The 56961-nt window shown below is 66.8% G+C and carries 55 protein-coding genes and 1 pseudogene; 30 read left to right on the top strand and 26 right to left on the bottom strand.

Going from position 1 to position 56961, the window contains the following annotated elements:
- A partial coding sequence (locus tag HB724_RS12385; RefSeq protein ID WP_218625173.1) for a GcrA family cell cycle regulator occupies positions 1-362 on the bottom strand: 362 nt, incomplete at its 3' end.
- A 51-nt stretch (positions 363-413) separates the two neighbouring features.
- Here HB724_RS12385 and HB724_RS12380 point away from each other — a divergent pair.
- The 8 genes from HB724_RS12380 to queE all read left to right on the top strand — a co-directional run bounded on the left by HB724_RS12380 (position 414) and on the right by queE (position 7507).
- Complete coding sequence (locus HB724_RS12380; protein ID WP_213981249.1) at positions 414-1256, top strand: ABC transporter permease; 843 nt, start codon at positions 414-416, stop codon at positions 1254-1256.
- A gap of 50 nt (positions 1257-1306) precedes the next feature.
- Positions 1307-2077 carry an IclR family transcriptional regulator gene (locus tag HB724_RS12375; RefSeq protein WP_256731484.1) on the top strand — a complete coding sequence of 257 codons (771 nt, stop codon included), beginning with the start codon at positions 1307-1309 and terminating at the stop codon, positions 2075-2077.
- Positions 2078-2195: 118 nt separating this feature from the next.
- A complete protein-coding gene (locus tag HB724_RS12370) occupies positions 2196-3392 on the top strand; it encodes an acetylornithine transaminase (RefSeq protein WP_213981248.1) in 1197 nt (398 codons plus the stop codon).
- Between the two features lie 181 nt (positions 3393-3573).
- On the top strand, positions 3574-4494 hold the full coding sequence (argF, locus tag HB724_RS12365; protein ID WP_213981247.1) for an ornithine carbamoyltransferase: 921 nt from the start codon (positions 3574-3576) through the stop codon (positions 4492-4494).
- A gap of 112 nt (positions 4495-4606) precedes the next feature.
- A complete protein-coding gene (locus HB724_RS12360; RefSeq protein WP_213981246.1) occupies positions 4607-5530 on the top strand; it encodes an Hsp33 family molecular chaperone HslO in 924 nt (307 codons plus the stop codon).
- Positions 5531-5615: 85 nt separating this feature from the next.
- Positions 5616-6014 carry a DUF3617 family protein gene (locus HB724_RS12355; protein WP_213981245.1) on the top strand — a complete coding sequence of 133 codons (399 nt, stop codon included), beginning with the start codon at positions 5616-5618 and terminating at the stop codon, positions 6012-6014.
- 166 nt (positions 6015-6180) lie between these two features.
- The gene (gene queC, locus HB724_RS12350; protein WP_213981244.1) at positions 6181-6864 is read left to right on the top strand and encodes a 7-cyano-7-deazaguanine synthase QueC; all 684 of its coding nucleotides are present in this window, start codon (positions 6181-6183) and stop codon (positions 6862-6864) included.
- Positions 6865-6874: 10 nt separating this feature from the next.
- The gene (queE, locus tag HB724_RS12345; RefSeq protein ID WP_213981243.1) at positions 6875-7507 is read left to right on the top strand and encodes a 7-carboxy-7-deazaguanine synthase; all 633 of its coding nucleotides are present in this window, start codon (positions 6875-6877) and stop codon (positions 7505-7507) included.
- Between the two features lie 21 nt (positions 7508-7528).
- On the opposite strand, the gene HB724_RS12340 is transcribed toward queE, so the two are convergent.
- From HB724_RS12340 to lipB, 3 genes are all read right to left on the bottom strand, one after another.
- Positions 7529-8209, bottom strand: coding sequence for a hypothetical protein (locus HB724_RS12340; RefSeq protein WP_213981242.1), 681 nt, complete (start codon positions 8207-8209; stop codon positions 7529-7531).
- Positions 8210-8379: 170 nt separating this feature from the next.
- A complete protein-coding gene (locus HB724_RS12335) occupies positions 8380-8607 on the bottom strand; it encodes a hypothetical protein (protein ID WP_213981241.1) in 228 nt (75 codons plus the stop codon).
- A 91-nt stretch (positions 8608-8698) separates the two neighbouring features.
- Complete coding sequence (gene lipB / locus HB724_RS12330; RefSeq protein ID WP_213981240.1) at positions 8699-9355, bottom strand: lipoyl(octanoyl) transferase LipB; 657 nt, start codon at positions 9353-9355, stop codon at positions 8699-8701.
- Positions 9356-9462: 107 nt separating this feature from the next.
- Here lipB and HB724_RS12325 point away from each other — a divergent pair, with 107 nt between their 5' ends.
- Both HB724_RS12325 and HB724_RS12320 read left to right on the top strand, forming a co-directional pair.
- Positions 9463-10287, top strand: a complete 825-nt coding sequence (locus HB724_RS12325) for a glycerophosphoryl diester phosphodiesterase membrane domain-containing protein (RefSeq protein ID WP_213981239.1) — start codon at positions 9463-9465, stop codon at positions 10285-10287.
- On the top strand, positions 10284-11021 hold the full coding sequence (locus HB724_RS12320) for a hypothetical protein (RefSeq protein WP_213981238.1): 738 nt from the start codon (positions 10284-10286) through the stop codon (positions 11019-11021). Before HB724_RS12325 ends, HB724_RS12320 begins: the two co-directional genes overlap by 4 nt.
- Here the strand turns inward: HB724_RS12320 and HB724_RS12315 are convergent.
- From HB724_RS12315 to HB724_RS12305, 3 genes are read right to left on the bottom strand one after another with little or no spacing between them, the layout of a single operon-like run.
- Positions 10988-11584 carry a GNAT family N-acetyltransferase gene (locus HB724_RS12315; protein ID WP_213981237.1) on the bottom strand — a complete coding sequence of 199 codons (597 nt, stop codon included), beginning with the start codon at positions 11582-11584 and terminating at the stop codon, positions 10988-10990. The two genes, HB724_RS12320 and HB724_RS12315, sit on opposite strands and share 34 nt — an antisense overlap.
- Positions 11575-12417 carry an oxygen-dependent coproporphyrinogen oxidase gene (gene hemF / locus HB724_RS12310; protein WP_213981236.1) on the bottom strand — a complete coding sequence of 281 codons (843 nt, stop codon included), beginning with the start codon at positions 12415-12417 and terminating at the stop codon, positions 11575-11577. The genes HB724_RS12315 and hemF overlap by 10 nt, the downstream gene beginning before the upstream one ends.
- A complete protein-coding gene (locus tag HB724_RS12305) occupies positions 12414-12863 on the bottom strand; it encodes a tRNA (cytidine(34)-2'-O)-methyltransferase (RefSeq protein WP_213981235.1) in 450 nt (149 codons plus the stop codon). Before HB724_RS12305 ends, hemF begins: the two co-directional genes overlap by 4 nt.
- Before the next feature lie 226 nt (positions 12864-13089).
- On the opposite strand from HB724_RS12305, the gene petA reads away from it, so the two are divergent.
- From petA to HB724_RS12280, 5 genes are all read left to right on the top strand, one after another.
- Entirely contained in the window at positions 13090-13674 is a 585-nt protein-coding gene (gene petA / locus HB724_RS12300; protein ID WP_256731483.1) for a ubiquinol-cytochrome c reductase iron-sulfur subunit, read from the top strand.
- Positions 13675-13686: 12 nt separating this feature from the next.
- The gene (locus tag HB724_RS12295; RefSeq protein ID WP_213981234.1) at positions 13687-14976 is read left to right on the top strand and encodes a cytochrome b N-terminal domain-containing protein; all 1290 of its coding nucleotides are present in this window, start codon (positions 13687-13689) and stop codon (positions 14974-14976) included.
- Between the two features lie 15 nt (positions 14977-14991).
- On the top strand, positions 14992-15825 hold the full coding sequence (locus tag HB724_RS12290) for a cytochrome c1 (RefSeq protein WP_213981233.1): 834 nt from the start codon (positions 14992-14994) through the stop codon (positions 15823-15825).
- A gap of 85 nt (positions 15826-15910) precedes the next feature.
- Positions 15911-16450: an adenine phosphoribosyltransferase gene (locus HB724_RS12285; protein ID WP_213981232.1), complete on the top strand. Its 540-nt coding sequence runs from the start codon at positions 15911-15913 to the stop codon at positions 16448-16450.
- Between the two features lie 174 nt (positions 16451-16624).
- On the top strand, positions 16625-16969 hold the full coding sequence (locus HB724_RS12280; RefSeq protein WP_213981231.1) for a hypothetical protein: 345 nt from the start codon (positions 16625-16627) through the stop codon (positions 16967-16969).
- Positions 16970-16998: 29 nt separating this feature from the next.
- On the opposite strand, the gene HB724_RS12275 is transcribed toward HB724_RS12280, so the two are convergent.
- From HB724_RS12275 to HB724_RS12265, 3 genes are all read right to left on the bottom strand, one after another.
- The gene (locus tag HB724_RS12275; protein ID WP_213981230.1) at positions 16999-17445 is read right to left on the bottom strand and encodes a MaoC family dehydratase; all 447 of its coding nucleotides are present in this window, start codon (positions 17443-17445) and stop codon (positions 16999-17001) included.
- A gap of 237 nt (positions 17446-17682) precedes the next feature.
- The gene (locus HB724_RS12270; protein WP_213981229.1) at positions 17683-18948 is read right to left on the bottom strand and encodes an ectonucleotide pyrophosphatase/phosphodiesterase; all 1266 of its coding nucleotides are present in this window, start codon (positions 18946-18948) and stop codon (positions 17683-17685) included.
- 40 nt (positions 18949-18988) lie between these two features.
- Positions 18989-19741: a MauE/DoxX family redox-associated membrane protein gene (locus HB724_RS12265; RefSeq protein WP_213981228.1), complete on the bottom strand. Its 753-nt coding sequence runs from the start codon at positions 19739-19741 to the stop codon at positions 18989-18991.
- 59 nt (positions 19742-19800) lie between these two features.
- Between HB724_RS12265 and HB724_RS12260 the strand changes: the two genes are divergently transcribed.
- Positions 19801-20196: a MerR family DNA-binding protein gene (locus HB724_RS12260; RefSeq protein WP_213981227.1), complete on the top strand. Its 396-nt coding sequence runs from the start codon at positions 19801-19803 to the stop codon at positions 20194-20196.
- 98 nt (positions 20197-20294) lie between these two features.
- Here the strand turns inward: HB724_RS12260 and ychF are convergent, their stop codons facing one another.
- Complete coding sequence (ychF, locus tag HB724_RS12255; RefSeq protein WP_213981226.1) at positions 20295-21392, bottom strand: redox-regulated ATPase YchF; 1098 nt, start codon at positions 21390-21392, stop codon at positions 20295-20297.
- A 283-nt stretch (positions 21393-21675) separates the two neighbouring features.
- Between ychF and HB724_RS12250 the strand changes: the two genes are divergently transcribed.
- Positions 21676-22671, top strand: a complete 996-nt coding sequence (locus tag HB724_RS12250; protein ID WP_213981225.1) for a transferrin-binding protein-like solute binding protein — start codon at positions 21676-21678, stop codon at positions 22669-22671.
- Positions 22672-22728: 57 nt separating this feature from the next.
- Here the strand turns inward: HB724_RS12250 and pth are convergent, their stop codons facing one another.
- The 3 genes from pth to HB724_RS12235 all read right to left on the bottom strand — a co-directional run bounded on the left by pth (position 22729) and on the right by HB724_RS12235 (position 24985).
- Positions 22729-23298 carry an aminoacyl-tRNA hydrolase gene (gene pth / locus HB724_RS12245; RefSeq protein ID WP_213981224.1) on the bottom strand — a complete coding sequence of 190 codons (570 nt, stop codon included), beginning with the start codon at positions 23296-23298 and terminating at the stop codon, positions 22729-22731.
- Between the two features lie 80 nt (positions 23299-23378).
- Positions 23379-23990 carry a 50S ribosomal protein L25/general stress protein Ctc gene (locus HB724_RS12240; protein WP_213981223.1) on the bottom strand — a complete coding sequence of 204 codons (612 nt, stop codon included), beginning with the start codon at positions 23988-23990 and terminating at the stop codon, positions 23379-23381.
- Positions 23991-24103: 113 nt separating this feature from the next.
- A complete protein-coding gene (locus tag HB724_RS12235) occupies positions 24104-24985 on the bottom strand; it encodes a TraB/GumN family protein (RefSeq protein WP_213981222.1) in 882 nt (293 codons plus the stop codon).
- Positions 24986-25121: 136 nt separating this feature from the next.
- Between HB724_RS12235 and HB724_RS12230 the strand changes: the two genes are divergently transcribed.
- The 4 genes from HB724_RS12230 to HB724_RS12215 all read left to right on the top strand — a co-directional run bounded on the left by HB724_RS12230 (position 25122) and on the right by HB724_RS12215 (position 32638).
- Positions 25122-25961, top strand: a complete 840-nt coding sequence (locus tag HB724_RS12230) for a glycine--tRNA ligase subunit alpha (protein ID WP_213981253.1) — start codon at positions 25122-25124, stop codon at positions 25959-25961.
- Positions 25958-28282 (top strand): glycine--tRNA ligase subunit beta, encoded by a 2325-nt coding sequence (gene glyS, locus HB724_RS12225; protein WP_213981221.1) that lies wholly within the window; start codon positions 25958-25960, stop codon positions 28280-28282. The genes HB724_RS12230 and glyS overlap by 4 nt, the downstream gene beginning before the upstream one ends.
- A gap of 167 nt (positions 28283-28449) precedes the next feature.
- A complete protein-coding gene (gene ppdK, locus HB724_RS12220; protein ID WP_213981220.1) occupies positions 28450-31113 on the top strand; it encodes a pyruvate, phosphate dikinase in 2664 nt (887 codons plus the stop codon).
- A gap of 109 nt (positions 31114-31222) precedes the next feature.
- Positions 31223-32638 (top strand): protoglobin domain-containing protein, encoded by a 1416-nt coding sequence (locus HB724_RS12215; protein ID WP_346344725.1) that lies wholly within the window; start codon positions 31223-31225, stop codon positions 32636-32638.
- 24 nt (positions 32639-32662) lie between these two features.
- Here the strand turns inward: HB724_RS12215 and HB724_RS12210 are convergent, their stop codons facing one another.
- The 8 genes and pseudogenes from HB724_RS12210 to HB724_RS20495 form a co-directional block, all read right to left on the bottom strand.
- Entirely contained in the window at positions 32663-33178 is a 516-nt protein-coding gene (locus tag HB724_RS12210) for a hypothetical protein (protein WP_213981218.1), read from the bottom strand.
- A gap of 113 nt (positions 33179-33291) precedes the next feature.
- On the bottom strand, positions 33292-34287 hold the full coding sequence (locus HB724_RS12205) for a type II secretion system F family protein (RefSeq protein ID WP_213981252.1): 996 nt from the start codon (positions 34285-34287) through the stop codon (positions 33292-33294).
- A gap of 7 nt (positions 34288-34294) precedes the next feature.
- Entirely contained in the window at positions 34295-35275 is a 981-nt protein-coding gene (locus HB724_RS12200; RefSeq protein WP_213981217.1) for a type II secretion system F family protein, read from the bottom strand.
- A 51-nt stretch (positions 35276-35326) separates the two neighbouring features.
- Positions 35327-36616 carry a pilus assembly protein CpaE gene (locus HB724_RS12195; RefSeq protein ID WP_213981216.1) on the bottom strand — a complete coding sequence of 430 codons (1290 nt, stop codon included), beginning with the start codon at positions 36614-36616 and terminating at the stop codon, positions 35327-35329.
- Positions 36613-37248, bottom strand: coding sequence for a CpaD family pilus assembly lipoprotein (locus HB724_RS12190; protein WP_346344724.1), 636 nt, complete (start codon positions 37246-37248; stop codon positions 36613-36615). Before HB724_RS12190 ends, HB724_RS12195 begins: the two co-directional genes overlap by 4 nt.
- A gap of 27 nt (positions 37249-37275) precedes the next feature.
- Positions 37276-38991, bottom strand: a complete 1716-nt coding sequence (locus tag HB724_RS12185; protein ID WP_213981214.1) for a type II and III secretion system protein family protein — start codon at positions 38989-38991, stop codon at positions 37276-37278.
- A gap of 1 nt (position 38992) precedes the next feature.
- Positions 38993-40024 (bottom strand): Flp pilus assembly protein CpaB, encoded by a 1032-nt coding sequence (gene cpaB / locus HB724_RS12180; protein WP_213981213.1) that lies wholly within the window; start codon positions 40022-40024, stop codon positions 38993-38995.
- Between the two features lie 347 nt (positions 40025-40371).
- Positions 40372-40749: pseudogene (locus HB724_RS20495) on the bottom strand (prepilin peptidase); the annotation flags it as partial.
- A 50-nt stretch (positions 40750-40799) separates the two neighbouring features.
- On the opposite strand from HB724_RS20495, the gene HB724_RS12170 reads away from it, so the two are divergent.
- From HB724_RS12170 to HB724_RS12160, 3 genes are read left to right on the top strand one after another with little or no spacing between them, the layout of a single operon-like run.
- Positions 40800-41744, top strand: coding sequence for an alpha/beta hydrolase (locus HB724_RS12170; protein ID WP_213981211.1), 945 nt, complete (start codon positions 40800-40802; stop codon positions 41742-41744).
- Positions 41741-42820, top strand: a complete 1080-nt coding sequence (locus HB724_RS12165) for an FAD-binding oxidoreductase (RefSeq protein WP_213981210.1) — start codon at positions 41741-41743, stop codon at positions 42818-42820. Before HB724_RS12170 ends, HB724_RS12165 begins: the two co-directional genes overlap by 4 nt.
- Positions 42821-42854: 34 nt before the next feature.
- Entirely contained in the window at positions 42855-43028 is a 174-nt protein-coding gene (locus tag HB724_RS12160; RefSeq protein ID WP_213981209.1) for a DUF1508 domain-containing protein, read from the top strand.
- Positions 43029-43073: 45 nt separating this feature from the next.
- Here the strand turns inward: HB724_RS12160 and manD are convergent, their stop codons facing one another.
- Complete coding sequence (manD, locus tag HB724_RS12155; RefSeq protein ID WP_256731482.1) at positions 43074-44285, bottom strand: D-mannonate dehydratase ManD; 1212 nt, start codon at positions 44283-44285, stop codon at positions 43074-43076.
- 85 nt (positions 44286-44370) lie between these two features.
- On the opposite strand from manD, the gene HB724_RS12150 reads away from it, so the two are divergent.
- From HB724_RS12150 to HB724_RS12135, 4 genes are all read left to right on the top strand, one after another.
- Complete coding sequence (locus HB724_RS12150; protein ID WP_213981208.1) at positions 44371-45141, top strand: FadR/GntR family transcriptional regulator; 771 nt, start codon at positions 44371-44373, stop codon at positions 45139-45141.
- A 49-nt stretch (positions 45142-45190) separates the two neighbouring features.
- Complete coding sequence (locus HB724_RS12145) at positions 45191-47065, top strand: hypothetical protein (protein WP_213981207.1); 1875 nt, start codon at positions 45191-45193, stop codon at positions 47063-47065.
- Positions 47066-47184: 119 nt separating this feature from the next.
- Positions 47185-50082: a TonB-dependent receptor gene (locus tag HB724_RS12140; RefSeq protein ID WP_213981206.1), complete on the top strand. Its 2898-nt coding sequence runs from the start codon at positions 47185-47187 to the stop codon at positions 50080-50082.
- Positions 50083-50255: 173 nt separating this feature from the next.
- The gene (locus tag HB724_RS12135) at positions 50256-51374 is read left to right on the top strand and encodes an alginate lyase family protein (protein WP_213981205.1); all 1119 of its coding nucleotides are present in this window, start codon (positions 50256-50258) and stop codon (positions 51372-51374) included.
- Between the two features lie 278 nt (positions 51375-51652).
- Here HB724_RS12135 and HB724_RS12130 read toward each other — a convergent pair whose 3' ends face one another.
- Both HB724_RS12130 and HB724_RS12125 read right to left on the bottom strand, forming a co-directional pair.
- Positions 51653-52615: a DUF4861 family protein gene (locus tag HB724_RS12130; protein WP_213981204.1), complete on the bottom strand. Its 963-nt coding sequence runs from the start codon at positions 52613-52615 to the stop codon at positions 51653-51655.
- Between the two features lie 2 nt (positions 52616-52617).
- Positions 52618-53787 (bottom strand): glycoside hydrolase family 88 protein, encoded by a 1170-nt coding sequence (locus HB724_RS12125; RefSeq protein ID WP_346344723.1) that lies wholly within the window; start codon positions 53785-53787, stop codon positions 52618-52620.
- Between the two features lie 190 nt (positions 53788-53977).
- Here HB724_RS12125 and HB724_RS12120 point away from each other — a divergent pair, with 190 nt between their 5' ends.
- The gene (locus tag HB724_RS12120) at positions 53978-54397 is read left to right on the top strand and encodes a thioesterase family protein (protein WP_213981202.1); all 420 of its coding nucleotides are present in this window, start codon (positions 53978-53980) and stop codon (positions 54395-54397) included.
- A 182-nt stretch (positions 54398-54579) separates the two neighbouring features.
- Here HB724_RS12120 and HB724_RS12115 read toward each other — a convergent pair whose 3' ends face one another.
- Positions 54580-55047 (bottom strand): Lrp/AsnC family transcriptional regulator, encoded by a 468-nt coding sequence (locus tag HB724_RS12115; protein WP_213981201.1) that lies wholly within the window; start codon positions 55045-55047, stop codon positions 54580-54582.
- A gap of 128 nt (positions 55048-55175) precedes the next feature.
- Here HB724_RS12115 and HB724_RS12110 point away from each other — a divergent pair.
- On the top strand, positions 55176-56961 hold a 1786-nt coding region (locus HB724_RS12110; RefSeq protein ID WP_213981250.1), incomplete at its 3' end, for a proline dehydrogenase family protein.

The raw sequence follows: 56961 nt of genomic DNA, 5'->3' as shown, positions 1-56961 counted from the left end.
GGGGGGCCCGGTGGGGTGGGGTTTGGGGCGCGGAGGGGGGGGGTGTTCGGGGGGGTGGGGGGGCCTAAAGCGGGCGTGGTCTGCTGCTCGGCGGGGGCGCCGGGCGACCGGAAGCCGCTGAAGGGGGGGGCAGCGGCGGCCGGAGCCGCGGCGGCGGGCGTCGGGGCCGGCTTGGGCGCCGACTCAGCCTTGGCTTCGTTGGGCTTCACCGGCGACGGGCGCGAGGGCAGGCCCAGGCGATGCGCCTTACCGATCACGGCGTTCCGGCTCACGCCGCCCAGTTCCTCGGCGATCTGGGTGGCGGTCAGGCCGCTATCCCACATCTTCTTCAGCGTATCGATACGCTCGTCGGTCCAGCTCATGGTCTTCCTTCAACTTGCGGGCGGCGCGTGCAGCGGTTACGCGAACGCGCGATGAGCAGCCACCCTGAAATCGGTCCGAACCTCCCCGAACCCGGCGTTCCGGTGATTCGCAACGTGAATTGGGGAGGATTGCGTACCCTCTATATCAAGGAGGTGCGCCGTTTCTTCAAGGTCCAGCTCCAGACGGTGTGGGCGCCGGCGGTCACGACCCTGCTGTTCCTCGTCATTTTCACTGTCGCATTGGGTGGTGGCGGGCGGATGGTGACGCTCCAGGGCCAGGAAATCCACTTCGCCGATTTCATCGCGCCGGGCCTGATCGTGATGGGCATGCTCCAGAACGCGTTCGCCAATGCCAGCTTCTCGCTGCTGGTCGGCAAGATCCAGGGCACGATCGTCGATTATCTGATGCCGCCGCTCTCCACCGCCGAGCTGCTGGCGGCGCTCACCGCCGGATCGGTGACGCGGGCCTTCTGCGTCGGCGGCGCGGTGTGGCTGGCGATGCAGTTCTGGCCGGGCGTCCATGCCTGGCCGCATCATCTATGGGCGGTGCTGTGGTTCGGGCTGCTCGGCTCGCTGTTCCTGGCGCTGCTCGGCGTGCTGACCTCGATCTGGGCGGAGAAGTTCGATCATGCCGCCGCGGTCACCAATTTCGTGGTGGCGCCGCTCTCGCTGCTTTCGGGCACCTTCTATTCGGTCGAGCGCCTCTCGCCTCTGTTCCGAGCGATCAGCCATGCGAATCCGTTCTTCTACATCATCTCGGGCTTCCGATACGGCTTCCTGGGCGTCGCCGATTCGCCGATCCTGCTGGGTACGATCGTGATCCTGGGGATCGACGTGGCGCTGGGGCTGCTTTGCTACACGCTGCTGCGCACCGGCTGGAAGCTGAAGAACTGAGCCACGTCCAGACCGCTTGCATTGCGGTCCCGAGTGGATGAGGACAGGGAATGGCAAGCGAAGACGATAGTCCCAAGGGCGCGCAGACCTTGATGCGCGGGCTCGACATATTGGACGAGACGCTCCTTGGCCCCACCAAGATGTCCGTGGTCGCCAGCAAGCTGGGCCTCAGCAAGACGACCGCGCACCGGCTCGCGCATGCGCTGCGGTCGCGTGGCTATCTGTCGATCACGGCAGAGGGGATCGCGCTCGGCCCGAAGCTGCTCCAGCTCGGCGCCGTCGCGAACCAGCAGGTCGATTATGTCCGGGTCGCGCGCCCCTATCTGGAGCTTCTCTCGGAGACCACCGGCTTCTGCGCGTTCGTGGGCAAGCGCGAGGGCGACTGGTCGCGGCACCTGGATCGGGCGACGGGGCGCCAGAAACTGCGCGTCGCCACGGCACCGGGCGATCAGCGGCCGATCGCGGAGACCGGCCTGGGCAAGGCGCTGCTGTTCGACGATGGCGAGGAAAGCCTCAGGAAGCTCTATCGCATGTCCGCGGCGGCGAGCTCCGATCCCGTGGACGAGGACGCCTGGCTCGCCGGGATGCGCACGCATGTCGCGCGGGGGATCGTCCTGCACGACAGTCCGATCGGGGATGGCGTACGGTCGATCGCGGCGCCGGTTCGCGACGCGAACGGCAATATCTGCGTCGCGATCAGCATCGCCAGCGCCGCGCATTATCTGAACGAGGCAGTCGTGGCCGAAGTCGCCGGCCATGTCGCCGACATCGCCGACAGGGTCAGCAAGGCGCTCGGATACAGCCCCGCGCCGAAGCCGTGATGCTCGGCCGGGGCGATCCCCGGCGTGCGGTGTTGACGCATCCCTGCACCGAACCGTAAAAGCGCGCTCCGGCGGCCCCGGATGGGGCCGCCTTTTGCTTTTTGAAGGAGAATGACCCGTGGCCATCACCCCGCTCATGCCCGTTTATCCGCGGTGTGACGTGCGGCCGGTGCGAGGCGAGGGCGTCTATCTCTATGGCGAGCGCGGCGAGAAATATCTCGATTTCGCCGCCGGCATCGCGGTCAATGCTCTAGGCCACGGCCATCCGCACCTGACCAGGGCGATCCAGGACCAGGCCGCGACGCTGATGCATGTGTCGAACCTGTACGGCTCGCCGCAGGGCGAGGCGCTGGCGCAGCGGATCGTCGACAACAGCTTCGCCGATACGGTGTTCTTCACCAATTCGGGCGTCGAGGCGATCGAGTGCGCGATCAAGACCGCGCGCCGCTATCATTACGTCAACGGCAACCCCGAGCGGCACAAGCTCATCACCTTCAAGAACGCCTTTCACGGCCGCTCGATCGGGGCGATCTCGGCGACCGACCAGCCCAAGATGCGTGACGGTTTCGAGCCGCTGCTGCCGGGCTTCGATTATGTGGCGTTCAACGATCTGGAGGGTGCGCTCGCCAAGATCGACGGCGAGACCGCCGGCTTCCTGGTCGAGACGGTGCAGGGCGAGGGCGGCATGACCGCCGGCACGCCGGAATTCATCCAGGGCCTGCGCAAGGCGTGCGACGAGCACGGCCTGCTGCTGATCCTGGACGAGATCCAGTGCGGCTATGGCCGCACCGGCAAGATGTGGGCCTATGAGCATTACGGCATCGAGCCCGACATCCTGACGGCGGCCAAGGGCATCGGCGGCGGCTTCCCGCTCGGCGCGTGCCTGGCGACCGAGGAAGCGGCCAAGGGCATGGTGATCGGCACGCACGGCTCCACCTATGGCGGCAATCCGCTCGGCATGGCGGCGGGCCAGGCGATCCTCGACGTGATGCTGGAGCCGGGCTTCTTCGAGCATGTCGCCAAGATGGGCGATCGGCTGCGCCAGGCGCTGGAGCAGATGATCCCGAACCACGATCACCTGTTCGAGGAGATCCGCGGCAAGGGGCTGATGCTCGGCGTCAAGATGAAGGAGCCGGCGGTCAGCCGCGATTTCGTGGCGCACCTGCGCGACAATCACGGGCTGCTGACGGTCGCGGCGGGCGAGAATGTCCTGCGCGTGCTGCCGCCGCTGATTATCGACGAGCAGCATATCTCCGAGTGCATCGAGCGCCTGAGCGAAGGCGCCCGGACCTTCGGGATCCCGAGCGATGACTGAACTGTCTCAGATCCTCCCCGAGCTTTGCTCGGGGAGGGGGACCGCGCCCGCAGGGCGGGGTGGAGGGGTGCCGTCGCAGACGGCGTATTTGCGGAGCGGTATCCGGCGACTTCGTCGCCGCCCCTCCACCATGCTGCGCATGGTCCCCCTCCCCGAGCCGAGTTCGGGGTGGAGCTAAGACATGACCCGCCATTTCCTCGACCTGTCCGATGCCGGCGCTGATGGCGTTGCCGCGATGCTGGCTGATGCGCTGCAGCACAAGGCGGCACGCGCCGGCTGGCCCAAGGGCAGGGTGGACGCCGATGCCCCGCTCGCCGGCCATACGCTGGCGATGATCTTCGAGAAGAACTCGACGCGCACCCGCGTCTCGTTCGACATGGCGATCCGGCAATTGGGCGGCATGAGCATCGTGATGGATGCCGGCTCGATGCAGCTCGGCCGCGGCGAGAGCATCGCCGATACCGCGCGCGTGCTCAGCGGCTATTGCGATGCGATCATGATCCGCACCGACGATCATCAGAAGGTGGTCGACATGGCGCGATATGCCAGCGTGCCGGTCATCAACGGCCTCACCGACGCCTCGCACCCTTGCCAGGTCATGGCGGACCTGCTGACCATCCTCGAGACCGGCAAGGCGCTGCCCGGCCTCAAGGTCGCGTGGCTGGGCGACGGCAACAACGTGCTCGCCTCGATCATGGAAGCCGGCGGGCTGATGCATTTCGACGTGGTCGCGGCCTGCCCCCAGGGCTTCCAGCCGAGCGAGGCGGATATCGCGCGGGGCAGGGGCCGTGCCCGGGTTGTTGGCAGCGCGAAGGAAGCGGTGGAGGGTGCGGACATCGTCGTCACCGATACCTGGATCTCGATGGGCCAGGCGCATGCCGAGACCAAGCTGAAGGCGATGATGCCCTATCAGGTCACCGAGGCGCTGATGGCGGAGGCCAAGCCCGACGCGAAGTTCCTCCACTGCCTGCCCGCGCATCGCGGCGAGGAAGTGACGGACGCCGTGATCGACGGGCCACAGTCGCTGATCTGGCCCGAGGCGGAGAACCGCCTCCATGCGCAGAAGTCCGTCCTGCGCTGGTGCTTCGGCCAGATCGGCTGAGTTGTCCCGGGATCGCGGCGTCCCCATATCGCGCCCGAACCCATAGAATCCGTTCGCCAGCCCCGCGTGGTCCATCGACTGCGCGGGGCATGCGAATGACGGAGATATTCGCGTGACTGACACCCGCCTTCCCACCGATCTCGATCGCGTGATCGGCTTCACCATTCCGGGGCGCCACGCCCGCGGCCGCGTCGTGCGGCTGGGGCCGGTGCTCGACGAGATCCTGTCGGCCCATGCCTATCCGCCGGTGATCGAGCGGCTGCTGGCCGAGGCGCTGACGCTCACCGCGCTGCTCGGCGCCACGCTGAAGGATGCCGAGGGGCAGATGACGCTCCAGGCGCAGGCCCAGGGCGGCATCATCAGCCTGCTGGTGTGCGACTATAGGGGTGGCGAGCTGCGCGGCTATGTCCAGTTCGACGCGGATCGGCTGGCGATGCTCGGCAAGAATCCGTCGCTCTACGCCTTGTTCAACAAGGGTTATCTGGCGGTCACCTTCGATCAGACGCTGACCAGGGAGCGCTACCAGGGCATCGTACCCCTCGACGGCGCCTCGCTGGCGGCGGCGGCGGAGAGCTATTTCCTCCAGTCCGAGCAGATCCCGAGCCTGGTGCGCCTCGGCCTGCACCGTGACGCGGCGGGCAAGCTGATCGCCGGCGGCATCTTCCTCCAGCATCTGCCCGAGGGCGAGGAAGGCCGCGAGCGGCTGCACGCCAAGCTCGACCATCCCGAATGGCATCATGTCGAGACGCTGGCCGCGACGATGGGTGCGGACGAACTCGCCGACGCCGCGCTTCCGCTGGAGAATCTGGTCTGGCGGCTGTTCAACGAGGAGCCCGAGGTGCGGCTGCTCGCCGGCACCGATCTGGCGCGCGGATGCCGCTGCGATGCCGCCTATATCCTGCAGGTTCTGGGCAAATTCCCGGCGGAGGAGCGGGCGGCGATGGCCGATGAGAACGGCATCATCAGCGTCGATTGCGCCTTCTGCTCGAGCAAATTCCCGGTGCCGCTTGCGGATTTTGTTCCACCCCCGTTGTAAAACCCTCGCGGAGCGCGATATTCTACGGCGACTTGCAGGCGATCCGGCTGGGGAGCGGTGCCTGTACCCCGGACGGGAGTTGGGAATGGAGTCTCGGCGTATCGCGCGCCCGGTGATGGCCGGTGCGTTGCTCCTCATGGGCGCGGCCGGCGCCTACGCGCAACGCGAACCGGCCACGCCGCTCAGCGGCCTGGAGCGCGGCCAATGGCAGCTCAAGAGCGAGGATGGCGAGCGCAAGCTCTGCCTCACCAACCCCGCGATGCTGCTGCAGGTGGTGCACGGCGCGGCCCAGTGCGAGCATTTCGTGGTGGAGCAGACCCAGCGCTCGATCACGATCCGCTACACCTGCCCGGGGCACGGCCATGGCCGGACCACCGTGGGGGTCGAGACCGCCAGGCTGGTCCATGTCGATACCCAGGGCGTGCTCGATGGCGCGCCCTTCTCCGAGGATTATGAGGGGCGCCGCATCGGCACCTGCGGATGATGGCGCGCTTACCGGTTCTTAACCCTCCTTGCGCTATGGAAGGATCGCTCCTTCGTGGAGCGGATTCCTCTCTGGCATTGGTTTTCCCGAACACCTGGGCCGCTCCCGAGGCGGCCCATTTTGATTTGGGCTGCACGCGCCTGCAAAAAGCGCTAGCCGTGGCCGCATGACTCAAAGCATTGCGATTGCCCTGCTTTCCGGCGGGCTCGATTCCATGGTCGCCGCCGCGCGCGCCCGCGAGGACGGGCACCGGCTGCTGGCGCTCTCGATCGACTATAACCAGCGCCACCAGGTCGAGCTGGCCGCCGCGCGGCGCATCGCCGCGATGCTGGGGGCCGAGCGCCATGTCGTGCTTCCGCTCGACCTGCGCGCGTTCGGCGGGTCGGCGCTGACCGCCGAGATCGACGTGCCCAAGACGGGCGTGGGCGACGACATCCCGGTTACCTATGTGCCTGCGCGCAACACGATCTTCCTCAGCCTGGCGCTCGGCTGGGCCGAGGCGGCGGGCGCGCGCGACATCTATATCGGCGTCAACGCGCTCGATTATTCGGGCTATCCCGATTGCCGCCCCGAATTCATCGCCGAGTTCGAGAAGCTGGCCGAGATCGCGACCAAGGCCGGCGTCGAGGGCGAGCCTTTCCATATCCGTGCGCCGCTCCAGCACATGACCAAGGCCGATATTGTCCGCGAGGCCGATCGGCTGGGGCTCGACGCGGGGCTGAGCTGGTCGTGCTATGATCCCGCGCCGGGCGGCGTGCATTGCGGGCTGTGCGACAGTTGCCGGCTGCGCGCCAAAGGCTTCGCGGAAGCGGGCCTGCCCGATCCCACGCGCTACGCGGTTCCGGCCTGACGCGCCGGTCATGAGCTATGCGGTCAAGGAGATGTTCCTCACGCTCCAGGGCGAGGGGGTGAATGCCGGTGCGCGGGCGGTGTTCGTGCGCTTTGCCGGGTGCAACCTGTGGTCGGGCCGCGAGGCCGATCGGGCGAGCGCGGTCTGCCGCTTCTGCGATACCGATTTCGTCGGCGTGGACGGGGCGGGCGGGGGCCGCTTCGCCGATGCCGAGGCGCTGGTGGATGCGGCCGAGATGCATTGGGGCGAGGGGACGGAAGCCCGCTTCGTCGTGCTCACCGGCGGCGAGCCGATGCTCCAGATCGACGACGCGCTGGTCGATGCGCTGCATGCCCGCGGCTTCCGTATTGCGATCGAGAGCAACGGTACCCTGGCGGCGCATCCGGGGATCGACTGGGTGTGCATCAGTCCCAAGGCGGGTAGCGAAGTCGTCCAGCGATCGGGCGACGAGCTCAAGCTGGTCTGGCCGCAGCCGGGCATCGATCTAGACGCGCTGGAGGCGTGGGACTTCGCCCATTTCCTGGTCCAGCCCATGGACAGCGCCGAAGCCGAGGCCAATACGCGCGCGGCCGTGGCATTGGCGCTGGAGCGCCCCAAATGGCGGCTGACGTTGCAGACGCACAAGCTGCTGGGGCTGCGCTAGGACGCGCCCCAGCGACCCATCCTAGCTTCGCAGCGTCCCGCACTTCTTCTGGTTGTAGAGACCCTTTCTCCAGCATTTGTCGTTGCTGAAAGGCGGCAGAGGCCGGGCCGGGGGCAGCAGGAGGCTGACATTGCGCGCGCGGAACTGCTGCTCGCCCCATGCCGCCAAGCTGGCGCGAAGCTCGCGCATGCGGGTATGGGCGAGTTCGTAGATCTGGCCGCGGCGTGCGAATACCGCATCGTGACCGATTACGGCAGCAGTTTGGCAGAAAGACCGCTGACCGCCGACGGTCGAGAAGCCCGAATATACGCGTGTAAGAAATTTATCGAGTTCGGTCTGACCGGCCTTCTTGTTCTTGGTCATCCGGAAGAAGTATTTGTCCAGAACTGCCATGGCCTGGTCCAGTTCGCCGTCATGGTCCTTCAGGAACGCATTATAGTTCGCGAGCGTCATCAGCGTCGGCTCGAACCCGCACTGGAGCGCCGCGACGTTGAGCGCCGCGCGCAGGTTCCACACCAGCGCGGCGCTCAGCTCCGGAGCGGTTGCGCCGGGCAAGGCCGGCCCCGTCATGCCCGGCTCCTCGCCGGTGACACGCTCGCCCGCCAGATTGGCCGGCTTGAAAAAGAATTGCGCCGAGGCGGGGGCCGCGGCGAACAAGCCGACCACACCGGCTACGATGATACCAATACGCGGAACCAGCATCCTGCCCTCTTATGCTTTACGTCCGGTTGTTGGTTACGGCTTTTCGATTCCGCACCCAACCCTTTTTTTGGAATCAGGGCGCGAAGAGATAGCATTTTGGCGCGATTCCAAAGGAAAAGGGCCGCCCGGTCGCCCGGACGGCCCTTTCGAAACACGCTTGCGCGCGATGATTACATCGCGTTCGTGGTGTTCACTTCGGTCGTGTTCTCGACGACCGTGCCGTTGTCGGCGGTGTCGATGTTGGTGACCATCGTGTCGGTGGTCGTCACGTTCTCGGTCGGGACTTCGACGGTGTTCGTGACGTTGGTCGTGCTGTCGTTGCTGGTGCACGCCGAGGCCAGGAGGGCCGCGCCGGCGATCATCGAACCTGCAACGATCTTCGAAATGACTGCACGCATTTAAATTGCTCCCTAGATAGTGGATTTGGAATGACGGTTACGCCGTTAATACCCAAACCGTGATGGACATTAGACGGTTCAGGGCACGGCCTCAAGACTCGTTTTGCCCGGCGGCAGCCAGACCCGCCAAAAATGGCATAAATGTGGCCGAAAGCGCAGCATCAAAACGGTCCGGCGCAATATCGAGCCCCAGCGCCGTGGCGCTGGTGACCGGGAATTCGGCGATGCCGCACGGCACGATTCCGGCGAAGTGATTGAGATCGGGGTTCAAGTTCACCGCGAAGCCGTGCAGCGTGACCCATTGGCGGATGCGCACGCCGATCGCACCGATCTTAGCCTCGCGGCCATGGTCGAGCGTCCAGATGCCGATCCGGCCGGGCGCGCGGAACGCCTCGATCCCCAATTCGTCCAGCGCGGCGATCACCCAGCCTTCGAGCGCATGGACATAGCCGCGCACATCCTTGCGCCGCTCGCGCAGGTCGAGCACGACATAGCCGATCCGCTGGCCGGGGCCGTGATAGGTATAGCGTCCGCCACGTCCGGTGCGATGCACGGGGAAGCGTGGATCGAGCAGCTCGGCGGCATCGGCGCTGGTGCCGGCGGTATAGACCGGCGGATGTTCGAGCAGCCAGACGAGTTCCTGCGCCTCGCGCCTGGTCACCGCCGCCGCGCGGGCCTCCATGGTTTCCAGCGCTGCGGCATAGTCGATCGGTTCTGGCTCGACGCGCCATTCGATAGATTCGGCCATGCCGCCGCGATTGCGCGCCTTCGCGGGGATACGCAAGCATTGGCAATACATTGTGCGCCCGCTAACACGGCCTATGCGACGGAGGGGATCACGACGCGATGGTAAAGATGAGTAACGTTTGGGACCGGGCGGCCGAGTTCCTGAGCGACAATATCGGGACGGTCGTTCCGATAGCGCTTCTCGCCTTTTTCGTGCCCGCATCGATCAGCGGCAATTTCCAGGCGGTCCTTCTCACCGCGACGCCCGGCGTCGCGGTGACGCTGCGGCTGGTCCAGCTCGCCTTCGCGGTGCTGTCGGTCTGGGGGTCGCTGGTGATTACGGCGATGGCGCTCGACGGCGTGACCAGCCGGACGGCGGGCACGATCGCGCGGCGGCGCTTGTTGCCGGCGCTCATCGTTTCGGTGGTGCTGGGCCTCGCGATGGTCGCACTCACCCTGCCGGTGCCCGTCTTCCTTGCCGCGAGCGGTTACGATCTCATGGCGGTCGCCCGGGGCGAGGCGGTCGAGATGAGCCCGGGCGCGGCCGGCACCATCTCGATCTACATCCTCGTCCTCGCCATCCTGTTCATAGGGATCAGCGCGCGGCTGATCCTGACCACGCCGATCGTCGTGCGCGAGCAGCGCATGCTGGGCGCGATCCCCCGGTCCTGGCGACTGACGCGGGGCAGCACCTGGCGCATCATCGGCGTGCTGATCCTGTTCGTCGTGGTCGCCACCGTATCCGGCCTGGCGGCCAACACCGTGTTCGGCACCATCTTCACGCTGGTCGCGGGCGGCGGGGAGGGCGGCATCTCGATCGCCGGCGTGCTCACTTCGATCATGACCGCCGCGGTGCAGACCGCGTTCATGGTCGTCTTCCCGGCATTCATCGCCAAGCTCTACCTCGCGCTTTCCGCCCAGGAAGCCCTTGGCAACCATATGCAGGCCCCATGAAATTGAGCTTTGCCGGCGTATTTGCCGACGCCGGTGCCCTGTGGCGGAGCGAGCGCATGCTGCTGCTGCGCATCGCCGGCGTATTCTATGTCCTGCCGGTCCTTGGGATCGTGCTGCTGCTCGTGGGCAGCGGCTTCCCGCCGGACGTGCCGCCGGAGCAGGTGCGCGACGCGATCGGGCGCTTCTACAGCGACAATCTGCTGCCGATCCTCTTCGCGAATCTCGCGAGCGACTTCGGGACGTTCGCGGTGCTGAACCTGTTCCTCCAGGGAGGCGGCCGCACGCTGGGCGAGGTGCTGATGCTCACGCTGCGCCGCTTCCTGCCGTTTCTGGTGCTGGACCTGCTAGCCGGCTTCGTGTTCGGGCTCGGCATGTCGCTGTTCGTGCTGCCCGGCCTGTTCGCGTTCGCCCGGACATGGCTCGCCGCGCCCGCATTTGCGGCCAGTCCGGAGGCGGGATTGATCGAGGCGTTCCGCCAGGGATGGCGGCGCAGCGGCGGCGTGGCGTGGCTGGTCCTGCTCGGCGTCGTCGCGGTGACGATGCTGGGCACGCTCGGGGCCGTCGTCGCGGCGAGCGCGGTGACGGGGACGCTCGCGGCGATAGCGGGCGGCAACCAGATCGTCGCTTCGATCGGCTATCTGGCGGTCGCGATCATCGGCGGACTTGCCTGGACGGCGCTCACCGTCCTGCGTGTCGCCGCCTATCGGGCGACCGCGGCCAGCACGGGAATGTGAGGCGCGGCGTCGGCGGGCAGGATCCCGGCGACGCGCGGATCGGCGAAGGTCTCGATCGTCCGCCTGTAGGGCGTGAAGCCGTAATGCCGGTAGAATCCCAGCGCCGAGGGGTGATCGAGCGTGCAGGTATGCACCCACACCCGCTCCACGCCCTTGCGCCAGGCGAGCGCCAGCGCCTGGCCCATCATCCAGCCGCCATTGCCCTTGCCGGTCAGCTCGGGGACGAGACCGAAATAGGAGAGCTCGCAATTGCCGGGATTGCGGAAATCGAGCTCGAGCATGCCCAGCTCGATGCCGGCGCGATCGGTGGCGGCGTAAATCTCGATCGCCGGATTATCGAGGATGCCGCGCAGCGTCTCCTCCGCCATCACCAGCCGCGAAAACCATAGCCACGGCCCGCCCACGCGCCGGAACAGCGTGCGATAGCGCTCGCTCGCCGGCGCCGGCCAGCGCACCAGCGCCAGCGGCGAAGGGCGGACGGGGCGTAGCGGCGGCCTGGCGCGCATCTCCAGCGACGTGACGATCGTCGCGAGCTGGTCGTTCGGGACCGGCGTCAGCCCCATGCGGCGACCGGGGGCAGGCTCATCAGGATCGCGTCGATATTGCCGCCGGTCTTGAGCCCGAACAGCGTGCCGCGATCGTAGATGAGGTTGAACTCGGCATAGCGGCCGCGCCATTCGAGCTGGCGGGCCTTGTCGGCATCGGTGAAGCCCGTCTCCATCCGCCGCCGCACGATCCGCGGGAAGGCGTCCAGGAATGTGCGGCCGACATCCTGGGTAAAGGCGAAATTGGCCTCCCAGTCGCCCTCCAGATGATCGTAGAAGATGCCGCCCACGCCGCGATGGACCTTGCGGTGGGGGATGTAGAAATACTCGTCTGCCCATTGCTTGAAGCGCGGATAATGGCCGGCATCATGGGCATCGCAGGCGGCCTTGAGCACCGCGTGGAACTCGGCGGTATCCTCCGCATAGGGGATCGGGGGGTTGAGGTCCGCCCCGCCGCCGAACCAGCGCTTCGTGGTGGTGAGGAAGCGCGTATTCATGTGCACCGCCGGTACATGCGGATTGGCCATGTGCGCGACCAGGCTGATGCCGGTGGCGACGAAGCCCGGATTCTCGCTCGCGCCGTGGATCGTCCGGGCGAAATCGCCTTCCAGCGTGCCGCCGACGGTCGAGACGTTGACGCCGACCTTCTCGAATATCCTGCCCTTCATCACGCCGCGCACGCCGCCGCCGCCGGGCGCGCCGCTGGGATCGGCGCGATCCCAGGCGAGATAGCCGAAGCGGGCGTCCGATCCCGCCTCGGCCTCGATCGCCTCGAACTCTGCGCAGATGGCGTCGCGCAGGCTCTCGAACCAGTCGCGGGCGCGCTGCTGCTGTTCGTCGAGTTCGATCATTCGGGCCATCCTCCGGTCTGCCGCAGCGCTTCGGCGAGCCCGATGCCCGCTGTCACCGCGACGTTCAAGGAGCGAAGGCCGGGCCTTAGCGGGATTCGCACGGCCAGATCGGCACGGGCATGGACGAAATCGGGTGCGCCGGCGCCTTCGGAGCCGAACAGCAATGTGTCGCCGGCCTCGAATTTCGCCTGCGGCAGGGGCGTGCCGCCGCGCGTGGTGAACAGCACCAGCCGCCCCGGCACCTGCGCCTCGAACGCCTCCCAATCGGCGTGCCGGGCAATCTCCACGCGGGATTCGTAATCCATCGCCGATCGCCGGCGCGACTTGTCGCTCCAGGGGAAGCCCATCGGTTCGATCAGGTCGACGGCGGCGCCCAGACAGGCTGCGAGGCGCAGGATCGCGCCGACATTGCCGGCGATGTCGGGCTGGAAGAGGGCGAGGCGCATTTGGGAGCCATAGTCTCCCGTTATTGCTTGCGGGAGAGGGGGTGGACGAAAGGGAGGATCTTTGTCCTGCGTCATGTCCGTCAAAATCCTTGTTGGCAAAGGCGCTCCCCGCCGTCTATCAGACCCGCCAGCCACCGGGGGCACCAGGCGGCTTTGGGCGTATAGGCGTCTGTGTCCGTTACCCGCGCGTCCGTCGCGGCTTGTTTCGATGTGCAAGGGCTGAAGCATGGCAACGCTTGAAGATGGTGTTCCTCCCGACCAGACGGTTGGCCCCGGCGGCGAACTTCTGGAGAATCCGCGTCGGCGCGATTATCTGACCTATGCGGCCGCTTCGGTCGCGGCGGTCGGCGCAGGCGTGGTGGTGCTGCCGCTCGTCAATTCGATGAACCCGTCGGCCGACGTGCTGGCGCAGTCCTCGACAGAGGTCGATCTCTCCGCGATCGAGCCGGGCCAGGCGATCAAGACCTCGTTCCGCAAGCAGCCTTTGTTCGTGCGCAACCTGACGCCGGCCGAGATCGCCGCGGCGGATGCCGTGCCGGTCTCGTCGCTGCGCGATCCGCAGACGCTGGAGCAGCGCACCGTGGAGGGCCACACCAACTGGCTCATCACGCTGGGCGTGTGCACCCATCTCGGTTGCGTGCCGCTGGGCGCGGGCGAAGGCGAGAATCGCGGTCCCTTCGGCGGCTATTTCTGCCCCTGCCACGGCTCGGCCTATGATACCGCCGGCCGCATCCGCCAGGGGCCGGCGCCGAAGAACCTCGAAGTTCCGAAATATGCATTCACGTCCGACACTGTCGTCGTGGTCGGTTGAGGATAGACGCGCATGAGCTTCCCCTGGGCACGCCATTACGAACCGAAGCATCCGGTGATGAAGTGGGTCGACGATCGTCTGCCGCTTCCGCGCTTCGTCTATAACGCGGTCGGCGCCGGCTATCCGGTCCCGCGCAACCTCAACTATTTCTGGAACTTCGGCGTTCTCGCCGGGGTGGCGCTGGTCTGCCAGATCGTCACCGGCATCGTGCTCGCGATGCACTTCCATTCGGACGCCGCCGGCGCCTTCGAATCGGTCAATGTCGGCATCATGCGCGACGTCAACGCCGGCTGGTTCCTGCGCTTCGCGCACGCCAACGGCGCCTCGATGTTCTTCATCGTGATCTACATCCACATGTTCCGCGGGCTTTACTACGGCTCCTACAAGCCGCCGCGGGAGATGATCTGGCTGCTCGGCGTGGTGATCTTCCTGCTGACCATGGCCACCGCGTTCATGGGCTATGTGCTTCCCTGGGGCCAGATGAGCTTCTGGGGCGCGCAGGTCATCACCGGCTTCTTCTCCGCCATCCCGGTGGTGGGCGACTGGATCCGCATCTGGCTGCTCGGCGGCTATGCGCCGGACGATGCTTCGCTGAACCGCTTCTTCTCGCTCCACTATCTGCTGCCGTTCGTGATCCTGGGCGCGGTGATCCTGCACATCTGGGCGCTGCACATCCCGGGCTCGGGCAACCCGACCGGCGTGGAAGTGAAGGGCGAGCAGGATACCGTGCCGTTCCATCCGTACTACACGGCGAAGGACGGCTTCGGGGTCGGCGTGTTCATGATCGTCTTCGCGATCCTGATCTTCTTCCTGCCGGACTATCTGGGCCATCCGGACAACTACATCCCGGCGAACCCGCTCTCGACGCCCGCGCACATCGTGCCCGAATGGTATTTCTGGCCGTTCTACGCGATCCTGCGCGCCTTCACCGCGGACTTCATCCTGCCGGCGAAGCTGTGGGGCGTGCTGGCGATGTTCGGCTCGATCCTGATCCTGTTCTTCCTGCCCTGGCTCGACAAGTCGCCGGTGCGCTCGGGCAATTACCGTCCGATGTACCGCATCGCCTTCTGGGTGCTGGTGCTCGACGTGCTGGTGCTGGGCTATTGCGGCGGCTCGCCGGCCGAGCCGGTCTATGTGATCCTCAGCCAGATCTGCGCGGCCTATTATTTCGCGCATTTCCTGATCATCGTGCCGATCATCTCGCGCCTCGAGCGTCCGAAGCCGCTGCCCAATTCGATCACCGAAGCGGTGCTCGGCGACCATGGCGGCTCGCGGATCACCGAATCGGCAGTGAGCGCGTAAGGGGGAATTGGATCAATGACTTCGCTGCTCATTCGCTCGATCAAGTTCATCATCGGCGGAGGCTTCGCCTTCGTGCTGCTGGTGGCGCTGGTCGGCACCATCACGGGGCTGATCCAGGAGCCGCCGCAGCCGACGGCCGAGCATGAATTCCACAAGGCTCCCAAGGAACTCGCGCTCGCTTCGGACGGGCCGTTCGGCAAGTTCGACGAGGCGCAGCTCCAGCGCGGCTTCAAGGTCTACAAGGAAGTCTGCGCGAACTGCCATTCGCTCGGCATGGTCGCGTTCCGCGACCTGAAGGCGCTCGGCTACAACGATGCCGAGACCAAGAAGATCGCCAAGGACTGGGGCGCCAAGCAACCGGTGTTCGATCCCAAGGCCGGCACCTGGGGCGAGCGTGACAACACGCCTGCCGATCGCTTTCCCAAGGTCTATTATGCCGGCACCGGCACGCCGCCGGACCTGAGCCTCATCACCAAGGCGCGGCATGACGGCCCGGCTTATGTCTATTCGCTGCTGACCGGCTATGAAGCCAAGCAGCCGGACGAGCTGGTCAAGCATTTCCCCGGCGCCAAGACGCCCGAGGGTAGCCACTACAACCCCTATTTCGCGAACCTCAACATCGCGATGCCGCCGCCGCTGACCAGCGAGAACCAGGTGACCTATACCGACGGCACCCGCGCGACCGTGGACCAGATGGCCAAGGACGTCGCGGCGTTCCTGGTGTGGACGGCCGAGCCGACGATGCAGAGTCGCCATTCCGTCGGCTTCGCGGTGATCGGGTTCCTGCTCTTCGCGACGATCCTCGCCTATGGCGCGTATCTGACCGTCTGGCGCGGCGTGAAGCACTAAGCCTCGCCTTCGCGTATATAATTGATCTAGCGGACCCCGCCGAAGCGCTGCTTGGGCGGGGTCCATTCTTTTCGGGAACTGGTTCATGGCCGACGCCAACGACGATATCCGGCAGCGCATCCGCACGATTCCAGACTTCCCCAAGCCGGGCATTATGTTTCGTGACATCACCACGCTGCTGCTCGATGCCGAGGGGCTGGCTCTGACGATCGAGCGGATGGCCGCGCAGGTCGAGGGCAAGGTCGATCTGGTCGCCGGGATCGAGGCGCGCGGTTTCCTGTTCGGCGCGGCGCTGGCGGTGAAGCTGGGGACCGGCGTGCTGCTGGTCCGCAAGGACGGGAAGCTGCCCGGCGCGACCATCGCCGAGGATTATGCGCTGGAATATGGCATCGACCGGATCGCGATCCACGCCGACGCCCTCGCGCCCGGAGCCCGGGTGCTGCTGGTCGACGACCTGATCGCCACCGGCGGCACGGCGCGCGCCGCGGTGCGGCTGCTGCGCAAGGCCGGGGCCGAAGTCGTGCAGGCCGCCTTCGTGATCGACCTGCCCGAACTGGGCGGCGCCGACGCGCTGCGTGGCGACGGGATCGCGGTTTCGACGCTGGTGGCGTTCGAGGGGCATTAGGCCGACCCTCACGCTCTCCTTGGCCACTCCGGCCGAAGTGCCGGGGTAACGGGCGATGTGTCCTTCACGTATCGACCGGGAACTGCCTTCCGTGTCAGGCATTCGGTCATCATGGGGGCGTGGAAATCCGCGGCCCACGCCTTTTCGTGCCCCAGGCTCAAGGAGAGACCGGACATGCGCTTCGTACTCAAATCGGCACTTCTCGCCACCGCCCTTGCCGGTGCCGCCGCGCTCGGCGGCTGCGCGGAGGACGGCTATGGCTATTCGGGCGTCTCGGTCGGCTACAACGCGGCCTGGGGAGACCCGTATTGGGGCTGGTATGGCGACTATTATTATCCGGGCACCGGCGTCTACGTCTATGACCGGCAGCGCCGCCGCCACGCCTGGAACGACTCCCAGCGTGGCTATTGGGAAGGGCGGCGCGGCAATTGGCGCGGCGATCGCGGCTGGCGCAACAACTGGCATGATTTCCGCGGACGCGGCCGCCCCGGCCGTCCCGGCGGCGGGCGGCGCCGCTGATCCCCGCTACTTCCCTGCGGGGAAGGACGTCACGCCGGGCGCGTCCGCATCAATGCGATCGCGATGAACTGGAGCACCGGCTCGTCATGCTGGTTGAACACCGTCATGCGGTTGCGGACGCTGCCCATGCCCGGCTTGCTGCGCGACGGCCGGACTTCCAGCGTCTCGGTCTCGCAGCGCAGCGTATCGCCGGGATGGACGGGCTTCAGCCAGCGCAGCTCGTCGATGCCCGCCGCGCCCAGGCTCGCCTGGGGATGCACCTTCATCTCCGCGACCAGCATCGCCATGGTCATCGAGCAAGTGTGCCAGCCGCTCGCGGCCAGCCGCCCGAAATGGGTTTCCGCCGCGGCCTCGTCGGAGAGATGGAAGGGCTGCGGATCATATTTGCCCGCGAACGCCAGCACCTCTTCGCGCGTGACTTCATAGCGGCCGAAGCTCCGCTTCGCGCCGACTTCGATATCGTCCAGATACAGCATGGAATGAGTTTCGGATGGAAACGCATTCTTGGCAAGAGGCTGGGTGATCGCGCCAACTCTCGTCACGGCCGAAGTGCCGGGGTGACGTTGGGTAAGTTGACTACCGGTTGACTCATTTGACTCGACTCCGCGTGTTTTCCACGCGGGGCCGGGTGCGCCCAATGGGATGCCGACGATGAGAAAGAGCCGGCCCTTCGTTCGGCTCTCAAATCCTACATTGCAAGAATGCGTGTCGCGTTACCGGACCAGCACGCCCCGGAATGGCGCATCGGAGCCGTCGATGCCGGGCTTGGGCGACAGGCCCAGCAGGTCGCGGAGCAGCGGATAGACATCGACATTGTCGAACGATGCCAGCTTCGCCGGCCGGAAGGCAGGGCCATGGGCGATGAACAGGGCCGCCATGTCCTGTGCCTGATTGTCATAGCCGTGGTTGCCGCCCGAAATCCCTTCCTTCGGCGCCTTGTCGGAAATCTGCCAGCCGTCCTCGGCCAGGCAGAAGATCGCGGGAATGCGCGGATTGGTGCCATAGTGGAAACGCGCGGGGATCTCGGCCTTGCGCCAGCAATCCATATGCGCGCGGTGCCCGAGCAGGGCCTTTTCCACCGCGGCTTCCTTGCCGGGCAAGGGGGTCAGGCTGGCATAGGGGCCGGCCTCGACCAGATGATAGTCCTCCGTCGGCAAGCCGAGCAGCACCGTGCGCTCGCTGCTCGTCGCGGCCATGCCGTGATCGGCGACGATCACCAGGTTCGCGGGCTGGTCGAGCGTATCGAGCCCGGCCAGCAATTCGCCGATCCGCTTGTCGACGTCCGCCACCGCTTCGGTGGTGCGCGTGTCCGCAGGGCCATAGGCATGGCCTGCAGTATCCACCGTATCGAAATACAGCGTCAGCAGCTTCGGCCGGATCGCGGCGGGGCGGCGCAGCCAGTCGATCACGCCGTTGACGCGCTGCTCGCCGGTGATCGCCTGGTTGAACTGCGCCCAATCCTCGGGCCGGGTGCCGCCGGTGATCTTGTAGGGCCATTTGTCGGCCTTGACCGCGCCGATGGGCACGTTCGCGCCGGGCCAGAACATCGCGCCCGCACGGATGCCGGCCTTTTCGGCATCCGCCCAGATCGGCTCGGCCGCGCTCCACCAGAAGGGATCGTCGGTCGCCATGGTGAAGGTCTCGCCGGGCCGGGCGGTATCCTCCATCTTGTTGGCGACGATGCCGTGGTGATCGGGATAGAGGCCCGTCACCAGCGTCCAGTGATTGGGGAAGGTCTTGGACGGGAAGCTCGGCCGCATCGAAGCGCTCGCGCCCTCGGCGGCCAGCCGCGAGAGGTTGGGCGTGACGCCGCGCTCCAGATAATCGGGCCGGAAGCCGTCGATCGAGACGAGGATCGTCACCGGCGCCCGTGCTTCCGCGGCGGTTGGCGCGGGCGGCGGGGTCAGCGCCGGCGCGGTCGCGCAAGCCTGGAGCAGGGCGGCAAGGGCCGCGGCGGCGATCTTCGAATACCAGCGCATGTCCAGGCCCCTTGCCCCGCAATTGTTGCGGAGTGAAGTCCTATCGCATCGGGGCGGCCAGCATCCAGAGCGCCATCGCGATCATGAACAGATTCTCGGTCAGCGAGACGAAGCCGAGCGGCACGTTGCTGTCGCCGCCCACACAGGCGCATTTGAGCGTGCGCCTGTCGATATAGACTGCCTTGAACACCGAGACCGCGCCGATGCCGCCGATGAACAGCGCGATCGGCACCGAAAGCCAGGTCAGCGCGCCCGCCGTCATCAGCAGCCCCGCCAGCAGTTCGGCAAAGGGGTAGATGCGGCCATAGGGCACCCAGCGCTGCGCGAGCAGGTCATAGCCGAGGAACATCGTCGCGAATCCCTCGACGTCGCGCAGCTTGAGCATCGCCAGCAACACCATGCTGAACGAGATGAACCATTCGGCGGCGCGAACCGTGAAGGGCGTCGCCATCGTCGCGTAGCTCACCGCCATCGCCAGCAGCGCGGTGCAGGCGAACAGGGCGATCACGGGCGTATAGGTCACCGCCTTCGGATCGCGCACCTTCAGCCCCAGATAGCGGCGCAGATCGTCATGCCCGCCGATCCGCCGGCCGTCGATGAAGGTCTGCGGCGTGGTCGCGACGCCCTGCTCGGCCTTGAAGGCGTCCACCTCGGCGCGCGTCCTGAGGTGGCGGTCCTCGACCGCGAAGCCCTTGCTCTCCAGCAGATGCTTCGCGCGCAGCCCCCAGGGGCAGAAATGATCGTCCATCACCATGCGATAGAGGATTGCGGTCTTGCGGGGCGCGGTTGCCATGCTTGTTTCCTTTGGTCCGCGGTGCCTATAGCTTCCGTACCATGGTACGGAGTCAAGCGATGTCGGCGCTCACGATCGGAAAACTGGCCAGCGAAGGCGGGGTGGGGGTGGAGACGGTGCGCTATTACCAGCGCCGGGGGCTGCTCGACACGCCGGAGCGGGCGGGGCTTTACGGCGGGGTGCGGCGCTATGGCGCGCCGGATGTGCGGCGGCTGCGGTTCATCCGATCGGCGCAGGCGGCAGGGTTCACGCTGGAACAGATCGGCGAGCTGCTTGCACTGGACGCCACCGGCGATCGGGCGCGGGCGCGGGAGATCGCGCGGGAACGGATCGTAGCGCTGGATGCGAAGATCGTGGAGCTGACTGCGGCGCGCGATGCGCTGACGAAGCTGGCGCGGGAGTGCGGGGCCGGCGGCAAGGGGCCGTGCCCGATCCTTGCCGCGTTCGAGGGGTGAAATCTCCCGCGTGCGGGAAAGGGGGCGGATCGAGAGCGCATTGCACTCAACCCTCACCCAACCCTCTCCAGCAAGCGGGAGAGGGCTAAGATATCGCCTCAGCTATGCAGGAAGTGCATCACGTCGCCGTCCTGGACGACATAGGACTTGCCCTCCGCGCGCAGCTTGCCGGCTTCGCGGGCGCGGGCTTCGCCGCCCAGCGTGACGTAATCGTCATAGGCGATCGTCTCGGCGCGGATGAAGCCCTTCTCGAAATCGCTGTGGATCTCGCCCGCCGCCTCGGGCGCGGTGGCGCCGGCATGGACGGTCCAGGCGCGGGCTTCCTTGGGGCCGACGGTGAAGAAGGTCAGCAGGTGCAGCAGCTTGTAGCCGGCGGTGATGACGCGGGCGAGGCCGGTCTCCTCCAGCCCCAGCTCGGCGAGGAACTCGCCGCGATCCTCCACCGGCATCGTCGCGATCTCGGCCTCGATCGCGGCGGAGACGACCACCGCCTCGGCGCCCTCGGCCCTGGCCTTCTCGAACACGCGCGCGGAGAGTGCGTTGCCGTGCGCGGCGTCCTCCTCGTTGACGTTGCAGACGTAGAGCACCGGCTTGGCGGTCAGGAGCTGGGCCTGCGCGAAGACGCGCTGCTCCTCCTCGTCCTTCGGCACGGTCAGCCGGGCCGGCTTGCCGTCGCGCAGCAGCTCGAGCGCCTGGCCGAGCACGCTCGCGGCGAGCTTGGCTTCCTTGTCGCCCTGCGCGGCCTTCTTGGCGAAATTGGGGACGCGCTTCTCCAGGCTCTCCAGGTCGGAGAGCATCAGCTCGGTCTCGACCGTCTCGGCATCGGCGATCGGATCGACCTTGCCCTCGACATGGGTGACATCGCCATTCTCGAAGCAGCGCAGCACATGCACCACCGCATCGACTTCGCGGATATTGCCGAGGAACTGGTTGCCCAGCCCTTCGCCCTTGCTCGCGCCGCGCACCAGCCCGGCGATGTCGACGAAGCCGAGCTGCGTCTCGATCTTCTTCTGCGATCCCGCGACTTCCCGCAGCTTGTCGAGCCGGGGATCGGGCACCGCGACGTTGCCGACGTTCGGCTCGATCGTGCAGAAGGGATAATTGGCCGCCTGCGCCGCGGCGGTCTCGGTAAGCGCGTTGAAGAGCGTGGACTTGCCGACGTTGGGCAGGCCCACAATGCCGCAGCGGAAACCCATGAGTATCGTGATCCTGTGATGTGGCGGCCCCGGCGGGCCGATGAATGCGCGCTCGATAGGCGCAAAGCGCCGCACTTTCCAGTCGGAGGTGCGGGGGAGCGCCCCGGGGTTGCTCCAGGCCCTTAAATCGCCGCATTACGGGGGAAAGGGTTCGGCTCCGTCTTGAGGATGGGCGCGCTTGCGCGGGAAACGGCGCGGTTCGTCGCTTGACGGAGGCCCGTTCATCTGAGGTACAGGGGCGACACGCCTTTCGGCAGGTTGCGTATTCACGAGGAGCTTTCGAATGATTCGCCGTCACATCATCATGAGCGCCGCATTGGCTGCGTTCGCGCTGTCGAGCTGCGGCGGCGGCGACGATTCCGATCCGACCCCCACGCCGACTCCCACGCCGACGCCGACACCCACGCCGTCGCCGACCTATGTCGCGCTGCCGCTGGCTGCCGCGACCGAGTTCACCACGATCAACGCGGCCACCAGCTATACCGGCGATCCGGATGCCGGCGCGGTCACGCTGGGCGTCGCCAGCACCGAGATGATGTCGAGCCGCGTGCGCCTCGCGCTCGATTCGGCGATCGCCACTGGAACCTACGTGGTGCATGAGAATGTCGAGGAATCGAGGTTCGTGAACGCGAACCTCACCACCGCGCCGGTAGCGACCGTGCCCGAATATATCTTCCGCACCGTCAGCACCGCCGAGGGCGCGGTGGCGGGCAATTTCTCCCAGGCGGAGTTCCTGAACAACACGATCCCGTCGGTGGTCACCAGCGATGCTTCGCTGGCCCTTACCCGGGTGAGCTACGCCAATTGGTGGCGTGGCGATTCGACCACGGGCCAGAAGCGCCTGACCTATACCGTGTTCGGCTATCCGACGGTGCTGACCGACATGCCGACCGCCGGCACGGTCAATTATTCCTCGCGCGTCGTCGGCCGGCTGGTCAGCGTCGCCGGTGGGGCCACGACGGTCTCGCGGGTTTCGGGCACCGTCACCAGCGCAGTGAATTTCGCGACCGGCCAGGTCGACCTGACGCTCACCCTCACCACGCTGCCTGCGGGCGGCGGCGCGGCGGTGCCCTATGCGACGCTCACCGCGCAGGGTGCGATCCCGGTCGGCCAGAACCAGTTCACCGGCAGCTTCACCAGCGGCAGCGCGCTGTCGGGCACGCTGGCGGGCGGCTTCTTCGGCTCGCAGGGCGAGAATATCGGCATCACCTTCGCGGCCGCCGGCACGAACGGCGGCGCCGAGCAGCGTCTGGTCGGCGAAGTGATCGGCAAGAAGTAACGCCTCCCTTTCGGGACGAGAGACGAGGGGCTCCGGGAAACCGGGGCCCTTTTTCTTTCAGTCCCGGAGCCGCAGCGCGACTTCGCTCATGAAGCGCGCATCGTCGCCCGCTGCCAGCCAGGGCGCCTCGGCCGCCACGGCGCCCAGCATGTCGCTCAGCGGCTCGATCTCGGCCTTGGCGTAATTGCCGAGCACATAGCCGGTGACGCGGTCCTTGTGCCCCGGATGGCCGATGCCCAGGCGCACGCGGCGGAAATCGGGGCCGATATGTGCGTCGGTCGAGCGCAGGCCGTTATGGCCCGCGGTGCCGCCGCCGGTCTTCACCTTGACCTTCATCGGGGCCAGATCGAGCTCGTCGTGGAAGACGGTGACGTCCGCCGGCGCCAGCTTGTAGAAATCCATCGCCGCGCGCACCGCGCGGCCGCTCTCGTTCATGAAGGTGCCGGGCTTGAGCAGCACGATCTTCTCGGTGCCGATCCGCCCCTCCTGCGTCCAGCCTTGGAACTGCTTCTTCGGCGCGGAGAAGCCATGCACCTCGGCAATGGCGTCCACCGCCATGAACCCGACATTGTGCCGGTGCATCGCATATTGCGGACCCGGATTGCCCAGGCCGACCCAGAGCTGCATCGCTTCACCCCAAAAAGAAAATCGCCCCCGCACCTAGGGCGCGGAGGCGATTTTTTGAACCGCGAAGTTCGAAGCGCGAATTACGCGGCTTCGCCCTCGGCGCCTTCGGTCTGCGTCTCGCCTTCGCTCGACTTGAGTGCCGACGGAGCGACCACGGTGGCGATGGTGAAGTCGCGATCGGTGATCGCGGGCGTCGCGCCCTTGGGCAGCGTCACCGCCGAGATGTGGATCGAATCGCCGACTTCGACGCCCTTGAGCGAGACCGTGACCTCGTCCGGGATGCTCGCCGCATCGACGACCAGCTCGAGCTCGTGGCGGACGATGTTGAGCACACCGCCGCGCTTGATGCCGGGGCTCAGCTCTTCGTCGGTGAACACGATCGGCACTTCGACATGGACGCTGGCATGCTCGGAGATGCGCAGGAAGTCGACATGGACCGGGCGATCGCTGACGGGATCGAACGCGACGTCCTTCGGCAGCGTGCGCTCGCCGTTGACCATCACAACCGAATTCATGAAGTGGCCGGTCATCAGCAGCTTCATGAGCTCGCGCTCGTTGACGTGGATGCTCGCGGGATCCTGCTTGTTGCCATAGATCACGGCGGGGACGCGGCCTTCACGACGAAGCAAACGGGAGGCTCCCTTGCCAACCTGTTCGCGCGTCTCGGCCGACAGCGTAAGCGTGTCGCTCATGTGTCGATTCCAATGCGTTTAAAGTTTAACGTTCACCGGCCAGGCCTCCAGGGATGACCCTGGCTCGGAGCGCGGGCGCATAGCGGAGAAGCGGCGAAAGGGCAAGGGCGCCGCTAGTAGCGCACCCGCTCCACCTTCAGCCCGCGCTTCGCCAGCTCCGCCTGCACGCTGTCGGTGCCCGCCAGATGCCCGGCGCCGACCGCGACGAACACGGTGCCGGGCTGCCGCATCCGCGCCGCGATCCAGTTCGCCCAGTTGCGGTTGCGCGTCACCAGCAGCGCCTGTTTCAGCTCGGGCGCGCGATCGAGATCGGCGTTGAGCAGCCGCGCCAGCGCATCGGCGTCGCCGGCGCTCCAGTCCTGCACCATCGTCTCGATCTCGGTGGCGGCATTGGGCAGGTCGTCGAGAGTCGTTTCCAGCAACTGGCGCTGGGCGGGCGCAGAGAGCCGGTCGAAATAGCCGAATTGCTGGCGCGCGGTCTCCAGCCCGACGATCGGCTTGCCCGCCGCCCTGGCCGCGGCGTTCAGCACCTGCTCGGCGCCGTCCTTGTCGTCATAGCCGAGCTGGCGGAGCGGCTGGACCGACAGCGTCATCGCCGCCAGCCAGGGCTCGGCATGATCGAGCGCATCGGGCGACATGCCTGCCTGGGGAAGCGCCGCGCGCAGCTTGGCGGCAAGGGCGGGGGGCAGTTGCTGCGGCAGAATGGGGCCGGATTTCGTCGTGCCCAGTTCGGCGACCAGCGCCTGCATCTGGTCCTCGGGCGGCATCACCAGCTCCAGCACCAGCGCGTCGCTGGCATCGAACGCCTTGCGCACCGCCTCGTCGAACCAGGTGAGGCCGGGCCGCATCATATGGACGGTGCCGAACAGGTAGATCGTGGTGTCGGCGTCGCGGACGACCCATAGCGCCGGATCGGCATCCCTGGCCTTGGGCTCGGGCGTGGCCTTGCAAGCGCCCAATAGCAGCAACAGGCCAAGCAGGAGCGCGCGGATCATGCCCCGCCTTGGAGCGCGTGGGACGACAGTGTCAACGCCGCGCCGGTTGACCCTCCCGGCACGCTGCGCCAAAGCGGCCGCGTTATATCCCCACCATGGGTAGCTAATCTTGTCCGAATCTCTCAGCTTCCAGCGCATGATCCTGAAGCTCCACGATTACTGGAGCGCGCGCGGCTGCCTGATCCTCCAGCCCTATGACATGCGCATGGGCGCGGGCACCTTCCACCCCGCCACGACGCTGCGCGCGCTCGGCCCGGATCCGTGGAACGCGGCGTTCGTCCAGCCCTGCCGCCGGCCCACGGACGGCCGCTATGGCGAGAATCCGAACCGGCTCCAGCATTATTACCAGTATCAGGTGATCCTGAAGCCGAGCCCGCCCGATCTCCAGGAACTCTATCTGGGCTCGCTGGCGGCGATCGGCGTGGATTTCACCCAGCATGACATCCGCTTCGTCGAGGACGATTGGGAGTCGCCCACGCTCGGTGCCTGGGGCCTGGGCTGGGAAGTCTGGTGCGACGGGATGGAGGTGACCCAGTTCACCTATTTCCAGCAGATGGGCGGCTATGACTGCAAGCCGGTGGCGGGCGAGCTGACCTATGGGCTCGAGCGGCTGGCGATGTACATCCAGAACAAGGACAGCGTGTACGACCTCGCCTTCAACGATGCGGGCGTCAGCTATGGCGACGTGTTCCTGGAGAATGAGCGCGAGATGTCGAAGTGGAACTTCGAGGTCGCCGATACCGATGCGCTGTTCGACCTGTTCAAAAAGGCTGCGGCCGAATGCGAGAACTGCCTGGCGGCGGGCCTGCCGATCCCGGCCTATGAGCAGGCGATCGAGGCGAGCCACATCTTCAACCTGCTCAATGCGCGCGGCGTGATCTCGGTGGCGGAGCGCCAGGCCTATATCGGCCGGGTGCGCGATCTGGCGAAGGGCAGCTGCGCGGCGTGGATGGAGAAGAACGGGTGGGCGGCGTGACCGACTTCCTCCTCGAACTCCGCTCCGAAGAAATCCCTGCGCGCATGCAGGAAAAGGCGCGGGAGGATCTTGCGCGGCTCTTCGTTGCCGAGCTGGACAAGGCCGGGCTGAAGGCCGCCGGAATCGTCACTTATGCGACGCCGCGTCGGCTTGCGCTGATCGCCAGGGGCCTGCCCGACCAGACAGCCGCCGTCTCCGAGGAGACCAAGGGGCCGCGCGTCGGCGCACCGCCGCAGGCGCTGGAAGGCTTCCTGCGCAAGACCGGACTGGCCGAGGACCAGCTTGTCGAGCGGGACGGCGTGCTGTTCGCCGTGGTCGACAAGCCCGGCCGGCCGACGGCGCAGGTGATCGCCGAGACAGTGCCCGCCGTGATCCGCGCCTTTCCCTGGCCCAAGTCGATGCGCTGGGGCGCGGGGTCGCTCTCCACCGAGAGCCAGCGTTGGGTGCGTCCGTTGCAGGGTATCGTCGCGATCCTGGGCGAGGACGTGGTCGAGTTCGAGGCCGCCGGGCTGCGCTCCGGTGCCGCCACCGTCGGGCATCGCTTCCATCATCCGGGCGCGATCACGATCGGCTCGGCCGCCGATTATGTCGAGAAGCTGCGCGCCTGCCATGTCGTGGTCGACGGGGCCGAACGGCGCGGCATCATCGCGCTGGGCGCCAAGATGGCCGCGCAGAAGGCCGGGCTGACGCTGGTCGAGGACGATGGGCTGCTGTTCGAGAATGCCGGGCTCACCGAATGGCCGGTGCCGCTGCTCGGGCGCTTCGATGCGGATTTCCTCCAGGTTCCGCCCGAAGTGATCCAGCTCACCGCGCGCGTGAACCAGAAATATTTCGTGTGTCGCGATGGGGCGGGGAAGCTGGCCAACGCATTCGTCTGCGTGGCGAATATCGATGCGGCGGACGGCGGCGGTAGAATCGTCGAAGGCAACCAGAAGGTGCTCGCGGCGCGGCTGAGCGATGCGCGCTTCTTCTACGAGACGGACCTGAAGGTGCCGCTCGCGGAAAACGCGAAGAAGCTCGAGAAGATCGTCTTCCACGAGAAGCTGGGGACGGTGGCGGACAAGGTGGAGCGCGTGGCGAAGCTCGCGCGCTGGCTGGTGGAAGAGGGGATCGTCACTTCTTCCCCCTCTCCCCTCCGGGGACAGGGGGAGTCATCCTCCAGCGCTCCGCTTGCCGAACTGCCCCTCTCCCAACCCTCTCCCCGGAGGGGAGAGGGCTTAGCCGACATGGCCGAGCGCGCCGCGCGACTCGCCAAGGCCGATCTCGTCACCGGCATGGTCGGCGAGTTCCCCGAGCTTCAGGGCCTGATGGGCGGCTATTACGCCGCCGCGCAGGGCGAGCCGGCCGAAGTCGCCGAGGCGATCCGCGATCATTACAAGCCGGTCGGGCAGGGCGATGATGTGCCTACCGCGCCGGTGACGGTGGCGGTGTCGCTGGCGGATAAGCTGGATTCAATCGTTGGGTTCTTCATCGAGGGAGAACAGCCCTCTGGATCACGTGATCCCTATGCGCTTCGCCGAGCAGCGTTGGGCATCATTCGCATCCTGTTGGAAAATGAGATTCGTTGTTCGCTTGGTGCAGTTGCTGACCGGAGCCTTCATTATCAACGCTGGCATACACTGGCGTCCGTACGCGGGAGTGATATTCCACCATTTCGTGATTATGGCGACGCCAATATTCATCTTGAGCAGGACGGTAATCAATTCACCGTGATGATAGGCGACAAGCCAATATACGGGCCAGTCACTGTCAGTAGCCCTGGCCTAGAACGCTTCGACCGCTTGATGAAAATTCATGGCGCGGCCGAACTCGTGGTTCCTTTCTTCGCCGACCGCCTCAAGGTCCAGCAGCGCGAGGCCGGCGTTCGCCACGACCTGATCGACGCGGTGTTCGCGCTCGGCGGCGAGGACGATCTCGTTCGCCTGCTCGCCCGGGTGAAGGCGCTCCAGGCCTTCGTCGCCACCGAGGAAGGGGCCAACCTGCTCGCCGGGTACAAGCGCGCCGCGAATATCCTGAAGAAGGAGAATTTCGTCCCCGGCGAAGTGGCCGACAACGAGATCTACGAAGCCGAGCCGGCCGAATCCGCGCTGGCCGAAGCGCTCGATGCCGCCGAGCCGAAGGCCGAGGCCGCCGTCGCGGCGGAGGATTTCGAAGGCGCCATGGCCGCGCTCGCCACGCTGCGCGGGCCGATCGACGCATTTTTCGATCAGGTCACCGTGAACGACGCCGACTCCTTCAAACGCGAGATGCGTTTGGGCCTGCTCGTGCGTATGCGTGACGCAGTGCACAAAGTGGCCGACTTCTCACGGATCGAGGGATAAAGCTGAGGACATTATCGGAAAGTAATCAGATAACTTTCCTCAAGTTTCTCAATAGTCTGATAAAAGAAACTTGCCTCCTGACAACGCAGTCAGCCATTTTTGTTTCTTCGCACCTGCGATAGGCGGTCCGTGCCGCCCTTGGTGGGGACGGTCAAAAGGGATCGGGAATGACGCAATACGTATATCGGTTCGGTGGCGGTGTTTCGGATGGCGGCGCGGGGGACAAGAATCTCCTTGGCGGCAAGGGCGCGAATCTCGACGGCATGGCCGGAATCGGTCTGCCGGTGCCCCCCGGCTTCACGATCAGCACGGTGATGTGCGCGGTCTATTATGACGAGGGCGAGCGCTTCCCCGAGAGCCTGACGGCCGAAGTCGCCAACGGCATCGCCCATATCGAGGGGATCACGGGCAAGAAGTTCGGCGACGCCGCCGATCCGCTGCTCGTCTCGGTCCGCAGCGGCGCGCGCGTCTCGATGCCGGGCATGATGGACACGGTGCTGAACCTCGGCCTGAACGACGATACCGTCGTCGGGCTGGCGGCGGTGAGCGGCGACGAGCGCTTCGCCTGGGACAGCTATCGCCGCTTCATCCAGATGTATTCGGACGTGGTGCTCGGGCTCGATCACGGCCGCTTCGAGGAAGCGCTGGAGATCGCCAAGGAGGACCGCGGCTTCACCCTCGATACCGAGCTTTCGGCCAAGGACTGGCAGGCGCTGGTCGCCGAGTACAAGGCGATCGTCCAGGAGCTGTGGAACAAGCCCTTCCCGCAGGACGTGCATGACCAGCTCTGGGGCGCGATAGGCGCGGTGTTCGGATCGTGGCAGTCCGAGCGCGCCAAGGTCTATCGCCGACTGAACGACATTCCCGGCGACTGGGGCACGGCGGTCAACGTGCAGGCGATGGTGTTCGGCAATATGGGCGACACCTCGGCGACGGGCGTGGCCTTCACCCGCGATCCGGCGACGGGCGAGGCCGCCTATTATGGCGAGTTCCTCATCAACGCGCAGGGCGAGGACGTCGTCGCCGGCATCCGCACGCCGCAGTACCTGACCCAAGCGGCACGGGAACGCGCCGGGGCCAAGCCGCTGTCGATGGAAGAGGCGATGCCCGAGGTGTACGCCCAGCTCGCGGCGGTCTTCGAGACGCTCGAAAAGCATTACCGCGACATGCAGGACATCGAGTTCACCGTCGAGCGCGGCAAGCTGTGGATGCTTCAGACCCGCTCGGGCAAGCGCACCGCCAAGGCCGCGCTCAAGATCGCAGTCGACATGGCGAGCGAGGGGCTGATCTCGCAGGAAGAAGCGATCCTGCGCGTCGATGCGTCGGCGCTCGACCAGCTTCTCCACCCGACGCTCGATCCCAAGGCGCCGCGCGACGTGCTGACCAAGGGGCTGCCGGCCTCGCCGGGCGCGGCATCGGGCGCGGCCGTGTTCGACAGCGACACGGCCGAGAAGCGCGCGGGCGCGGGCGAGGCGGTGATCCTGATCCGCGTCGAGACTTCGCCCGAGGATATCCACGGCATGCACGCGGCCAAGGGCATCCTGACGGCGCGCGGCGGCATGACCAGCCATGCGGCGGTCGTCGCGCGCGGCATGGGGCGGCCCTGTGTCTCCGGCGCGGGGACGCTCGCGATCAATGCGCGCGAGAAGATCATGCGGGTGGGCACGCGCGAGGTGCGCGAGGGCGATATCGTCACGATCGACGGCGCCACCGGCGAAGTGATGTTCGGCGAAGTGCCGACCGTGCAGCCCGAGCTGTCGGGCGATTTCGGCACGCTGATGGCCTGGGCGGACGCCAAGCGTCGCCTCAAGGTCCGCGCCAATGCCGAGACGCCGCTCGATTGCCGTACCGCGCGCGATTTCGGTGCCGAGGGCGTCGGGCTGTGCCGCACCGAGCATATGTTCTTCGATTCGGCGCGCATCACCGCGGTTCGCCAGATGATCCTCGCCGCCGATGAGGCGGGCCGCCGCGTCGCGCTGGAGAAGCTGCTGCCCGAGCAGCGCAGCGACTTCGTGCAGATCTTCGAGGTGATGGCGGGCCTGCCGGTGACGATCCGCCTGCTCGATCCGCCGCTGCACGAGTTCCTGCCGCACGAGGAGGCCGAGTTCGCCGAAGTGGCCGAGGCCGCGGGCATCGACGTGGAGACGCTCAAGCGCCGTGCGGCGGAGCTGCACGAGTTCAACCCGATGCTCGGCCATCGCGGGTGCCGCCTGGGCGTCACCTATCCCGAAATCTACGAGATCCAGGCGCGGGCGATCTTCGAGGCGGCGATCCTGGTCGCCGAGAAATCGGGCGCCGCGCCGATTCCTGAAGTGATGATCCCGCTGGTCGCCACGCGGCGCGAGTTGGAGCTGATGAAGATCGTCGTCGACAAGGCCGCCGAGGCCGTGTTCGCCGAGAAGGGCCGCCGGATCGAATATCTCGTCGGCACGATGATCGAGCTGCCCCGCGCGGCTCTGCGCGCGGGCGATATCGCCGAGGTCGGCGCGTTCTTCAGCTTCGGCACCAACGACCTGACCCAGACGACGCTCGGCGTCAGCCGCGACGATGCGGGGCGGTTCCTGACGACCTATGTCGAGAAGGGCATCTATCCCAAGGATCCGTTCGTCAGCCTCGACGTGGAAGGGGTGGGCGAGTTGATCGCGATCGCGGCGGAACGGGGACGTGCGACGCGCCCCGGCATCAAGCTCGGCATCTGCGGCGAGCATGGCGGCGATCCGGCCTCGATCGCCTTTTGCGAGGCTACCGGGCTCGATTACGTCTCGGCCTCGCCCTATCGCGTGCCGATCGCCCGGCTGGCGGCGGCGCAGGCCGCGCTCAGGAAAGGCTGAGCGCGGACCCTGTGGACATTACGGAGTGACAGGGGCGTAAAATATTACGGCAGCGAACCGTTTCCTCCATTCCTTCCTATAATCGGAGGGACTGAAGGGCGGGGCGATTATGCGCTCTCTTCCTGGTCGCGTGTGGATTTGCGTGGCGGATGGGGAGAGAGACATGTCGGCTGAGGATCTGAATACGCGCCTTGCGTTCGTGGGAATGGACAATGCGCAGCGCGCGACGCTCGCGCGGCTCGCCACCAGGCTGATGCCCAGGGTGCCGGCGGCGCTCGAACGGCTTTACGACAGGATCGCGCGCACCGAAGGCGTGCGGCATTTCTTTCGCGACGCCGCACATGTGCAGGGCGCGAAGGGCTTGCAGCAGGCGCATTGGCGGCGGCTGTGGGACGGCCGCTTCGACGACGACTATTATGCGAGCGTGCGCCGCATCGGCAGCGTCCATGCCCGGATCGGGCTGGAGCCGCGCTGGTATATCGGCGGCTACTCGATCGTGCTCGAAGCGCTGGTCCGCGAAGTGCTGGAGGGCGGCGGGAGCAGGTTCGGCGGGGTCAACCGCTCTGCCGCCGACGAGGTCGCGGCGCTGGTGAAGGCAGCGCTGCTCGATCTGGAACTCGCCGTCTCGGTCTATTTCGAGGAAGCGCAGGCGGAACGGGCGAAATCCATGGCCGCGCTGGAAAAACGCGAGGCCGAGCTCAACGCGCTGCTGGCCTCGATCGCTACCGCGACGGACAATATCCTCGCCGGATCGAGCGAGATATCCGAGGCATCGGAAAATCTGGCGCGCCGCACCGAAGCCAATGCCGCCAGCCTGGAGGAGACTTCGGCGGCGGTGAGCCAGATGGACGGCCGCCTGAAGGCGACGGCGGAATCGGCATCACGGACGGTGGAGCGGGCCGACGGCGCCATCGCCACGGTCTCGGGCGGCCGCGCGATCGCCGACGAGGCCGTACAGGCTATGGGTCGGGTCAGCGAGAGCGCCAAGGGCATCGACAGCGTGATCGAAGGGCTCGACAAGATCGCCTTCCAGACGCGGGTGCTGGCGATGAACGCGGCGGTCGAGGCTGGCCGTGCCGGTGAGGCGGGCCGCGGCTTCGCGGTCGTGGCGGATCTGGTGTCGGCGCTCGCGATGCGTGCCGAAGAGGAAGCCGGCCGCGCCCGTGACCAGCTCACCGCCACCCAGACCGACATCGTCGCCGCTGTCCAGATGGTCGAGAAGGTCGATGGCGCGCTGGTCAACATCTCCGGGGATGTCGGCGAGGTTCACAATCTGCTCGGCGAGATGGCGGCCGACAACCAGGCGCAATCGACCGCGATCAGCCAGATCAGTGCCGCGATCGGCACGATGGACCAGTCGACCCAGCAGAACGCCGCCATGGTCGAGCAGACCTCGGCCGCCGCGCGCAACCTGATGAACGAAGTCCGGCAGCTCGCCGAACAGGCGGCGGGCTTCTCGGGCGAAAAGCCCGCCATGCGGCCCGTCGAGGCACGACCTGCCCTGGCCGTCGCGACCTATCACTGATCGGGCGGGAACCGCTTCGCCCGTTCAGCCGAAGCGTCGGGCGTGCTCGTCGTCGTTTCCGCTCTGGAGCAGTGACGCCTGCTCGCGCCATTGCTCGTTGGCGATGGTGCCGCTCGGGATGCCGAGCCGCTTCTCCAGCGCGGCTTCCTCGTCGCCGGTCAGCGTCTCGATCTCGCGATAGGTCTTGATGCCGAGGTCGTTGAGCTGGCGTTCGCGTGGTCCATCAACGCCGCGGATGCGCGCGAGATTGTCGCGGCCCCAGCCGAACCAGCCGCGCCATGCCGGCTCGGCCGCCGCTACGCCGGTGGCCACGGGTGCTGGCCCGCGTAGCCGGTCGCGCTCGGCTTCCAGCTCGCGGATGCGGCTGTTGGCGTCCTTCAGCGCCGCGTCCGCCCGGCTGCGTGCGACCTGTTCGTCCTGATAGCGTGTTCGCCAGCGCTTTCCGCCCGAGGCGCTTGCGAGCCCGAAGGCCCATCCCGCGATCAGCGTGAGAAGCAGCGCGACGATCTGGGTCGGTGTGGTGAACGGCAGGTCGTGCATCGGTTCGCCCTCTCCATGTCCTCGCGAAGGCTATCGCGCGTTACTGCGCGACGCCATCGGAATGATGCAGGAGCGTTTCGAGGGCCGCCAAGGTTCCGGCGGGCGGCTTGACCCTATCGGTTGATGAAGGAGTCGTTGATCGAGCAGGCGGCCGGGCCGAGGATGATGATGAACAGCACCGGCAGAATGAACAGGATCAGCGGGATCGTCATGATCGCCGGCAGGCGCGCGGCCTTTTCCTCGGCGCGCATCATGCGCTCGTTGCGGAACTCGGCCGAAAGCACGCGCAGCGCCGAGGCGAGCGGGGTGCCGTATTTCTCGGTCTGGATCATCGTGGTGACGACGCCGCGGACCGCCTCCAGATCGATGCGCGTGGCGAGATTCTCGAACGCCTGGCGGCGGTCGGTCAGGAAGCCCAGCTCGATCGCGGTCAGCGAGAATTCCTCGCCCAGCTCGGGATAGGCCTTGCCCAGCTCCTTGGAGACGCGCGCGAAGGCGGCATCGACGGTCAGGCCCGCCTCGGCGCAGATCACCAGCAGGTCGAGCGCGTCGGGCAGGCCCTTGCGGATTGCGTGGCTGCGCTTGGTGATCTTGTTCTTGAGATAGAGATCGGGGAATTTGTAGGCGAGGATGAAGGCGCCCGCGACCAGGCCATAGGCCTTCATCGGCGACCAGTCGGCGAACATCTCGGTACCGTAGACCATGTAGAGCACCGGCCCGCCGACCACGATCGGCAGGACCAGCCGGCCGAAGATCACCGCGACCGCCCATTCCTTGCGGCGGATGCCGGCCTGGAGCAGCTTGGTCTGCGCCTGCTGGAGCTGGCTGTCCTGGAGCACCTTCAGCGAGGACAGGAAGTTGCGGATGCGGTCGGTCGTCTCGCTGCGCTGGACCAGCTTGGCGCGGCGCTTCGAGGTGGAGGCGGTGATGCCGGCCTTCAATTGCTCGCGGCGCTCGTTCAGCGCCTTGACGCGCTTGGCCATCGGATCGCGCACCGTCGTCGCGGCATAGATGGCGACGAGCACGGCGAAGGCGGCGACGGCGGCGAGCAACGTCGCCACCCACATCACATCGACGCCAAGGACCGTCGGGCCGGTAGGAGGTGCCATCATCGCATCAGATCTCGAAATTGACCATCTTGGCCATGATGAAGGCGCCCAGGCCCATCCAGATCAGGCCGCCGCCGCCGGCGACCATCAGCCGCTCGTCGACGAAGAAGTTCAGCATATATCTGTTGTTGATGAACCAGATCAGCCCGAACACGATGAAGGGCAATGCGCCGACGATCAGCGCGGAAGCCTTGGATTCCGAGGACATCGCCTTGATCTTGAGCTTCATCTGGCTGCGCTTGCGCAGCACATCGGCCAGGTTGGCGAGCGTTTCGGCCAGATTGCCGCCGGTCTCGCGCTGGATCGCGATGGTGATGGTGAAGAACTGGAATTCGGGGGTGCCGAGCCTGTCCGCGGTTTCCTGAAGCGCGGCGTCGAGCGTGCGGCCGATCTTCATCTTGTCGGACACCGCGCGGAATTCCTCGCCCACCGGGCCGTCGACCTCGGAGCCGACGACGCTCATCGTCTCGGTGATCGGCAGGCCCGAGCGCAGGCCGCGCACGAGCAGCTCGATCGCGTCGGGGAACTTGGCGGTGAACCTGGCGATGCGGCGCTTGATGAAGAAGCCGACCACGAAATGCGGCAGCCCCAGGCCGATGGCGAGCCCCAGGAACAGCGCCAGCCAGATCGGGGCGCCTTCGAACAGCAGCAGCCCTGCCGGGACCAATATCAGCCCCAGCGTCGCCAGGGCATATTGGCTGAGCGTCCAGGGCTGGCCGGTCATGTGCAGCCGCTTCTGGAGCAGCGCGGGATTGGGCAGGAAGCGCGATGCGGTCGCGTCCATGTTGGTCTGGCGCGCGGCCGAGACGCGACGAAGCTGCGCCTCCATCGCATTGGTGCCCGCGGCGCTTACGACATGGCGTTCGCGCAGCTTGGTGAGGCGGCGCGCGCCGGCGCGCTCCGCCGAGGGACCGGAGAAGGCCAGCACCATCAGCGCGAACACCAGGAAGGCGCCGCCGCCAAGCATCACTACCGGCATCAATTCCACGCCCGATATGCCTCCAGTTCAGCCCCTCCCCGAATAGGGAAGGGACGAAAGTTACTTCTTCGCCTTTTTGGGCATCTTGTCCTTGAAGCCGCTCAGCTTGCTCAGCAGCGAAGCGCCCCGCGTGTTTGCCTTGGCCCGTTCGGCCTTGTCGTCATGCTCGCCCGAATCGGTGATCGCGGTGATCCGCGTCGCCAGCTCGCCGATCGGCGCCAGCGCCTTGGTGCCCTTGCCGGCCTCCGCCAGCGGCTTGCCGAGCTTGGCGGCCTGCATCGCGGTCTTGGGATCATAGGGGATCAGCACGTCGATCTTGCGCTCGATCGAGCCTTCGAAATCCTTGCGGCTGATCTCGAGCAGCGCGGCCTGCGGCACCTTGTTGGCGACCACGATCACCTGGGTCTGCGGTGCGTTCGACTTGAACCAGCTGAGGATGCGGATCGCGTCGCGGGCCGAGGCGAGCGTCAGCTCGGTCACCAGCACGGCGACTTGGATGTCGGTGATGAGGTGCGGGTGATTGACCAGCATGCCGCGCGGCAGATCGACCACGGTACATTCGAAGGCGCTGCGCATCTCTTCCTGGAGCTGGTAGAAGGCCGCGCCGTCGCTGATGACCGGCGAATTGATCGGCGCCTCGGCGGAAAGCACCGCCAGGCGTTCGGATGCCTTCACCATCGCGCGTTCGATGAACAGGCCGTCGATGCGGCTGGGATTCTCGATCGCGTCGGTCAGGCCGCGGCCCGGCTCGAGGTCGAGCGCCAGTGCGCCGGTGCCGAAATGGATGTCGAGATCGAGCAGCGCGGTGGTGCGCGTGTGCTTGTCGCTCAGCAGCCAGGCGAGCGAGGTCGCGATCGTCGATGCGCCGGCGCCGCCGCGTGTACCGATCACCGCCACCGCGCAATGCGGGCGCTCGCTGCCCGGCTCGGCGAGCTTGGGCGCGGTCAGCGCCGCCTGCGCCTGGGCGAAGGTATCGCGCAGCGCATCGGCATTGAGCGGCTTGAGCAGGTAATCGTGGATGCCGCTGGCGAGCAGGTCGCGATAGAGGCGCACATCGTTGACCTGGCCCGATGCGATCACGATCGTGCCGGGCTCGCAGACTTCGGCCAGCGCGTTGATGTCGTTGAGCGGATCGCCCGATTCGGAGAGGTCGACGAACAGGATGTTCGGGCTCGCCGAGACCGACAGCGTCTGCACGGCGTTGCGCAGGCCGCCCTTGTTGACCTTTTCGGGCGACCAGCCGAGCTCGACCGCGATCGGGCGCAGCGTTTCCGCCGTCGCCTCGTCGCAGACGAATGCGGTGAAGGGTTCGCGATGCGCAGTGCGGCCGGGATTGAAGGGCATGTTCACTTCTGGGTGCCTCCCGCCGAATCCGATTTGACCGTGGTGCCGCCGGAGCCGGAAGGCGCCGCCGCACGGAAGGCGCCGATCGCCTTGGCGGAAGTGGCCGGATCGGCGGTGGGCGATCCGGGGGCGCCACGCACCAGATCGGCCGGATCGGCGACCATCGCGGCAAGATTGCCGTTGGTGGCGCAGCCGAAATTGGAGCTGGTGCTCGCATCGGCGGTGAACTCCGCCGGGTGCGAATAATCGGGGCAGCCCGGCACGCTTGCGCTCATCCGGGTGACGACCACGCGGATCGTTCCCGGCGCGATCTGGCCGGCAGTCGCCGGCGCGCGATCGGCGAGCATCAGGCCATAATGGCCCGCCTCGGCCGCGATCTCGCTGCGACCGGTGGCGCCGTCGGCGCCGTCGTCGATCGCGATGCGATCACCGTAGCGCAGGTTCATCGCCGCCATCCAGCCGGCAAGCCGCTGGTTCTCGCCCGGCGCCAGATCGCTGCCCGCGGTCTGGAGGTCGAGCACATAGTCGCTACGCTGCACGACCGGCTGATGGATCGAATCGATCCCGCCATTATAGGTGCCGCAACCCGCAAGAAGCAGCGCCGGGGCAAGCAGCAGGATAGTGGAGCGCGGGAACACGGGCGGTCTCCTAAACATGGTCGGCGATCAGAAGCTGAAGCCGGGGGCCGCCGCGGCGCCGCCCTTCTTCTGCTTGCGGTTGCTGTTCTGGGCGGGCGCCGCATTGGCCGGCTGGCCCTGCGGCGTCACCGGCACGGGAGCGACGGCGCCGATCGAGGGCTGGCCGCTGTCCGGCGCCATGGCCGGCTTGGGGCGGTCGCCGCCGGTGGTGCCGCCACTGACCTGGCCGAGCAGGATCCGATTGAAGTCGTTCGGCGCCTTGTAGCCGTCGGTCGGCAGGACGATCTGGTTCGCATTGACGGGCCGGACCAGATAGGGCGTGATGACGATCACCAATTCGGTCTCGTTGCGCTGGAAGCCGTTCGAACGGAACAGTGCGCCCAGGATCGGCACGTCGCCCAGGCCCGGCGTCTTCGCGATCGAGTTGTTGTTGCTGTTCTGCAGCAGGCCGCCGATCACCATGCTCTCGCCCGAACCCAGCTCGACCGTGGTCTCGCTGCGGCGGGTGGTGAGCGCGGGAATGGTCACGCCGTTGAGCTGGACTGCGCCGGCCGAGGAAAGCTCCGAGACTTCGGGGCGCACGTGCAGCGAGATGCGGCCATCGGCCAGCACCGTGGGGGTGAAGGCCAGGCTCACGCCATATTGCTTGAACTCGACCGTGGTCGTGCCCAGTCCCTGCGCCACGGGGATCGGAATCTCGCCGCCGGCAAGGAAATTGGCGGTTTCGCCCGAAAGCGCGGTCAGGTTCGGATTGGCGAGCGTCGTCACCTGGCCGATCGTCTCGCCAAGGTCGATCGCCGAGAGGATGTCGAGGCCGAGCAGCCGGCCGGCGAGACCGATCGTGCTGTTGTCGGAGCCCTTGGTGATGTCGGCGATGGTGGTCGCCCGCGGGTTCACGAACTTGCCGGTCGCGGGATCATAGGGACCGGTGATACTTCCGCCGCCCGGAACGGGCAGGGTCGCGGTCGGATACTGGGCCAGATCGCCCGTGGTGAAGCCGCCCGGATTGCGGCCCTGGGCAAGGCCGAAATTGAAGCCGCCGGTGCTGTCCTTCGTGGCCAGGTTCACGCCGATATTCTTGACGAAGCTGCGGCTCACCTCGGCGAACTTGACCTGCAGGTTCACCTGCAGCGGCGTCGCCATGCGCAGGCGGTTGACCACGCCGATCTTGAGCTGGGCACTGGCATCGCTGACGTTGACGCCGGGGTTGAGCAGCGCCGTCACCAGGCGCTGGGCCTGCTCGCTGTCCTGCGGCGACTTTACCGTGCCGTTGAGCACCGCGAGCTGCCCCACGGTCGCGACGGTGATGTCGGTATCGGGCATCGCCGCGCGCAGCATCTGATCGATCGAGCTGAGATTCTGGCTGACCTGAACCTTGGTCGAGTAGATCACCGCGCCGCTCGCGCTGGTCGCGAACACCGTCGCCTCGCCGAACGCCTTGCCATAGAGATGGATCTGGCGGGCATTGGCGACATAGACGTCGGCCGCGGCCGGATTGGACGTCCAGACATTGGCAGCATTGACGGGCAGGTTGATTAGCTCACCCTCGCCGATCGACAGGCGCACCTCGGCGGTCGGCCGCTGGGAGCCCGCCGGGAGCATGGCGACGCGGGCGATCGGCCGGGCGTCCTGGTTGGCGCGCGGGGTACGGCTCTGGGCAAAGGCGGAGCCCGGCATGCCGAGCGCCAACGCCGTCGATACGGTCGCCCCCAGCGACGTTCGGGCGAGCTTCCTGATGGTCATCTCAATTCTTCCCCCCAACGGCGACGACGCTCGCGTCGCTGCCGCGCACGATCCGCACGGTCGGCCCCTGCGGCACTGCCACCGCCCCCGGATAGGATTGGCCGTTCGGCGCCTGCTGCGTCGCCGCGTGATCCTCGGCCGGCTTGCCGGGCACGGTGCGGCGCTGGAAGCGCGACACGTCGGCGCCGGTGGCGAATGTCGGCGCCCCTTCCGAAGGCCGCGCCGATGCGCGGGCCAGCATCGCCTTCTCGGCCTTGGCATCGCCATTTGCCGGCACGTCGACTTCGCCGCTGGCGATCGCTTCCTCGAGCTCGCCCTGATTGTCGGCGATCGAGCGCAGCGACAGCGACAGGCTGCCGACGGTCTGCGCGACCGCGATCTTCTCGGCGATCTTGGGTGTCGCCTCGACGGTGACGGTCGAATAGGTGTTGACGATGGTGTTGCCCTTGTCGTCGGTATTCTTGTCGGTGCGCTGGTCGGTCGCGAGCACGCGCAGGTTGCGCAGGATCGTCTCCGAAGCCTTGAGCGGCGGGCCGTCGCCGCCGCCGGAGACCGACTGGGTCAGCACCAGGTCCACCCGGTCGCCCGGGAAGACGAAGCCGGCGACCGCGCTCTGGGCGGAAACGGGAACCGTGACGGCGCGCATGCCGGGGCCGAGCGCCGCGGCCAGGAAGCCGCGATCGCCGGGCTTGACCAGCCCGCCCTGGGTCAGCGGCTGGCCCGCCGAAACCGCGAAACGGACGACCACGCCCTGAAGCTTGGCCGGATCGGCCTCGCCCTTCACATAATAGGCGCCCTCGACCAGTTCCTTCGGCCAGGGGCGGAATTCCATCGACGTCGCATCCAGGATCGTGCCGACCGGCAGCGCGCGCTTGGCGACCAGCACCTCGGTCGTGTTCTGGGGCGAGGCCGCCGTCGGCGCCGCGCCGGCGACCGGCGTGGGCGTGCCGAGCAACAGGCTGCGCGCCATGAACGCGGTGACCGCCGCGACGATCAGCGCGCCGACAAGTAGAATGAGCTTGCGTGCATCCATTTCGCTTCAAGCCTTCTCGAAAAATCCCTGGCCGGCCCTGGTTGCGCCGCCGTTAATCATCACCCGAACTGGTTAAGAAGTGGTTCGCGAAGAACCAGCAGCCCGGCGATCGCGATCGCCACGCCGTAGGGAACCTCGGGCAGGATCCCCCGACGCCGGGCGGAGCCCAGCATGAGCAGCAGCAACAGGGCGATGCCGCACAGCAGCGCCAGGATCGTCAGCAGCCACAGTACCGGCTCGCCGCGCAGCCACAGGAGCGTGCCCGGCTGCGCCAGCGCGACGCCGGCGGCGGCGAGCGCGAGCAGGACGGCGATCGCCCCCTTGCCGGGCCGGGGCATGCCATGGCCGCGGCGCACCCATTGCTCGGCGACCATCAGCAGTGTGAGCCCGCCGCCGACCAGCGCCATCGTCATCATCATCGAAACGAGCGGAGTCACCGGCAGCCACAGCGCCAGTGCGCCGATCAGCTTGACGTCGCCGCCGCCCATCTGGCCGATCGCGAAGGCGCCGGCGAAGAAGGCGAAGACGATCGCCGCGATGCCGAACTGGATCGCCATGTCCGGCCACAGCGCCAGGCCGTTCGCCCACCACCAGAGCGGGGCGAGCAGGGCGATGGCGATGTTCTTCCAATTGGCGATCTCGCGGGAACGCGCATCCTCTATCCCGGCCGAGACTAGGAGCAGCGCCAGCGCGCCGAGCAGGAAAGTTGCTGTAAAGTCCCCCATTTCAGGCAAATGCCTAGACGGGATGGCTTATCAAAACGTAACCAGTCCCCATGGCAATTTCCGCAGTCGATCGCCGTGCCTTGCCTCCGGGCTCCGAGATCCATCGCTGGCCCGCTCCGGACGGATGGGCGCTGCGCGCCTTCACCTGGCCTGCCGATATCGATGAACCGCGCGGATCGATCCTGTTCCAGGGCGGCCGCGGCGACATATTCGAGAAATATCTGGAGAGTTTCGCCCATTGGCATGATGCGGGATGGACGATCACGTCGTTCGACTGGCGCGGCCAGGGCGGATCGGGCCGGCTCACGTCGGCCGCCAATTGCGGCGATATCGAGAGCTTCGACCAGTTCATCGGCGATTTCAAAGCCTTCCATGCCGAATGGATCGCCGGTACGCCGGGGCCGCATGTCGTGATGGGCCATTCGATGGGCGGCCATCTGGTGCTGCGCGCGCTGGTCGAGGGCACGATCCGGCCCGATGCCGCGGTGGTGATCGCGCCGATGCTGGGGGTGAAGAGCCCGTTCGGCCGCTTCGCCGAGCGCGCGGCGCGCATCCTGGGCAATATCGGCAACCCCGCGCGCCGTGCCTGGAAGGGCAACGAGAAGCCCTATACCACCGAGACGCGATCGAACCTGCTCACCCATGATCCCGATCGCTATGCGGACGAGATCTGGTGGCAGCAGCACGATCCCGCGATCCTCACCGGCCCGCCGAGCTGGCGCTGGGTGATCGAAGCGTTCAAGTCGATGCGCGAGCTGGAGGCGAATCCGCAGCTCGAATCGATGCCGGTCCCGGTGCTGATGCTGGTCGCGCGGGCCGATGCGCTGGTCGATGCGCGCGTGGCGCTGCGCATCGGCCCCAGGCTGCCCGATGCCCGCATCGTCACCTTCGGCGACGAGAGCGCGCACGAGATATTGCGCGAGGCCGATCCCGTGCGCGACCGCGCGCTGGGCGAGATCGACAAGTTCCTGGCCGAGAGAGCCGCGAAACGTTGAGCCGCTACGATATCGCCATCATCGGCGCCGGCATCGCGGGCGCCAGCCTTGCCGCCGAGCTCGCCCCGCATGCGCGCGTGCTGATCCTGGAGGGCGAGGACAGGCCCGGCTATCATTCCACCGGCCGCTCCGCCGCCTTCTGGTCCGAAACCTATGGCGGGCCGGACATCCAGCCGCTCACCACCGCCTCGGGGCCGGCGCTGCGCGAAGGCGGCTTCCTCGATCCGCTGAGCTCGCTCCATATCGGGCGGGCGCAGGACGCGGCGGAGATCGATGCGTTTCTGGCCGAATTCGACGGCAGCGGCGTGGAGCTGCGCACGGTCGATCCGCGCGAGATGGTGCCGGGCCTGCGCTCCGAATGGAGCCTGGGCGTCCATGAGCCGAGCTGCGAATATATCGACGTCGCCGGACTCCACGCCGCCTTCCTCGCCACCGCCCGGCGGGCCGGGGCCGAGCTGGTTCTTTCCGCCGCGCTCGAATCCACCGAACGGGCCGGCACTTGGCGGCTGGCGACCCGCGCCGGGTATTTCGAGGCGGACGTGCTGGTCGATGCCGCCGGTGCGTGGGCCGATCCGGTCGCGGCGATGGCGGGAGCGCGGCCGCTGGGCATCCAGCCCTATCGCCGGACCATGGCGCAGCTCCGCACCGATCCTGCGCCGCCCGAGGGCTGTCCGCTGGTCGCGCATATCGGGGGCAGCTTCTACTTCAAGCCCGAGGCTGGAGGGCGGCTGTGGCTCAGCCCGCATGACGAGATCGCCAGCGATCCCTGCGATGCCCAGCCCGAGGAGATCGATATCGCCATCGCGATCGACCGGTTCGAGCATGCCGTGGATTGGCGCATCCAGGCGCTGGAGCACAAATGGGCGGGCCTGCGCAGCTTCGCGCCCGATCGGCGCCCCGTCTACGGCTTTGACGAGCGCGTTCCCGGCTTCTTCTGGTGCGCGGGGCAGGGCGGCTTCGGCATCCAGACCGCGCCCGCCGCGGCCCGCCTGGCGGCGGCGCTCCTGCTCGGCCGCGCGCTCGACGCAAGCGTCGCGCATATCGACGCTGACCGCTATTCGCCTGCCCGTTTCTAACCTATGTTACTCTTCCTCTAGTCAGGAGAGTCGTATGGCGCACAAGTTCTTGATCGAGCAGAACAAGGCTGGCGAGTATGTCGCCAAGTTCAAGTACAATGCCGAGGTGATCTTCTGGACCGAAGGCTATACGTCCAAGGCTTCCGCGAAGAACGCGATCGAGTCGATCCTCAAGAATGGCCCCGGCGCGCCCGTCGAGGAGGATTGAGGCCGGCCCGCCGCCTGCGCACGCGTTGCGAATGGGCGGCGGCCTTCACCAGTTGAACATCGTCCCGTCCTCGAGCCGGTTCACCGGCAGATAGGCGCGGCTATATTCGTATTTGGCGGCCAGCGTCTCGTCGATGTCGACGCCCAGCCCCGGCGCGTCGCCCGGGTGCATCAGCCCCTGATCGAAGCGATAGGCGTGGGGGAAGACGGCGTCGGTCTCCTCGGTGTGAACCATATATTCCTGGATGCCGAAATTGGGCACCGACAGGCCGAAATGCAGCGCCGCCGCCATCGTCACCGGCGAGAGATCGGTCGCGCCGTGGCAGCCGGTGCGGACCTGATAGAGGTCCGCCAGCGCGGCGATGCGGCGCAGATGGGTGATGCCGCCGGCATGGACCACGGTGGCGCGGATATAGTCGATCAACTGCTCCTCGATGAGCTGCTTCGCATCCCAGATCGAATTGAAGATCTCGCCCACCGCCAGCGGCGTGGTGGTGTGCTGGCGGATCAGGCGGAACGCTTCCTGGTTCTCGGCCGGAGTCGCGTCTTCCAGCCAGAACAGGCGATAGGGCTCCAGATCCTTGCCCAGCCGCCCGGCCTCGATCGGTGTCAGCCGGTGATGCACGTCGTGGAGCAGATGGATGTCCCACCCCAGCGCATCCCGCCCGCGCTGGAACAGCTCGGGCACCAGGCGCATGTATTTCGAGGTGGACCAGAAGGATTCCTCGGGCAGCGATCCCTTGGCCGGCTCGTAATAGAAGCGCTCGCCCGAGACCCCATAGGTGGATTTCAGCCCCGGCACGCCCGATTGCAGCCGGACGGCCTTGTAGCCCTTTTCCAGATATTCCTGGGCGCGCTCGATCGTCTCGGACACGTCCGATCCATTGGCATGACCATAGACCATGCAGCCGTCGCGACTGGCGCCGCCGAGAAGCTGGTAGACGGGGAGCCCCGCGACCTTGCCCTTGATGTCCCACAGCGCCATGTCGATCGCGGCGATCGCGGACATGGTCACGGGGCCGCGGCGCCAGTACGCGCCCTTGTAGAGATATTGCCAGATATCCTCGATCCGGTGCGCGTCGCGGCCGATCAGCACGGGGGCGACATGATCGGTGAGGTAGCTCGCCACCGCCAGCTCGCGGCCGTTCAGCGTCGCGTCGCCGATGCCGTAAATGCCTTCGTCGGTCTCGATCTTGACGGTCACGAAGTTGCGGCCGGGGCGCGTGACGATCACGCGGACGGAAGTGATGCGAGGCAAAGGCTGGTCCCCTGGAGTGGTCAGGCCAATATCCCCTTTCCCAAGCGAGCGTGTCAACCTATGATCCGGCGTGAACAGGACAGTCATGAAGATCACCGGGAACAAACTCTATCAGCGGGTGGCCGCCTCGATCGCCGACGGGATCGAGGCCGGGCGCTGGTCGCCGGGCTCGCGCCTGCCGGGCGAGCGCGACCTGGCCGAGGAATATAAGGTCAGCCGCCCCACCATCCGCGAGGCGATGATCGCGCTCGAGATGCGGGGCTGGATCGAGGCGCGGCACGGCTCGGGCCTCTATGTGACCAAGCGCGATCATGGCAGCGGGCGGCGCGAGGATGCGCTCAACTTCGATGTCGGCGCCTTCGACCTGACCGAGGCGCGGATCCTGTTCGAGGGCGAGGCGGTGGCGCTCGCCGCGGTCTCGATCACCGACGAGCAGCTTGCGGAACTGGACGGCCTTCTTGCCGAAATGGCGGCGAACGAGCCCGACGAGCCGGCGTTGCTCGACGCGGACCATCGCTTCCACCTCGCGATCGCCAATGCGACCGGCAATGCCGCGATCCGTAGCGTCGTCGAATATCTCTGGGAATTGCGCACCAAATCGCCGCTCTGCGCCAACATGTTCGCCCGTGCCCAGCGCGGCGGGGTGACGCCCCGCGTCGAGGAGCATCGTCCGATCGTCGAGGCGCTGCGGTCGCGCGATCCGAATGCGGCGCGCAACGCGATGCGGCTGCATCTGCGCGGGGTGGTCGACGATCTGCTGGAGGCCACCGAGCTGGAAGTGATGGAGCGCGCCCGCAGCGCGCTCACCGCCCAGCGCGACAGCGTCACCCGGCGCCTCAAGATAGGATCGGCTTGACACCGGTAGCCATGTGACTGAAATTGGCCTGACCAAAAGGAGAGGCCAATTGCATACCCCCTTGCCCGTGCGCGCATTCTGCGCCGGCGTCTGTCTTGCCGCCTTTGGCACCCCCGCCTTCGCCCAGTCGGCTGTGCCGGCGCCGCACGGCCCGGCCTATGCCCAGGCGCCGGCGATGGATGCTACCGTCACCGGCCGGCTGCTCCCGCAGCTCGAGGCGCTGCTCCATCAGCTTCTCCGCGAGAAGCGCGGCCTGACGATCGACGGCGTGCCGGTGTTCGACAGCGGCGACAAGTTCCTGCCGGGCAAGATCGCCTCGGGCCTCTCCTATCTGCTGCTCGCCATGCCGCGCGGCGATCCGCGCCTTCCCGAATATCTCGCCGCCTATCGCGACATCGCCGATCTGACCGTGGGCGAACATAATGATAGCTGGGGAATCTATTATTATATCTCTGCGCTCCACGCGCTGAAGCAGGCCGGGTTGCTCGACCAGGCCGTGCGCCCGGAGACGCTCGCGGCGCTGCGCGAGAGGCTCGACTGGCGCCGCTTCGTCGATGCGAAGACGCTCAAGCTCATCGATTTGCCCAACAATTATTACGGCGTGGCGTTCAGCGTGGCGCGGCTGCGCTACCTTCTCGGCTGGGAGGATGCGGCGGCCAGCGAGGCTCTGCTCAAGCGGATGCTCGATCATTACGGCACCTATTCGGGCGTCTACGGCTTTGCCGACGAGACCGATGGGGATGGGCGGTTCGATCGTTATTCGGTGTTGCTGATCGGCGAGATCGCCCAGCGTTTCATCGAGACCGGCATGGAGGCGACGCCGCAGGTCAAGGCGTGGCTGCGCAAGTCGGCCGAGCTGATGCTGCTACGCGCGAGCCTGACCGGCGAGGGCTGGGAATATGGCCGCAGCATCGGCGCCTATGGCGAGACCGCGTTCCTCGAAGTGCTGACCGCGGCGGCGAAGCTGGGGGTGCTCAGTCCGCAGGAGCGCGACATGGCCTATGCGCTCTCCTCGCGCATCGCGGCGCGCTATGCCGATTTCTGGCTGGATCCACAGACCGGCTCGGTCAATCTGTGGGACGATGGCCGGCGCACCGATGCCTATCGAGGCAAGCATCGGATATTGGGTGAGAATCTCAGCCTCGCCCGGCAGTATATCTATACGAACGCGATCTGGAACGAACTGGGCTATCGCAGGCGCGCGGCTTCGGCCGGTTATGCCGCATGGCTGGGCACGCTGCCGCCGGTGACGCTCACCTGGTTTGCCCGCGGCGCGCATGACCGCGCGCTGCTTACGATCCGCGACGGCGCGCATGTCATCGGCCTGCCGCTCCTCAACGGCGGCGACGGCCAGCATATGAACAATCCCTATTTCCCCGTGCCTTACGCGGCGGGGATGCTCTCGGGATCGGCGGACGCGACCTATCCGCATCTGGTGCCGCGCTTCACGCTGGCGGACGGCAGCGTGCTGATGCCGCTAGCCTGGTTTCGCGACGTGAAGCTGGTCCGGCAGGGCAAGCGGACGATCCTGACCTATCGGCTCGACGCGATGGACCGGATGGGCGGTAAGGATTCGGTGGCCGACAAGCGGGTGGCGGTGGAGACGCGCTATGAATTCACGCCCGGCGGGATCGTGCGCACCGATCGCTATCGGGCGGCCAAGCCGCTCGATATTCGTGCGATCGACATGGAATTCGCCAGCTTTTCCGGCCAGCCGGTGGTGCAAGGCGGGGATATTCGATTCGGCCAGGGGGAAGTGACCGGCTTCTCCGCCCAGGGGCTCGATCGGTGCGAGGCGCGCCCCGCGTCCGGCGCGCCCTATCAGGCGCCGAGCGGGCCGTTCGCGACTCGTATCGCCTGCCACAGCGGCGCGCTGCGGCTGGACAAGCCGCTGATTCTCGGCTGGACGATCCGCTATAAATAGCGGGTGCGGCTTCGCGCAGATTGTTCAGGTCAATTGGGTTGACACCGGTGACAAAGTGGCCTTACCAAAGCGTAAGACCCGAACACGGGCACGCCAAAAATACCGGGAGGGGAGAAACTATGTCCGGAATCGCTATTTCCACGTTCGGCCGCGCCGCAGTGCGGGTCGCGCTGCTCGCATCCGCTTGCGCCGCCTTGCCGGCCTTTGCCCAGACGGCCGATCCGGCCCAGGCCGATCCCACGCAGAGCGTCGAAGCCGAGGAGAGCGCCGAGGCTGCCCAGGGGATCGTCGTCACCGGCGCCCGCGCCGAGCAGCGCAGCTCGATCGACGTCAAGCGCAACGCCGCCGTGATCCTGGACGGCATCGTCAACGACGAGATCGGCGCGCTGCCCGACAACAGCGTGGGCGACACGCTGGAGCGCATTACCGGCGTCTCGGCGGATCGCTTCAAGGGCAATGCCAACGAGCTTTCGATCCGCGGCCTTGGGCCGACCTTGAGCTTTTCCGAATTCAACGGCCGCGAAGTCTCGACCGCCGGGCCGGACCGTTCGGTGGCGTTCCAGCAATTCCCGTCCGAGCTCGTCAACGGCGTGATCGTCTACAAGTCGCAACAGGCGGACTTCCTGGAGGGCGGCATTGGCGGCGTGATCGAACTCAGGTCGCTGAAGCCGCTCGATTACGGCAAGCGCCGCATCCAGGGCGAGTTCCGCGGCTCCTATCTGCCCAAGGACGACGACATCGTCGGCCGGGACGGGCTCGGCTATCGCGCCAACCTGTCCTATGTCGATCAGTTCCACACCGGCATCGGCGATATCGGCATCTCGATCGGCGTGCAGCGCCAGGACGTCGCCGCGCCCGAGGATTATTACAATGGCAATTCGGCCTATGTGCCGTGCAACACCGCGGCGCTGAATCCCGGCGCCGCCACCACCAACTGCGTCCAGGGCTCCACGCCCCGCGCCGGCGAGACGCTCGGCGGTACCTATTACGCCACCCAGTCGCGCAGCTTCCGCCAGCAGCGCACCCGCGAGCTGCGCAATGCGGTGATCGGCGCGCTCCAGTGGAAGCCGACGCCCAACCTCGATATTGCGCTCGACGGCCAATATTCGAAGCGCGAATCGACCGAGGACCGCAACGTCTTCGCGATCGCCGAGGCGCTGCGCGGCATCAATCCGATCATCGTCGGCGACGGTACCAACGGCTATACCGAAGGCGCGCTCATCAAATATTCGGGCAATTCGAACCTGGAGGACCAGCTCGAGCTGCGCGAGCGCGACGAGGAATATATCGCCGCCGCCGCGACGATCGGCTGGAAGGACGATCACCTCGCCATCACCGGCGACGGCAGCTTCTCGCAATCGCACCGCACCGAGACGCAGATGGCGACGCGGATGCGCTCCACCCGGCGCGTCGGCTACACGCTCGACTATAGCGACAGCCCGATCGTGCCGGTGGTGACGTTCGACAATTTCGACATCACCAATCCGGACAATTTCGCGGCCAATGCTGCCAACTCGGTCTATGCGCGCAACCGCTTCGCCACCGATCGCAAGGACGATATCTATGCGGGCCGCCTGGATGCCGAATACAGCTTCGACCAGGGCTTCATCCGATCGATCAAGGTCGGCGGGCGCTATTCCGAGCATCACCGCACGCTGGACGGCAACGCCAACAACGATCTGAACACGATCGTCGGCTATGGCGGCATGACGCCGGCGCAGATCATCACCAAGGCAAACCAGGATTGCCGCACGGCATTCCCGACCAAGCAGTTCTTCCCGACCACCGATACCAACGTCACCAATTGGGCGACGTTCGACAATAAATGCCTGTTCCGCGCCTTCACCGGCAGCGACAGCGCGCTGCCCTATCCCAGCGAGACGCGCGATCCGGGCGACATCGACGTGCGCGAACGGATCAAGGCGGCCTATGCGATGGCCAGCTTCGGCGGCGACCTGGGCTCGACGCCGTTCAGCGGCAATATCGGCCTGCGCTATGTGAAGACCAATATCACGTCGATCGGCTATCGCCTGCCGTTCAAGGTGACGATCGACACGGCCGGCGACAATTTCACCGTGGCGGCCGATCCGAACGGCACGATCACCACCGATACGCTGAAGGGCAGCTACGAATATTTCCTGCCCAGCCTGAACCTGGCGTTCGAGCTGTCGAGCCAGATCAAGCTGCGCCTGGCCGGCTATCGCGCCTTGTCACGCTCGCCGATCGAGAGCTTCGGCGCGGGCATCAACCTCAATCCGACCTCAGGCCCGGGCGGCGCATCGGACGTCACCTTCAACCCGACCAGCGGCAACCCGAACCTGAAGCCGCTGCGTGGCTGGAACGCTGACGCCAGCCTGGAATTCTATCTGGGCAAGGACACGCTGTTCTCGGTCGCGGGCTATTACAAATGGCTGCGCGGCACGGTAATCTCGCGCGAGGCGGGCATCCCGACGACGATCACGGTGACGACCCAGGTCGATGCCAATCCGGCGACCCAGCAGAGCTATGACGTCGAGCTGATCGCGCCGGCCAATGATTCGGAGATGCGGCACCTCTACGGCGTCGAGTTCACCGGCAGCCATGCGTTCACCTGGCTTCCCGGGCTGCTCAGCGGCTTCGGCGTCAGCGGATCGCTGAACGTCGCCTTCGCCAATTTCGAATATCCCGATACCTCTACGCTGGCGCCCTATCTCGATCCCGAGAACCTGATCGGCCTGTCCAAATATGTCGCCAACGGCTCGGTCTATTGGGAAAAGAGCGGGCTCTCGCTGCGGGCGAGCTACCGCTACCGTTCGCATTATTACAAGCCGAACAGCTCGACCAACCGCAGCGTCCAGGACGCGGGCTATCTGAACCTCTCGGCGCAGTATGACCTGACCAAGAACGTCCAGCTCAAGTTCCAGGTGCTCAACGTGACCGACACCAAGGACGTGTTCTACAAGGGCGGCTATGACAGCATCGCCGAAGTGAGCGAGAGCGGGCCGCAATATTATTTCGGCGCCCGGTTCCGGTTCTGAGGGGAAGACCTGTGCGCAAATCCCTTGTTTCCCTCGTCCTGCTGGCGGCCGCCGCGTCGCAGACTGCACCCCGAGCCGGGAACGCCTCCCCTGGCCCCAACCCCCCGCAGCCGGTCTGCCAGGGCGTGGAAGGATATTCCGCGGCCTTTGGCGGGCGCAGGACTTTTTTCTTCGTGCCCGACGTGCTGGAGCGGCTGAAGGCCGGCCGCGAGAGCGATCCGGCGGTGGCCGCCGCCTACAAGGCGCTGGTCGCCCAGGCGGAGGCGGCGATGCGGCATCCGCTTTATACCGTGGTGGACAAGAAGGTGATCCCGCCCTCGGGCGATCGCCACGATTATCTGAGCGTCGGCCCCTATTGGTGGCCGGACCCGTCCAGGCCGGACGGCATGCCGTTCATCCGGCGCGACGGCGAGATCAATCCGGATCGGTCGAGCGACAAGTACGATGTCGCCGATCTCGATTCGATGAGCGCTGATGTCGAGACGCTGGCGCTGGCCTATTATTTCACCGGCGAGGCCCGCTATGCCGGCCGCGCCGCCAGCCTGTTGCGGACCTGGTTCCTGGATCCCGCGACGCGGATGAATCCGAACATGAACTTCGCCCAGGCCGTGCCGGGGCGCGAGACCGGGCGGGCCGAGGGGATCATCGATACGACGCGGCTCCAGCGCGTGGTCGACGGGACCGGGCTGATCGGACCTTCGGGCAAGCTGACCGCTTCCGAGCAGAAGGGCCTGGAGAAATGGTTCGGCGACTATGTCGACTGGATGCGCTCCAGCTCCAACGGCAAGGCCGAGGATGGGGCGAAGAACAACCATGCCATGTGGTTCGACGCCCAGGCGGCGCAGTTCGCGCTGTTCGCGCGGCGGCCGGATGTGACCAAGGCGATCGTCGATGCCTTTCCCAAGCGCCGGATCGCGCCGCAGTTCACGCCCGAGGGCAAGCTACCCCAGGAGCTGACCCGGACGCGCAGCCTGCATTATTCGATCTATGCGCTGCTCGCCGCCTATGACGTGGCGGAGATGGGAAGCTGCATCGGCGTGGACCTGTGGAACTATGCCGATCCGAGCGGCAAGGGGCTGCGGCGGACGACCGATTTTCTCGCCGCCTATCGCAGCAATGTCGCGAGCTGGCCGTACAAGGAGCTGCGGCCGGGCACCGGCGAGCTGGACGAGGTGCTGCGCCGGGCGAAGCGCGCCTGGCCGGACGGGCCCTATACGGCGACCGAGGCTTCGGAGCTCAAGCGCTTCCTGAAGGCCGGCAGCAGCGAGGAAGGTCCGGACCTGCCGAAATAGGCGCTGGGCGGTAGCCGGTTACCCTAAAGTCACAAAGGTCGCGGGTCTCGCGCGTGTGAGGACGATAATCCCTCATCCGTCACCCCGGCCGAAGTGCCGGGGTCCGCTCCTCCATGAGCGAGCCTCTCTAAGTTCCAGCGGCTCTCCCAGCCGCATGGTGGACCCCGGCACTTCGGCCGGGGTGACGATGGAGGTCAGGGGCGTCCCGAGACGCCAATGCTGTTCGCGATGAGAAAGAGCTTCGCCACCCTCGCAGGCGAAATCCTATCTTTCCAGCCTTATTCCGGGCGCTTGCAGGTTCCCGCGCCCTCCTTTTGCTTGTCCATGCCGGCGGCGGTCGCATCGGCCCAGGCCTTGAACGCATCGAGCGTCTTGGGCGCGTCGGGCTCCTGCACCCAGGCGGCGGCGAAGGCGTAGCGGATACGGGCGGGGTCGCAGAATTCGACGAACAGCGAGCCGTTGTTGGTGCCGGCCTGCACCGCATCGCCGGCGCGATAGAAGAGGACGATGCCGAGATCGTCCTTGGCGAGGCTCTGCCTGCCCCATGTGCCGAAATAACGCCAACGGCCGGTGCCGCCCTTCACCTGGGTCATGCCGTCGTGCAGCGTCAGCCCGGCGACCATGCGCGGCACCGCGCCGTTCGCCGCCGCTGTCACCATCGTCACCCGCGAGCCGGGGCTGATCGCATAGCGCGTCTTGAGGTCCGCCGCCCCGCCGGCACCGGGAAAGCCCGCGTTATGGACATCGACCGCCGCTGTCGTCCCGATCGAACGCGCTTCGGCATGGATGGCCGAGCGGCCGAGTTGGGTCACCTTGCCGTCGCGCAGCACGCCGATGCCGCCCATGCCGAGCGACTGATCGACCTGGAACACGTCCATCCCCCAGTCGGCGAGCGTGTGATAATCGTCATGCCCCATGCCGATCTTCGGCAGGATCGCCCCGGGCTGGCGCTTGCCATAGATGTCGGGGACGTTCCGCTCGTCGAGATAGAGGCGATAGGCCACCTTGTCCGATTCCCAGCCCGGCCCTTCGAAGGCGATGAGCTGATCGTGGATCTGGTGATCGGCGGGGACGTCGAAGCTCTCGACCTGGGCGAAGCTGCCGCCATTCACCTTGCCGTCGGCGCCGCGCGTGCCGCCCTGCTGGACGTTGAGCGTCGCCCTGGCGAAGGGCGGGGTGCCGTCCTGGCCGGGCGCGGCGGCGAGGAGCAGGGGCATGGCGAGCCAGAAGATGCGCTTCATCGTCATTTCTCCGCGAGATCGTAAACCGCCGCGCCGGCCAGCAGATAGGCGCCGACGCCGTAGAGCTGGGTGTCCTGCGCGTTCACCGCGTCGGGCCGGTCGCTGACCTGCTGCACCCAGCCGAGCCGCCCGTCGGGCTGGACCGCGCGCTCCAGCGCCGCCCAGCCGCGCGCGACGGCGGGCAGGTAGCGATCGCGCGGCAGCAGCCCGGCCTTGATGCCCCAGGCGAGGCCATGGACGTAGAAGCCGGTGCCGCTGGTCTCGTCCGCCGAGCGGTTCGGATCGGCGAGCAGCGAGGGCGGCCAATAGCCGTTGGCGCGCTGGAGCGGGAGCAGCCGTTCGGCCATCGTCTTGAACAGCTTCACATAATAGGGCCGGCGCGGATCGTTCGGCGCCAGCTCCGGGATCAGCCGGGCGAGGCCGGAAAGCACCCAGCCATTGCCGCGGCTCCAGAACAGTTTCTCGCCATGCGCGCCGCGCTGAGCGAAGAAGCGGCTGTCGCGGAAATAGAGGCTCTCCTTGCGATCGAAGAGCAGGTCGGTCGTCGCCAGGAACTCGCGGTGCGCGAAAGCGGCATAGCGCTTGTCGCCGGTCTGGCGGCTGAGCGCGTAGAGCGTCGGCGGGGCCATGAACAAGGCGTCGCACCAGCACCAGCGCGTGGTGCATTCCGGATCGCCGCCCTGGGGCGGGGCGATGAAGAGCAGGTCGTGGTCGAGCGGCTTCGCCAGGATCCTGTCGAAGCTGGCGCGCATCGGCTTGAGGGCATCTTCGCCTGCGCCGTGCCGTGCGGCCCAGAGCCAGACGGCCCCGATCAGGTGATCGTCGGCATGATAGAGGCGGCCGCCCAAAGCCCAGCCGAGCTTGTGCCCGGTCGCGAGGATGGCGTCGCGGTAGCGCGGGCTGGCCGATCGATCGGCTACCGCGGTGAGGCCGACCCAGAAGGCGGCCTGTTGCCAGTCGCGTGGGTCTTTGGTGCTGGGGCGGGCGAGCGGGATATAATCGAGATTGTCGAGATGGGCGAGCTGCCAGTCGGCCATGCGCTCGATCGAGGCGCGGAGCTGGGCGCGATCGGGCAGGGCTGCGGGCGCTTGCCGGATGGCGGCGGGTGCGGGAGGATCATAGGCCGTCGCCAATGCCAGGGCCGCCAACGCCCAGCCGAACCCGATTCTCACGCCCGCATCTCCCCTTGCTACCGCTGTCATCGCAGCTTGCGGCGACGATGTTGGCCCGCGCTCGTCAAGTCAAGTGGTAAGGCCAATTTCACCCGAAGGAGTGACGCTACGGCATCGGCGTTTCCCGGCGGGAAGCGTGGCTTCGGTGCAACAAGGGGGAATTATCTCGCTGCGGCGGCCCGATTCTGCTATGGCGGAGGCCGTGACCAGCATCGCCCAACCCTATGATTTCCGCGTCGACGTCGCGCAGGACGATATCGATTTCATGGGGCATGTGAACAATGCCTCTTATCTCAAATGGGTGCAGGCCGCCGTTATCAGCCACTGGCAGCATCTGGCGCCGGTGGAAGCGGTGGCGCAGCATCTGTGGGTCGCGCTGAAGCATGAGATCACCTATCGCCGGCCGGCCTTCCTCGACGACGATGTCGTCGCGACCGTGCTGCTGGAAAAGGTGCAGGGCGCGCGGGCATTCTACGAGACGGTGATCCGGCGCGGCGGCGAAGTGCTGGCCGAGGTCAAGTCGAGCTGGTGCTGCGTGGATGCCGAGACGCTGAAGCCGGCGCGCGTGGCGAAGGACGTGATCGACCGGTTCTTCGTTAAGGGCGAATAGCGGGCGCGGGGCGCCGCTGTTCCCATTTTCCCGGTCACCGCGGCCGAAGTGCCCGGGGGCCGCTCCTCTGCGAACGAGTTTCTCCAAGCTTCGAGTGGCTCTCCCAGCCGCGCGGTAGACCCCGGCACTTTGGCAGGGGTGACGGTAGGGGGGCTCGTTGCGTCCCTCGCAGTGCGAACCCCTCACATCCCCGCGTCGCGGATCGTCTCCATCACGACGAAGGTCGAGGTGCTGGCGACGTGCGGCAGGCTGGAGATGCGCTCGCCGAGCACTTCGCGATAGCGGCGTATGTCCGAGGTGCGGACCTTCAGCAGATAGTCGAAATGGCTGGCCAGCATATGGCATTCCTCGACTTCGGGAATCTTGAGCACGGCCTGTCGGAACTCGGCCAGCGCCGCCTCGCGTGTGTCCGATAGCTTCACTTCGGTGAAGGCGATATGATCGAGGTCCAGCTTTGCCGGATCGGTCACGGCGCGGAAGCCGAGGATGAACCCTTCCGCGATCAGCCGCTTCAGCCGCATCTGGCAGGGCGTCTTGGACAGGCCGACCCGGCCCGCGAGCTCGGTCACCGGCATCCGGCCGTTCTCGCGCAGGGCATCGATGATCCGGCGATCGAACAAGTCTATAGTGTTGGATATGGGGAATGACATGGGCATTTTGCCTGGAAACGGCTAAAAATCGGGATCGATCGGCCTATATCTACGCGATCTATGGGCGGATTGCCATGCGCTTTCCTGCTAGGCGCCTGCCCATCGTCTCCGCCCAGCCGAGGTCCGCCATGGTCCAGCCGTCCGATCTTCCGCCGCTCTTCGCCGCCTTCGCGCCGCCGGTGCGCGAGCAGACCCCGCTGCGCCGGGCGATCACCGCCACCTATCGCCGGCCGGAGTCCGAATGCGTGGGCGCGCTGCTCGACCAGGCGACGTTGCCCGAGCCGCTGCGCGCTGCCGCGGCCGGGACCGCCACGGCGCTGATAACGGCGTTGCGGGCCAAGCATCGCGGCACCGGCGTCGAGGGGCTGGTGCAGGAATATGCGCTGTCGAGCCAGGAGGGCGTGGCGCTGATGTGCCTGGCCGAGGCGCTGCTGCGCATCCCGGACGACGAAACCCGCGACGCGCTGATCCGCGACAAGATCGCTGGCGGGGACTGGAAGAGCCATATCGGCGACGGCCGCTCGCTGTTCGTCAACGCCGCGACCTGGGGGCTGGTCGTCACCGGCAAGCTCACCAGCAGCGTCAATGATTCCGGGCTCGCGGCAGCGCTCACCCGGCTGATCGCGCGCGCCGGCGAGCCGGTGATCCGGCGCGGCGTCGACATGGCGATGCGGATGATGGGCGAGCAGTTCGTCACCGGCGAGACGATCGCCGAGGCGCTGAAGCGCGCCCGTCCGCTGGAGGCGCGCGGCTTCCAGTACAGCTACGACATGCTGGGCGAGGCGGCGACCACGGCGGCGGACGCCGAGCGCTATTATCGCGATTACGAGGCGGCGATCCATGCGATCGGCAAGGCATCGGACGGGCGCGGCGTCTATGCGGGGCCGGGCATCTCGATCAAGCTCTCGGCGCTCCATCCGCGCTATGCGCGCGCGCAGGCGGGGCGGGTGATGGAGGAGCTGCTGCCCCGGGTGAAGACGCTAGCGGTGCTGGCGCGCGGCTATGACATCGGCCTCAATATCGATGCGGAGGAGGCCGACCGGCTGGAACTCTCGCTCGATCTGCTGGAGAGCCTGGCGCTCGATCCCGATCTGGCCGGGTGGAACGGGCTCGGCTTCGTGGTCCAGGCCTATGGCAAGCGCTGCCCCTTCGTGATCGACTGGATCGTCGATCTCGCCCGGCGCGCGAAGCGGCGGATCATGGTGCGGCTGGTGAAGGGCGCCTATTGGGACGCCGAGATCAAGCGCGCCCAGGTGGACGGGCTCGCCGATTTCCCGGTCTATACCCGGAAGATCCATACCGACATCGCCTATGTCGCCTGCGCTCGGCGGCTGCTTGCCGCGACCGATGCGGTGTTCCCGCAATTCGCGACGCACAATGCGCAGACGCTCGCCAGCATCTATCACCTGGCCGGGCCGGATTTCGCGCTGGGCAAATATGAGTTCCAGTGCCTCCACGGCATGGGCGAGCCGCTCTATGACGAAGTGGTGGGGGCGGAGAAGCTGGACCGGCCGTGCCGCATCTATGCGCCGGTCGGCACGCACGAGACGCTGCTTGCCTATCTCGTGCGGCGGCTGCTGGAGAACGGCGCCAACTCCTCCTTCGTCAACCGGATCGCCGATCCCGAAGTGTCGATCGCCGAGCTGGTCGCCGATCCGGTCGAGGCGGTGCGGGCGATGCCGGTGCCGGGGCAGAAGCACCCGGCAATCGCCTTGCCCCGGGATCTCTACGGCACGCGCCGCAACTCGGACGGGCTCGATCTCTCCGACGAGACGGTGCTGGCGATGCTGGGCGAGACGATGCGGGCCGGGGCGCATTCGGATTGGACGGCGGGCGCCGAGGGTACGCCGCGTGCCGTCCTCAATCCTGCCGATCTGCGCGACCGCGTCGGCACCGTGTTCGAAGCCTCGCCCG

This window comes from Sphingomonas sp. dw_22, assembly GCF_018449795.1.
In the GTDB taxonomy this organism is placed as follows: domain Bacteria; phylum Pseudomonadota; class Alphaproteobacteria; order Sphingomonadales; family Sphingomonadaceae; genus Sphingomonas.
Note: the sequence above shows the minus strand (reverse complement) of the source record. Positions and strands in the feature narration are given on the sequence as shown.

Coding starts and splice junctions, on each gene's coding strand:
- petA (WP_256731483.1), top strand. CDS start 13,090: ATGGCAACGCTTGAAGATGGTGTTCCTCCCGACCAGACGGTTGGCCCC.
- HB724_RS12340 (WP_213981242.1), bottom strand. CDS start 8,209: ATGCTGGTTCCGCGTATTGGTATCATCGTAGCCGGTGTGGTCGGCTTG.
- HB724_RS12280 (WP_213981231.1), top strand. CDS start 16,625: ATGCGCTTCGTACTCAAATCGGCACTTCTCGCCACCGCCCTTGCCGGT.
- HB724_RS12250 (WP_213981225.1), top strand. CDS start 21,676: ATGATTCGCCGTCACATCATCATGAGCGCCGCATTGGCTGCGTTCGCG.
- HB724_RS12235 (WP_213981222.1), bottom strand. CDS start 24,985: ATGATCCGCGCGCTCCTGCTTGGCCTGTTGCTGCTATTGGGCGCTTGC.
- HB724_RS12210 (WP_213981218.1), bottom strand. CDS start 33,178: ATGCACGACCTGCCGTTCACCACACCGACCCAGATCGTCGCGCTGCTT.
- HB724_RS12130 (WP_213981204.1), bottom strand. CDS start 52,615: ATGAAGCGCATCTTCTGGCTCGCCATGCCCCTGCTCCTCGCCGCCGCG.
- ychF (WP_213981226.1), bottom strand. CDS start 21,392: ATGGGTTTCCGCTGCGGCATTGTGGGCCTGCCCAACGTCGGCAAGTCC.
- HB724_RS12260 (WP_213981227.1), top strand. CDS start 19,801: ATGTCGGCGCTCACGATCGGAAAACTGGCCAGCGAAGGCGGGGTGGGG.
- HB724_RS12375 (WP_256731484.1), top strand. CDS start 1,307: ATGGCAAGCGAAGACGATAGTCCCAAGGGCGCGCAGACCTTGATGCGC.
- ppdK (WP_213981220.1), top strand. CDS start 28,450: ATGACGCAATACGTATATCGGTTCGGTGGCGGTGTTTCGGATGGCGGC.
- queC (WP_213981244.1), top strand. CDS start 6,181: ATGACTCAAAGCATTGCGATTGCCCTGCTTTCCGGCGGGCTCGATTCC.
- HB724_RS12240 (WP_213981223.1), bottom strand. CDS start 23,990: ATGAGCGACACGCTTACGCTGTCGGCCGAGACGCGCGAACAGGTTGGC.
- HB724_RS12295 (WP_213981234.1), top strand. CDS start 13,687: ATGAGCTTCCCCTGGGCACGCCATTACGAACCGAAGCATCCGGTGATG.
- HB724_RS12305 (WP_213981235.1), bottom strand. CDS start 12,863: ATGCGCCTCGCCCTCTTCCAGCCCGACATCGCCGGCAATGTCGGCGCG.
- HB724_RS12380 (WP_213981249.1), top strand. CDS start 414: ATGAGCAGCCACCCTGAAATCGGTCCGAACCTCCCCGAACCCGGCGTT.
- HB724_RS12170 (WP_213981211.1), top strand. CDS start 40,800: ATGGCAATTTCCGCAGTCGATCGCCGTGCCTTGCCTCCGGGCTCCGAG.
- HB724_RS12315 (WP_213981237.1), bottom strand. CDS start 11,584: ATGGGGCTGACGCCGGTCCCGAACGACCAGCTCGCGACGATCGTCACG.
- lipB (WP_213981240.1), bottom strand. CDS start 9,355: ATGGCCGAATCTATCGAATGGCGCGTCGAGCCAGAACCGATCGACTAT.
- HB724_RS12355 (WP_213981245.1), top strand. CDS start 5,616: ATGGAGTCTCGGCGTATCGCGCGCCCGGTGATGGCCGGTGCGTTGCTC.
- HB724_RS12335 (WP_213981241.1), bottom strand. CDS start 8,607: ATGCGTGCAGTCATTTCGAAGATCGTTGCAGGTTCGATGATCGCCGGC.
- HB724_RS12275 (WP_213981230.1), bottom strand. CDS start 17,445: ATGCTGTATCTGGACGATATCGAAGTCGGCGCGAAGCGGAGCTTCGGC.
- HB724_RS12270 (WP_213981229.1), bottom strand. CDS start 18,948: ATGCGCTGGTATTCGAAGATCGCCGCCGCGGCCCTTGCCGCCCTGCTC.
- HB724_RS12115 (WP_213981201.1), bottom strand. CDS start 55,047: ATGTCATTCCCCATATCCAACACTATAGACTTGTTCGATCGCCGGATC.
- HB724_RS12320 (WP_213981238.1), top strand. CDS start 10,284: ATGAAATTGAGCTTTGCCGGCGTATTTGCCGACGCCGGTGCCCTGTGG.
- cpaB (WP_213981213.1), bottom strand. CDS start 40,024: ATGGATGCACGCAAGCTCATTCTACTTGTCGGCGCGCTGATCGTCGCG.
- argF (WP_213981247.1), top strand. CDS start 3,574: ATGACCCGCCATTTCCTCGACCTGTCCGATGCCGGCGCTGATGGCGTT.
- HB724_RS12325 (WP_213981239.1), top strand. CDS start 9,463: ATGAGTAACGTTTGGGACCGGGCGGCCGAGTTCCTGAGCGACAATATC.
- hemF (WP_213981236.1), bottom strand. CDS start 12,417: ATGATCGAACTCGACGAACAGCAGCAGCGCGCCCGCGACTGGTTCGAG.
- HB724_RS12290 (WP_213981233.1), top strand. CDS start 14,992: ATGACTTCGCTGCTCATTCGCTCGATCAAGTTCATCATCGGCGGAGGC.
- HB724_RS12285 (WP_213981232.1), top strand. CDS start 15,911: ATGGCCGACGCCAACGACGATATCCGGCAGCGCATCCGCACGATTCCA.
- HB724_RS12140 (WP_213981206.1), top strand. CDS start 47,185: ATGTCCGGAATCGCTATTTCCACGTTCGGCCGCGCCGCAGTGCGGGTC.
- HB724_RS12160 (WP_213981209.1), top strand. CDS start 42,855: ATGGCGCACAAGTTCTTGATCGAGCAGAACAAGGCTGGCGAGTATGTC.
- HB724_RS12150 (WP_213981208.1), top strand. CDS start 44,371: ATGAAGATCACCGGGAACAAACTCTATCAGCGGGTGGCCGCCTCGATC.
- HB724_RS12185 (WP_213981214.1), bottom strand. CDS start 38,991: ATGACCATCAGGAAGCTCGCCCGAACGTCGCTGGGGGCGACCGTATCG.
- HB724_RS12230 (WP_213981253.1), top strand. CDS start 25,122: ATGATCCTGAAGCTCCACGATTACTGGAGCGCGCGCGGCTGCCTGATC.
- HB724_RS12265 (WP_213981228.1), bottom strand. CDS start 19,741: ATGGCAACCGCGCCCCGCAAGACCGCAATCCTCTATCGCATGGTGATG.
- pth (WP_213981224.1), bottom strand. CDS start 23,298: ATGCAGCTCTGGGTCGGCCTGGGCAATCCGGGTCCGCAATATGCGATG.
- HB724_RS12205 (WP_213981252.1), bottom strand. CDS start 34,287: ATGGCACCTCCTACCGGCCCGACGGTCCTTGGCGTCGATGTGATGTGG.
- HB724_RS12215 (WP_346344725.1), top strand. CDS start 31,223: ATGCGCTCTCTTCCTGGTCGCGTGTGGATTTGCGTGGCGGATGGGGAG.
- queE (WP_213981243.1), top strand. CDS start 6,875: ATGAGCTATGCGGTCAAGGAGATGTTCCTCACGCTCCAGGGCGAGGGG.
- HB724_RS12120 (WP_213981202.1), top strand. CDS start 53,978: ATGGCGGAGGCCGTGACCAGCATCGCCCAACCCTATGATTTCCGCGTC.